The 57,671-nt window shown below is 40.9% G+C and carries 50 protein-coding genes and 1 other RNA gene (1 of these 51 running past the window's edge); 17 read left to right on the plus strand and 34 right to left on the minus strand.

Annotation, left to right across the window (positions count from 1 at the left end):
* A partial coding sequence (locus CWC30_RS18380) for a hypothetical protein (RefSeq protein WP_502704750.1) occupies positions 1-563 on the plus strand: 563 nt, incomplete at its 5' end.
* 11 nt (positions 564-574) lie between these two features.
* Here the strand turns inward: CWC30_RS18380 and CWC30_RS07580 are convergent.
* The 5 genes from CWC30_RS07580 to CWC30_RS07600 form a co-directional block, all read right to left on the minus strand.
* Positions 575-1,576: a TniB family NTP-binding protein gene (locus CWC30_RS07580; protein ID WP_138626778.1), complete on the minus strand. Its 1,002-nt coding sequence runs from the start codon at positions 1,574-1,576 to the stop codon at positions 575-577.
* Positions 1,577-1,578: 2 nt separating this feature from the next.
* Complete coding sequence (locus tag CWC30_RS07585; protein ID WP_138626779.1) at positions 1,579-3,402, minus strand: TnsB C-terminal domain-containing protein; 1,824 nt, start codon at positions 3,400-3,402, stop codon at positions 1,579-1,581.
* Positions 3,395-4,024: a TnsA endonuclease N-terminal domain-containing protein gene (locus CWC30_RS07590; protein ID WP_138626780.1), complete on the minus strand. Its 630-nt coding sequence runs from the start codon at positions 4,022-4,024 to the stop codon at positions 3,395-3,397. Before CWC30_RS07590 ends, CWC30_RS07585 begins: the two co-directional genes overlap by 8 nt.
* Positions 4,025-4,157: 133 nt before the next feature.
* Positions 4,158-4,254: signal recognition particle sRNA small type (gene ffs / locus CWC30_RS07595), an RNA gene on the minus strand.
* 139 nt (positions 4,255-4,393) lie between these two features.
* Positions 4,394-5,272 carry a DUF3014 domain-containing protein gene (locus CWC30_RS07600; RefSeq protein WP_036981968.1) on the minus strand — a complete coding sequence of 293 codons (879 nt, stop codon included), beginning with the start codon at positions 5,270-5,272 and terminating at the stop codon, positions 4,394-4,396.
* 345 nt (positions 5,273-5,617) lie between these two features.
* On the opposite strand from CWC30_RS07600, the gene CWC30_RS07605 reads away from it, so the two are divergent.
* The gene (locus tag CWC30_RS07605; RefSeq protein WP_036981966.1) at positions 5,618-6,763 is read left to right on the plus strand and encodes a patatin-like phospholipase family protein; all 1,146 of its coding nucleotides are present in this window, start codon (positions 5,618-5,620) and stop codon (positions 6,761-6,763) included.
* Between the two features lie 17 nt (positions 6,764-6,780).
* Here CWC30_RS07605 and CWC30_RS07610 read toward each other — a convergent pair whose 3' ends face one another.
* The gene (locus CWC30_RS07610) at positions 6,781-8,754 is read right to left on the minus strand and encodes a monovalent cation:proton antiporter family protein (protein ID WP_138626781.1); all 1,974 of its coding nucleotides are present in this window, start codon (positions 8,752-8,754) and stop codon (positions 6,781-6,783) included.
* A gap of 127 nt (positions 8,755-8,881) precedes the next feature.
* On the opposite strand from CWC30_RS07610, the gene CWC30_RS07615 reads away from it, so the two are divergent.
* Positions 8,882-9,778 (plus strand): GGDEF domain-containing protein, encoded by an 897-nt coding sequence (locus CWC30_RS07615; protein ID WP_138626782.1) that lies wholly within the window; start codon positions 8,882-8,884, stop codon positions 9,776-9,778.
* Positions 9,779-9,835: 57 nt separating this feature from the next.
* On the opposite strand, the gene CWC30_RS07620 is transcribed toward CWC30_RS07615, so the two are convergent.
* From CWC30_RS07620 to lpxB, 6 genes are all read right to left on the minus strand, one after another.
* Entirely contained in the window at positions 9,836-10,177 is a 342-nt protein-coding gene (locus CWC30_RS07620; protein ID WP_138626783.1) for a hypothetical protein, read from the minus strand.
* Positions 10,174-11,484, minus strand: coding sequence for a tRNA lysidine(34) synthetase TilS (gene tilS, locus CWC30_RS07625; protein WP_076922218.1), 1,311 nt, complete (start codon positions 11,482-11,484; stop codon positions 10,174-10,176). The genes CWC30_RS07620 and tilS overlap by 4 nt, the downstream gene beginning before the upstream one ends.
* A 122-nt stretch (positions 11,485-11,606) precedes the next feature.
* Entirely contained in the window at positions 11,607-12,563 is a 957-nt protein-coding gene (accA, locus tag CWC30_RS07630) for an acetyl-CoA carboxylase carboxyl transferase subunit alpha (protein ID WP_008467493.1), read from the minus strand.
* Between the two features lie 16 nt (positions 12,564-12,579).
* Positions 12,580-16,071 carry a DNA polymerase III subunit alpha gene (gene dnaE / locus CWC30_RS07635; protein ID WP_138626784.1) on the minus strand — a complete coding sequence of 1,164 codons (3,492 nt, stop codon included), beginning with the start codon at positions 16,069-16,071 and terminating at the stop codon, positions 12,580-12,582.
* Positions 16,072-16,074: 3 nt separating this feature from the next.
* Entirely contained in the window at positions 16,075-16,677 is a 603-nt protein-coding gene (gene rnhB / locus CWC30_RS07640; RefSeq protein WP_036981958.1) for a ribonuclease HII, read from the minus strand.
* Complete coding sequence (gene lpxB / locus CWC30_RS07645; protein ID WP_069438625.1) at positions 16,667-17,824, minus strand: lipid-A-disaccharide synthase; 1,158 nt, start codon at positions 17,822-17,824, stop codon at positions 16,667-16,669. Before lpxB ends, rnhB begins: the two co-directional genes overlap by 11 nt.
* 292 nt (positions 17,825-18,116) lie before the next feature.
* Between lpxB and CWC30_RS07650 the strand changes: the two genes are divergently transcribed.
* The 5 genes from CWC30_RS07650 to cydC are packed head-to-tail and all read left to right on the plus strand — an operon-like array spanning position 18,117 to position 24,507.
* Positions 18,117-19,700: a cytochrome ubiquinol oxidase subunit I gene (locus tag CWC30_RS07650; RefSeq protein ID WP_069438626.1), complete on the plus strand. Its 1,584-nt coding sequence runs from the start codon at positions 18,117-18,119 to the stop codon at positions 19,698-19,700.
* Positions 19,697-20,836, plus strand: coding sequence for a cytochrome d ubiquinol oxidase subunit II (gene cydB / locus CWC30_RS07655; protein ID WP_069438627.1), 1,140 nt, complete (start codon positions 19,697-19,699; stop codon positions 20,834-20,836). Before CWC30_RS07650 ends, cydB begins: the two co-directional genes overlap by 4 nt.
* 12 nt (positions 20,837-20,848) lie before the next feature.
* Positions 20,849-21,013: a cytochrome bd-I oxidase subunit CydX gene (cydX, locus tag CWC30_RS07660; RefSeq protein WP_004586934.1), complete on the plus strand. Its 165-nt coding sequence runs from the start codon at positions 20,849-20,851 to the stop codon at positions 21,011-21,013.
* Positions 21,003-22,778 (plus strand): thiol reductant ABC exporter subunit CydD, encoded by a 1,776-nt coding sequence (gene cydD / locus CWC30_RS07665; protein ID WP_138626785.1) that lies wholly within the window; start codon positions 21,003-21,005, stop codon positions 22,776-22,778. The genes cydX and cydD overlap by 11 nt, the downstream gene beginning before the upstream one ends.
* Positions 22,771-24,507, plus strand: a complete 1,737-nt coding sequence (gene cydC / locus CWC30_RS07670) for a thiol reductant ABC exporter subunit CydC (protein ID WP_138626786.1) — start codon at positions 22,771-22,773, stop codon at positions 24,505-24,507. The genes cydD and cydC overlap by 8 nt, the downstream gene beginning before the upstream one ends.
* Here cydC and CWC30_RS07675 read toward each other — a convergent pair.
* From CWC30_RS07675 to rpsB, 14 genes are all read right to left on the minus strand, one after another.
* Positions 24,504-24,911 carry a septal ring lytic transglycosylase RlpA family protein gene (locus CWC30_RS07675; RefSeq protein ID WP_036981945.1) on the minus strand — a complete coding sequence of 136 codons (408 nt, stop codon included), beginning with the start codon at positions 24,909-24,911 and terminating at the stop codon, positions 24,504-24,506. The two genes, cydC and CWC30_RS07675, sit on opposite strands and share 4 nt — an antisense overlap.
* 178 nt (positions 24,912-25,089) lie before the next feature.
* Positions 25,090-25,860 (minus strand): acyl-ACP--UDP-N-acetylglucosamine O-acyltransferase, encoded by a 771-nt coding sequence (gene lpxA / locus CWC30_RS07680; RefSeq protein WP_013465422.1) that lies wholly within the window; start codon positions 25,858-25,860, stop codon positions 25,090-25,092.
* 2 nt (positions 25,861-25,862) lie between these two features.
* Positions 25,863-26,315: a 3-hydroxyacyl-ACP dehydratase FabZ gene (gene fabZ, locus CWC30_RS07685; protein WP_036981943.1), complete on the minus strand. Its 453-nt coding sequence runs from the start codon at positions 26,313-26,315 to the stop codon at positions 25,863-25,865.
* A gap of 27 nt (positions 26,316-26,342) precedes the next feature.
* The gene (lpxD, locus tag CWC30_RS07690; RefSeq protein ID WP_036981941.1) at positions 26,343-27,365 is read right to left on the minus strand and encodes a UDP-3-O-(3-hydroxymyristoyl)glucosamine N-acyltransferase; all 1,023 of its coding nucleotides are present in this window, start codon (positions 27,363-27,365) and stop codon (positions 26,343-26,345) included.
* 7 nt (positions 27,366-27,372) lie between these two features.
* Positions 27,373-27,891: an OmpH/Skp family outer membrane protein gene (locus tag CWC30_RS07695; RefSeq protein WP_138626787.1), complete on the minus strand. Its 519-nt coding sequence runs from the start codon at positions 27,889-27,891 to the stop codon at positions 27,373-27,375.
* 11 nt (positions 27,892-27,902) lie between these two features.
* Positions 27,903-30,374 carry an outer membrane protein assembly factor BamA gene (gene bamA, locus CWC30_RS07700; protein ID WP_138626788.1) on the minus strand — a complete coding sequence of 824 codons (2,472 nt, stop codon included), beginning with the start codon at positions 30,372-30,374 and terminating at the stop codon, positions 27,903-27,905.
* 106 nt (positions 30,375-30,480) lie between these two features.
* Entirely contained in the window at positions 30,481-31,833 is a 1,353-nt protein-coding gene (gene rseP, locus CWC30_RS07705; protein WP_138626789.1) for a sigma E protease regulator RseP, read from the minus strand.
* Between the two features lies 1 nt (position 31,834).
* Positions 31,835-33,037, minus strand: a complete 1,203-nt coding sequence (gene ispC, locus CWC30_RS07710; protein WP_138626790.1) for a 1-deoxy-D-xylulose-5-phosphate reductoisomerase — start codon at positions 33,035-33,037, stop codon at positions 31,835-31,837.
* A complete protein-coding gene (locus CWC30_RS07715; protein ID WP_069438632.1) occupies positions 33,034-33,900 on the minus strand; it encodes a phosphatidate cytidylyltransferase in 867 nt (288 codons plus the stop codon). Before CWC30_RS07715 ends, ispC begins: the two co-directional genes overlap by 4 nt.
* Before the next feature lie 21 nt (positions 33,901-33,921).
* Positions 33,922-34,701 carry an undecaprenyl pyrophosphate synthase gene (gene uppS / locus CWC30_RS07720; RefSeq protein ID WP_036981930.1) on the minus strand — a complete coding sequence of 260 codons (780 nt, stop codon included), beginning with the start codon at positions 34,699-34,701 and terminating at the stop codon, positions 33,922-33,924.
* 256 nt (positions 34,702-34,957) lie between these two features.
* Positions 34,958-35,479, minus strand: a complete 522-nt coding sequence (frr, locus tag CWC30_RS07725) for a ribosome recycling factor (RefSeq protein ID WP_215908014.1) — start codon at positions 35,477-35,479, stop codon at positions 34,958-34,960.
* 50 nt (positions 35,480-35,529) lie between these two features.
* Entirely contained in the window at positions 35,530-36,279 is a 750-nt protein-coding gene (gene pyrH / locus CWC30_RS07730) for a UMP kinase (protein WP_016899281.1), read from the minus strand.
* A 158-nt stretch (positions 36,280-36,437) separates the two neighbouring features.
* Positions 36,438-37,289, minus strand: coding sequence for a translation elongation factor Ts (gene tsf / locus CWC30_RS07735; protein ID WP_013465429.1), 852 nt, complete (start codon positions 37,287-37,289; stop codon positions 36,438-36,440).
* Between the two features lie 104 nt (positions 37,290-37,393).
* The gene (rpsB, locus tag CWC30_RS07740) at positions 37,394-38,122 is read right to left on the minus strand and encodes a 30S ribosomal protein S2 (RefSeq protein WP_024601804.1); all 729 of its coding nucleotides are present in this window, start codon (positions 38,120-38,122) and stop codon (positions 37,394-37,396) included.
* A 272-nt stretch (positions 38,123-38,394) separates the two neighbouring features.
* Here rpsB and map point away from each other — a divergent pair, with 272 nt between their 5' ends.
* The 5 genes from map (at position 38,395) to CWC30_RS07765 (ending at position 46,357) form a co-directional block, all read left to right on the plus strand.
* The gene (gene map / locus CWC30_RS07745; protein WP_008467527.1) at positions 38,395-39,180 is read left to right on the plus strand and encodes a type I methionyl aminopeptidase; all 786 of its coding nucleotides are present in this window, start codon (positions 38,395-38,397) and stop codon (positions 39,178-39,180) included.
* A 168-nt stretch (positions 39,181-39,348) separates the two neighbouring features.
* Entirely contained in the window at positions 39,349-41,967 is a 2,619-nt protein-coding gene (gene glnD, locus CWC30_RS07750; protein ID WP_138626791.1) for a [protein-PII] uridylyltransferase, read from the plus strand.
* 9 nt (positions 41,968-41,976) lie between these two features.
* The gene (gene dapD / locus CWC30_RS07755) at positions 41,977-42,804 is read left to right on the plus strand and encodes a 2,3,4,5-tetrahydropyridine-2,6-dicarboxylate N-succinyltransferase (RefSeq protein WP_008467531.1); all 828 of its coding nucleotides are present in this window, start codon (positions 41,977-41,979) and stop codon (positions 42,802-42,804) included.
* 275 nt (positions 42,805-43,079) lie between these two features.
* The gene (locus CWC30_RS07760; RefSeq protein WP_138626792.1) at positions 43,080-44,096 is read left to right on the plus strand and encodes a tetratricopeptide repeat protein; all 1,017 of its coding nucleotides are present in this window, start codon (positions 43,080-43,082) and stop codon (positions 44,094-44,096) included.
* Between the two features lie 230 nt (positions 44,097-44,326).
* Positions 44,327-46,357 (plus strand): BCCT family transporter, encoded by a 2,031-nt coding sequence (locus CWC30_RS07765; protein WP_138626793.1) that lies wholly within the window; start codon positions 44,327-44,329, stop codon positions 46,355-46,357.
* A gap of 85 nt (positions 46,358-46,442) precedes the next feature.
* Here the strand turns inward: CWC30_RS07765 and CWC30_RS07770 are convergent, their stop codons facing one another.
* The 8 genes from CWC30_RS07770 to pspA all read right to left on the minus strand — a co-directional run bounded on the left by CWC30_RS07770 (position 46,443) and on the right by pspA (position 53,040).
* Positions 46,443-46,787 carry a 4a-hydroxytetrahydrobiopterin dehydratase gene (locus CWC30_RS07770; RefSeq protein ID WP_138626794.1) on the minus strand — a complete coding sequence of 115 codons (345 nt, stop codon included), beginning with the start codon at positions 46,785-46,787 and terminating at the stop codon, positions 46,443-46,445.
* A 38-nt stretch (positions 46,788-46,825) separates the two neighbouring features.
* Entirely contained in the window at positions 46,826-47,623 is a 798-nt protein-coding gene (phhA, locus tag CWC30_RS07775) for a phenylalanine 4-monooxygenase (protein WP_036981920.1), read from the minus strand.
* Positions 47,624-47,861: 238 nt separating this feature from the next.
* Complete coding sequence (gene megL / locus CWC30_RS07780) at positions 47,862-49,043, minus strand: methionine gamma-lyase (RefSeq protein ID WP_138626795.1); 1,182 nt, start codon at positions 49,041-49,043, stop codon at positions 47,862-47,864.
* A gap of 135 nt (positions 49,044-49,178) precedes the next feature.
* Positions 49,179-50,207 (minus strand): TIGR01620 family protein, encoded by a 1,029-nt coding sequence (locus CWC30_RS07785; RefSeq protein ID WP_138626796.1) that lies wholly within the window; start codon positions 50,205-50,207, stop codon positions 49,179-49,181.
* Complete coding sequence (locus CWC30_RS07790; RefSeq protein WP_069438637.1) at positions 50,204-51,622, minus strand: YcjX family GTP-binding protein; 1,419 nt, start codon at positions 51,620-51,622, stop codon at positions 50,204-50,206. The genes CWC30_RS07785 and CWC30_RS07790 overlap by 4 nt, the downstream gene beginning before the upstream one ends.
* A gap of 63 nt (positions 51,623-51,685) precedes the next feature.
* On the minus strand, positions 51,686-52,084 hold the full coding sequence (gene pspC, locus CWC30_RS07795) for an envelope stress response membrane protein PspC (RefSeq protein ID WP_036981914.1): 399 nt from the start codon (positions 52,082-52,084) through the stop codon (positions 51,686-51,688).
* The gene (pspB, locus tag CWC30_RS07800) at positions 52,081-52,314 is read right to left on the minus strand and encodes an envelope stress response membrane protein PspB (RefSeq protein ID WP_008111014.1); all 234 of its coding nucleotides are present in this window, start codon (positions 52,312-52,314) and stop codon (positions 52,081-52,083) included. The genes pspC and pspB overlap by 4 nt, the downstream gene beginning before the upstream one ends.
* Positions 52,315-52,380: 66 nt before the next feature.
* On the minus strand, positions 52,381-53,040 hold the full coding sequence (pspA, locus tag CWC30_RS07805) for a phage shock protein PspA (protein WP_016899278.1): 660 nt from the start codon (positions 53,038-53,040) through the stop codon (positions 52,381-52,383).
* Between the two features lie 186 nt (positions 53,041-53,226).
* On the opposite strand from pspA, the gene pspF reads away from it, so the two are divergent.
* The 4 genes in view from pspF to CWC30_RS07825 are tightly spaced (at most 14 nt apart) and all read left to right on the plus strand, a layout consistent with a single transcriptional unit that may run on beyond the window.
* Entirely contained in the window at positions 53,227-54,288 is a 1,062-nt protein-coding gene (gene pspF / locus CWC30_RS07810; protein ID WP_036981912.1) for a phage shock protein operon transcriptional activator, read from the plus strand.
* A 14-nt stretch (positions 54,289-54,302) separates the two neighbouring features.
* Positions 54,303-55,910, plus strand: coding sequence for an ABC transporter substrate-binding protein (locus tag CWC30_RS07815; protein WP_138626797.1), 1,608 nt, complete (start codon positions 54,303-54,305; stop codon positions 55,908-55,910).
* Positions 55,910-56,944, plus strand: coding sequence for an ABC transporter permease (locus CWC30_RS07820; RefSeq protein ID WP_138626798.1), 1,035 nt, complete (start codon positions 55,910-55,912; stop codon positions 56,942-56,944). Before CWC30_RS07815 ends, CWC30_RS07820 begins: the two co-directional genes overlap by 1 nt.
* A protein-coding gene (locus CWC30_RS07825; RefSeq protein ID WP_069438639.1) for an ABC transporter permease subunit crosses the window boundary here: on the plus strand, positions 56,931-57,671 show its 5' portion. It continues 153 nt past the right edge of the window; the window shows 741 of its 894 coding nt (coding positions 1-741); its start codon is at positions 56,931-56,933; its stop codon lies beyond the right edge, outside the window. The genes CWC30_RS07820 and CWC30_RS07825 overlap by 14 nt, the downstream gene beginning before the upstream one ends.

Here is a 57,671-nt window from a genome sequence, read left to right on the forward strand (position 1 = left end):
GCAAACACGGGGCGATTCAAATTGCTGTTGAAGGAGCTAAAACGAGGCCAAGCTTAGACCATTTTTATCCCAAATCTAAATTCCCTTTTTTAGCCACAACCTTGAGTAACTTAGTACCATCAGGTAAACGCTGTAATGAAGATTATAAGAAAGCTAACTCAATGATTGGCTTTGCAAATCCATACCATGATGCTGTAAAAACTGATGAAAGTTTATTCTTTTTTAAAGAAGTTTTCAGTAAGGAGTTTGAGCTTGAAAATGTAGAAGTAAGTGTTAATACCAATGATAATGCCCTACATATGAATATGTGCCTATTTAATATTTCACTTTTTTATGATCAAACTTATAAAAGTGATTTTATAGATATGCACGAGAAGAAAGAGTTTTTAAAAGAGGTTGGTTTAATAGAAAAAACCACTGATATTAGTAAAGTTCCACATAAAAAAATTAAACATCTAGTAGGTGTTGATTTGAAAAAACCTTCAATAAAATACCGACTCAAAAAATACAAAGTTGACTCTTTGAACCACATATTTGGCAGCCAATTTAAAACTGATGATTAACTGATTTTATATTACTTCCTCAACAACTGACTAATAGGCATTCGGTCAGTAAACTTGGTCGCTATAAACGGATCTTCATCTTGGGCGCTTTCAGGTTTGTATAGTGAATAGCGCTCGACTTCACTTGCTGTTATTTCTGCAACAGGCAAGGTAAATAGGTTTGGTACATCAGGAAAAAGTACATCAAATGCTTTAACTAAATGCTTGGTTGTGAGGGTTTTCGCGTTATCCATTAATGCATAAAGTACGGCATCATCTAAAAAGTATTTTAATGTTCTAAAACAACCTTTTGATAGTGAGAACAAAGCAAATACTGTTGCTTGCTCACTTAAGTTTGGTTTTTCGGTAAATGGCATTCGGTTGGCTAAGCCAATTATTAACTGTACAAAATGCTTTGGATTTTCTGATAATTTAAAATAAGGCAGCTGCCGCCTTACTAATAAACGCGATGACCATTGAGGCTCGTCTGCTATTTTTTCTGCCCACGGCATACCTACCAATACGATTGATACACCCGCTTCATCGTTAATATATTTTAATCGATTAGCAATCTCGCGGCGCTTTTTACCTTGGTTGTGCTCAATTAGTTCTTGAAACTCATCAATAATTATAAGCTCTGTACCACACGTTTTTAGGCATTTTATTAATGATGTCGTTAAGCGAGTGCCGTTTATTCGTAGCTTACGCTCTGTGCTGCCTAATTGCCCTAAGTCTTTAAGAAGTTCGGCTAAAGTAGATTCTAGTGTTGGGTTGCTGGGTATGCGGCTTACTAATACAGGATGATTCATCACACCATTAATAAATTGCGGTAAATGGCGTTCTTTATATTGCTTGATCAGTGCTGTTTTACCTGTGCCTGTATCGCCATTTAAAAGCATGCAGGGCTTTTCGCCCGCTAACCCTTTACCAAGCCTTAATCTGTCGAAGTCGTTGAATACAGTGGTTATTATTGGGTATTCAATAAAGACATCACGAAATTCATTAAACTTTTCTTTTTGTTTGTCGGTCAGCATAATTAAAATCCATCTAGGTCTGAGATAAAGTCATCCCAACTATCAGTTACTTGCTCTTTAGGTGTAACCTTTTTGGGTTCTACTGGCTCGCTCTGCGTGATTGATTTTTGTGAATCACTACTAACATTTTGATGCTTAGCTAGCGCTTTACCCCCTTTTACTTTTGAGTGTTTTGGCGCATTTTTTAACTCTTCAAACTCATTTTGAATTTTATTATGAATAAACATACGCGCTTTTGCTAAGCCTACATTATCGATAGAGCCCGAAATAAAATCGCGATGAATACGTATATTTATTTTATGCTGATTCAAACTTAAATTTTGGGTGTAACCGTTTGGGTCTATGCATGGCACTTTTATGTAATGCTCTAGCTTATCGAGGTAAACGTATATATAAGAAATATCATCGGGGTTTAATTTAATTAAAACTTCTTGAGATACTTTGTGGCTAAACTGTTTTCTATAGTTTGCTAGTTCAGTACTGTCGTAGCTTAAGTTTTCTAGCCTTATTCCACCTTTACGAAGCACCCGATGGTTTGAAATACTGAGTACAACATCTAGTTGTTGAAGATCAGCATCACTCAGCATTGTTGGTGGTAACGTATTAAAGCCTTGATCCCATAATTGGCTTGGTATGTACTTAAAGCGGCTGTCGGCATCTTGATGGTAAACGTCTACTACCCATTTATGAAATAACTGCATAAAGGTCGTAAAACGCATAATTGCATCTTTTTTGGGATTGTATTCATACTTTTGTAAAATGTTAGAAAAGGTTTTACCAGGCACAGGGTCTAATAATTCAGTATTTATTGTGCCGAACATGCGTTCTACAAACGGTTTTAACCACGGCTTTGCAACAGGATTATATTGAGTATTAATGCCTATTTCTTCACAAGCAAGCTCAAGGCTGTTACTCCAAAATTCAGCGCCATTATCAACAACAAGTGTTTCAATTTTGCCAGCACACTTCCACTCATTAATCGTATCGGGGTATAGTTTTGCCACTTCACTTTTAGGTTTCATCGCATTTAGCATTGCTCGCCTTACTGCATCATAGCTAGGCTCACTGAAACTAAAGTAATAGCCAACAATACAATGGCTATACACATCTACTAACATAGTGAGTGTTGGTCGGCCAAGTGGAATATGCAGCTCATCATCTAATAAGATAAGATCAAGTGGCGTATGGTCAATTTCAACTTTTTCGAGTACTCGGGTAGGCCGTGTATGCCCTTCTACTTTATTAAAAGCAATATCAGCAAGGCGCTTACCATAACGAGCAATCATTACTTCGTATTGCGGTAAGTTATCTATTCTGTTTTTAAACGCTTTGTATGTTAAAGGCTTTAAAACACTGCCCACAACACTGTCGTTTTCAATAATAACTAAATCTGCATAATACTTATAAGCAGAAGCCACTGATGGTTTTTCTTTTACTAAGTAACGCTCAAGTGCTTTTTCAAAAAACTTATCGGTTGCTGTATCACGCTCTCTGTTACCTTTTTTTTGATGGCTTGGTATTAGCGCCATTATATTTTTATCCGCATTGGTATAAGCGCTATACCATCGTGCTGCTGTTCTCCAACTGGGCTTTTTTTCTCCCTCAACTTCAGGCATTAATTTTAATAAAGGCTCAAGGTTTTTTTGTGTCCAACCGCCTTGAATATTAGCCTCAAGCCATTGAATATATTTAAGCTTAACAAATGTTGTAGTTTTAATTTTTTCAGGAAGGGCTTGTAAATCTTTGGCGTAATTTTGAGGTAGTTTGGTTTCTACTTTTGGTAATGGCTGGTTAAATTCATCTTCAAACAGCCCGTCATTAAACATTGTTAGACCAAATTGCTGTTTCTATTGATATTTCATTTGTAGTTAAGTCGGCAAATAACTGCCCTAGTGATAATAAGCGTAGCACCGTAGCAAGTAGCTCACCGGCAGTTACTTTTAAAAAGTTAACTAACTGGCCCACTTTAATAGAGCCGTATTGCTTAACAAGTTCTAGCACCGATGCTTGCAGCTCTGTTAAAGACTGAAAACCAGAGTAGCGATGCAAAAGCTTTAAGTTATTGAGTGTTGGGTATACACGGATTTGTTTATCAGTAACCAGTATTAAATCACGTCCATCTTGCTTAGCGATAGCTTGCTTTTCAATAAAACGTGCACGAAAGTCTTCATCGGCAATTTTGCTTTGCGGTTTTACTTCTATAAATTTTTGCGTGCCGTCTGTGTGGGTAAGTAAAAAGTCAGGTGTGTAACGGCAAGTACGGTTATCAAACTCATATTCGTAACCTAGTGGCTGTGCTTCAAATGCGGCTATTGATGGTGAAAATTCAAAATGAAAACAAGCATCAAACTCTAAAGAGGATTCAACTAAACAGGTAGATTTATTTTTTTGACTAGCAAATTTATGGAGGTTTTTAACACGAGAGTGTTTGAGTTTTCTTCTGTACATGTGAGTCAACCATCTAACCGTTTGGTTAAATACTAGACTATGCCACCTTATACTTCCAATTTATGCCATCTTTTAGTACAAATATGTCAACTTATACTTCAAACAACACCCAAATGAGGAATTTGGGTGGCAGTCTTACCAGCCACATCTCGGCACACACGTCACAAACTGTGGCTGCTCCCTTCCGGGCCTGACCAGGTTCGCCTGCTAGTGTTGCGAGAGGACCAATAAGACTACCATTGAGGGCCTTGGTTGGCGCGATTGAGATTATCTCTACTTTTTCTCTGTTATTCAAGGGATAATCAAAAAAGAAAGTGCGATTGCATACTTCATATACAATCGCAGGGTATTTAGTTATTAAAGCGGTTATTAATTACTCTCTAACTGCGCTTTTATATTACGTAGCGCTGCTTTTACCTTTTTCATGTTCTCTGGGCCCATGCGTAAAAGTTGTTTTTGTGCAGCGGGTAATTGCTCCCACTCAGAAAACGCATACTGATAAGTAACCGAGTCACGCAATAAAGGTAAGCTGCCTTTTGGCTCTGGAGTATCAAGTAGCAAGTCAATGGCATCTTCAAGTGTTTGTGTAAACTCATCATCGCCATAGCCAATTTCAGTGTATGCACTGTTGATTAGCGGTTTATATTCTTCATATAAACGAACAGCTTGTGCGGCACTCATACTCGTTAGTACTTTTACATATGGGGTGTAGCGTTCATAGCTATTAGGGTCAATGGTTAAAATATCGCCTTCGTTTACGCTAAAACCTTCTTCTAACTTTACAACTGGGGTATGTTTCTTAGCTACCTTACCTTTTGCTAAGTTATCGATAAACACCACACCACGACGAATAACATCATCGTTTAACACTAGGCTCATTGCCGCATCGCCTAAGTATTCATCTAATTTTGCAACCACGACAGGATCACTGTCATTTAATGTTGGTAGAGGTACAACCTCAGGCTCTGGCTCAACGTCTGGGCGCTGTGCTGGCACTGCAAACTCTTCAGGTTTTTCTGGCTTAACCGATGGCGCCCCCACCACAGGATCGTTTTCAGGTTTTAGCTCCATAACGGGTTGCTCTTTTATGGGTTCTTCAACCTGCATAACTGTTTCTGGGGCTTCGCTTGGTTTTAATAATACAAACGCGGCGGCAATAATAATGATTAATAAAATAACCCCTGCGAAGATAAGGTTGTTATTCGGTGGACGTTTTTGAACATCTGATTCTGATGGTTTATCTGACATACGAACTCCATAAATATAAAAATGCGATACCGTTTAGAGTACTCTAAACAGATTTAATTCCTAACTTACACTAATATTCATTAATAAGTAGGGTCTGTTGACCTTTCGGATTAAAATTTGTTCAGCCCCCTTAGCGGAGGATGTTTGGTTTTTAAGCTTCGTTATCGCCTATTTATGGGAAGTAACCACAATACATAGGCTCCTCCTTGCCTAAAAATACAAACACACTGATAAAAATTCAACCTCGAAAGATAAATAGACTCTAACATATCCTTTGATTCTTCTAGCTTAAAGACTTAAAGTGAATAAATAAAGTATAGACAGCGAACAGTTTAAATACCTAACATGAAAATTAAGCAAGTCGATCCTAGTAAACCTAAAATTGCCTTATTGCTAACAGGTGGTGGTGCCCGAGCGGCTTATCAAGTGGGTGTTTTGAAAGCGTTAGCGCAAAGTATGCCCAGAACCGCCCCGCTCCCCTTTAGAGTGATAAATGGCACCTCTGCCGGTGCAATTAATTCTGCGGCCTTAGCATGTTACGCCTCATGCATGCATTTAGCGGTAAGAAAACTAGAAACAGTATGGAAAAACTTTTCAACTTCGATGGTATATAAAAGCGACTTTTTAAGTGTGTTTGGTCATATTACCCGTAATATTTTAACCAGTTTCCAGTCAGAACATATAAACCATCCACCAGCAAGCTTGTTAAATAACCGACCACTTAGAAAACTGTTAAACGATATACTGGATTTACATCGTATTGAGCGTAATTTACACCGTGACTATTTAGAGGCGCTGTCTATTACTGCATCCAGTTATACTACTGGCGATTCTGTTGCTTTTTTTCAGTCAAATACGCAACATTCTTGGCAACGAGCCAAACGCGAAGGTCGTGCTACTCGTATCAATGTAGAACACCTAATGGCCTCAAGTGCCATTCCTATGGTGTTTCCAAGTGTGAATATTTATAACCACTATTTTGGTGATGGCTCTATACATCAGCTTTCACCTTTAAGCCCGTCTATTCACTTAGGGGCAAATAAAATATTTATTATTGGGGTTGATCAACCCAAAGAGCCACATCCTCCTGGATACTCTGCACATTTCCCGGGACTTTCGGCCGTGGCAGGGCATTTACTCGACAGTGTATTTACCGACACTATGCAATCTGATCTAGAGCGCTTGGACAGAATAAACCGCACACTCGGTTTATTGCCCAATAAGCATAAGCATCAAGAGTTGAAACAAATAGATAGCTTTATTATTAATCCATCGCAAAACTTCAATGCCATTGCAGCGCAGTATTACGATGATATGCCTTGGGCGATAAAAGTTTTATTACGTATAATCGGGGTAAAAAAGCGCTCTCAGTCGAGTTTGACCAGCTATTTGTTATTTGAAAAACGCTACACCCAGCATTTAATTCAAATCGGATACGACGATGGTATGGCAAAATTACCTGAGATCAGAAAGTTCTTAGAGCTAGAGTAAGTTTTTTGCTTGATGGGCTACTCTATACCATCAAGTAAATAATGCTCAACACGTTCTACTCGCCTCGGTTTGCCTTGCAACACTAAAATATCATTAGCATACAATATTGTGTGTTCTGGTGGTGTGTCTATTTCTTCGCCCTCGCGGCGAAGCGCCTTAATTAGCACTTTTCTTTTTGCTAAATTGAGCTCGCTTATAGCCTTGTTTACCGCAAATGCTTTATCTGGTAAGGCTATTACATGTAAATACTCTAAACGCTCTAACAAGTTGGTATCGCTGTCAATGTTTTCGCCTGCAAAAAAACTTTGTAATAGCTTATAGCGGTTACGTCTTTCGCTACTAACACGGCGAACTATTCGGCTCATTGGTACACCCGACATAGACAACACATGTGAGACCAGCATTAAACTTGCTTCAAGCGCCTCAGGCACAACCTCAGTGACGCCTAAATCTTTTAAACGCTCTAATTGGCTGTCGTCACGGGTTCTTATGAGTATTTTTACCCTAGGAGCAACCTGCTTTATGGCATCAATCACTATTTGAGTTTGTTGAAATTCCGTAAAAGTAATAATCACTAAGCGTGCTCGCTCTACTCCTGCGCACTTTAAAATATCTTTTTGCTCAACGTGACCAAACAATAACGGTTCACCCGCCGCTTTTCCTTCTTGCACTAATATGGGGTCGCTTTCAATGGCCACATAATCAATAGCCTCTGGCGATAAAAAGCGAGCGATAGTTTGCCCTACCCGAGAAAATCCACATATAACTACATGATTATTATAAAGCGTACTGCTTTGTGGCTCATCTTCATAGGCAAACTTAGCGCGTTCTAACATACCCAGTCGCTTTAAAATAAAGGGAATTTTATCGATTAAATACGGGGTGAGTGCCATAGAAATTACACCCATGGCAATTAAAAATGATACTTGCTCCGCACTCAGTAAGTCATGCTGTGCTGCGAGTGCAATTAACACAAAGCCAAACTCGCCCATTTGCCACAGCATTATAGCGCACGCTAATGCATCTTGTTTTCGCTCTCCCATAAATAAAGAAGATAACATCACTACGGCGATTTTTAAGACTAGAATGCCCAGTAAAGCAACAACAATAATACTCGCATGATTAACAACAAAGCTGATATCTAGCTGCATACCTACGGTAACAAAAAATAACCCCATTAAAATATCACGAAACGGGCGAATATCCGCTTCTAGCTGATGACGGTAATGGCTTTCACCAAGCATCATACCGGCTAAGAATGCCCCTAATGCCATCGATAAACCAAAAGAGTATGTGAGTAACCCTGCAAACAAAGACACCAATAACGTGGTTAATACAAACAGCTCATCGCTCCGTGCTAGTGCCACTTCTTTAAACACCTTGGGCAAAACCCACTTGCCAATAGTCCATAGCAATACACACACAAACGCGCCTTTAGTCAGCGCTAACAGTAATGCCCAACCAATACTATTGGAATCACTGCTGGCAAATAAAGGCAAAATAATGAGTAACGGCACAGCCGCAATGTCTTGAAATAGTAAAACACCGATTGCTAATTGCCCTCGGCGTTTATTTAAATCCCCACTCTCTTTTAATAATTTAGCAACCACCGCAGTAGAGGAGAGCGTAATAATAATGCCAATGGTAAAACTGGTTAATAAATTAAAATTTAATAAATGCAGAATCACAATCAGCAAAATACTACTAACAAATACTTGCAACGACCCTAAACCAAATACAATATTACGCATTGCCATTAGGCGCGATACAGAAAACTCCAAACCTAAACTAAACAGCAAAAATACAATACCTAGCTCTGCAATAAAGTCCATCTCATGGCTTTGTGTTATCCAGCCAACACCATGACCACCCGCTAATAAACCCACTGCCAAATAAGCCAACACAGGGGGAAGCCCTATTCGCTTAAATAGCCATACAAATAGAACCGCAGCAACTAAAAGTCCAAAAACCTGAACATTAATATTTTGCAATGCAATCCTTATAAGCAATCAATGGAATGTGACTTAACTATAGCAACCGTATAAGTTTCAGCAAAAATGTAAATATGGCATATAACCTGCTTAGTTATAAAAAGTAATACTATAGGGGGAATAAATAGTGGAAAACGTTCATATTTTGACACAACGTATCTCTGGTCGCGGCGAATTTTTGCCGTTCTCAGCAGAGCAATATAATAGCAATACACCGACATCACTGCATGAGCTGGCGGCTAAACTACAAACTAGCTTAGTTTTAGAAGATATTTTAGGTACGTTTGCAAACTTTGCAAAACAGCTGCTTAATTTTTCTGGTGTGCATTTTAAAGCAACAAGTATTGATGTAAAAACACCCAATAGTGATGTTGAAAATCCAGCGTACTCGTTTGATTTAAAAGTTGAAAGTGAGCATTTAGGCACATTAACTTATTATACAAAGTATCCGCTTAGTGCGGCTATTGAGAAAAAGCTACAACACTTTCATAGTGTGCTAATTTATCCATTGCGTAATGCACTTATGTATAACCGTGTATTAAGGTTAGCCACAAAAGATTCATTAACCGGATTAAACAACCGTAGTCAATTTAATGACATGTTACAACAAAAGCTTGAAAATCATAGACGTAACGGCTATCCATTTAGTTTAATGCTGCTTGATTTAGATAATTTTAAACAAGTGAATGATAACTATGGTCATAAAATTGGCGATGACGTTTTGATAGAATTTGCTACAGTTTTATCGAGCAGTATTAGAGGGACTGATTCGGTATTTCGCTTTGGTGGCGATGAGTTTTCAATATTAATCGAAGACCCGGCTTTCACCACCAATAAAGTGATCGCTGAACGTATTTTGCATTTAGTACGAAACTCACCGATTATGTCTAAGTACAATGTAACAACCAGTATTGGTTTTACCTTAACTAACAGTGGTGATTGCCAAAACGAGATATTTTCTCGTGCGGACAAGGGCTTGTATAAAGCAAAAGCATCTGGGCGAAACTGCGCAAAAGCTTATTAAGCTATAAAAGAGCCTACTGATTGAAAAGCCTAGCCTCCCCCGCTGGGTTTTTTTATACTACTTTTTTAATATAAAGTATTTGTAAATTAGTAACATGGCGAAAAAGCCAAAAAAGAAACCACTGAGTAAATTAAGTAATGCAGCAATTGTCGTAAGCGGTGTAAAAAGCACTAACAGTAAAGGCGTACTCACCCCTAGAATGAAAAATACGCCCCCCTTACCTAACCAATAGGCAAGTAAAATGGCGGCACATACCATACCACCCAACACAGCGTAGCCTAATGTAATTATATTAAGGGTTAAAAATACATTCGCTAAAACCGCAATCAATAGCGTAATTAATATGCCAGTAGGTGCCTTATTTATAAGCGACAGCCCAACATGAGGTTGTTGACTCATGATTTATACTCCCAAATAAAACCAGTATCATCTTTGTGATTATCACTAATAAAATAGCCAACCACTTGAACTAGCTCATCATTGTAAAAAATTAATGGAATATCAGCACGTAGCCAAGGCGCTACTTTTGCATCTTTAAACCAATGCTTAAGGGTATTACTGCCGGGCTTTTTGAGTGGTTTAATACGCGCACTATTACAGTTAAAACGAACACTGACTTGTTCATCAGGTTTAGGGGCGCGTATACCCACTCCCTGCAGGCATTGTAGTATTTGTCCGTCATTCAGCACTAATTCGTGATTTGTTACGCGTTCAATATTAACGGCTAAAGGCGTCGGCTGCACAAAATACAGATAACCTTGATGGCGGCGTATTTGTCCATCGCTTAGCTCAATAACCATTTGCGCATCAGCTTTGGCATGAATAGCCTGACTCATTATTTGCATTAACTGTTTTTGCGAAGGCATGGTATGGGTAAATAAAGCCAGCCATGCGCGCAGAAGATTCGCAATGCGAATAGCGCTGTAATGAGCCATGTTTTGTATATTAAGCGCCTGATGTTGGTTAATACACTGTGCGAGATCTTGCTGGGTATATTCATCAAGCAGTGTTTGTTGCTGTTGTAATAATTCTATACTACGGGCTGTACACTGCTCAAACCCAGTAAAACGCTCTGCCAACTTGGGCACGATTTGTTGACGCAAAAAATTACGATCAAAGCATTCATTGGAGTTTGATTCATCAGTAATATGGCTAATATTAAATTGCTGCGCAAACGCTTCTATGTCGCTGCGTTTTACCCCAAGTAATGGCCTATAGCACTCACGGCCACTTTCAAGCACGCGAGTTTGCTGCATAGCGCCGAGCCCTTTTAAGCCTGAGCCGCGCTTTAAACGAAGTAAAAATGTCTCTACTTGGTCGTTTAAATGCTGGCCTAACAAAATGACACTATCACTTGGGCTGTGTTCATCAAGCGCTTGATAACGCGCTTCGCGAGCCTGCGCTTCAATACTGGTGCGCGATTTCGGCTCAATAATGACGTTTGCCGCCTTAAAATCAATTGAAAGCTGCTCACAGCGTGCTTGGCAAAATTGCTGCCAGTGATGGGCGTTATCACTTAAGCCATGATTGACATAAATTGCACTTAAATCTAATTGCGGGTACTGCTGTTTTAACCCATGCATAATATGCAATAGCACGACCGAATCTACCCCACCAGATAAGGCTACTGTAAACATGAATTGCCCATTTTCTAAGTAGTAATTAAGGGCTTTTTTTACCTGCAGATAAATAGGTGTTTTGTGCATTAATATACCCAATGAGTAAATTGCTAATAACCCGAACAATAAAGGCTCTACGTTACGGTATTTTAAAACAAAAAAAGCCGCATAGGCGGCTTTTTTCTATATTTAGCTACATTTAGCTATTTTTAACAATAACCAAACGACATTAAACGCTTATAACGTTGATCAAGCATCTCTTCAAGCGACAACGCTTGTAGGTCTGCTAAATCGCGCTTAAGACGTACTTTTAAGTTACGTGCCATGGCATCATAATTACGGTGCGCGCCGCCTAGAGGCTCTTCAACTAAATTATTAATTAAATCTAGCTCTTTAACACGCTCTGCTGTTACACCCATTGCCTCTGCAGCCAATGGTGCTTTGTCGGCACTTTTCCATAAAATTGATGCACAACCCTCTGGTGAAATAACCGAGTAAGTGCTGTATTGCAACATGTTTACTCTGTCGCCCACACCAATGGCTAATGCACCACCTGAACCACCTTCACCAATAACAGTACAAATTGTTGGTACTTTAAGTGCGGCCATTACTTTTAGGTTACGTGCAATTGCTTCAGACTGACCACGCTCTTCAGCGCCCACACCAGGGTATGCACCTGGGGTGTCGATAAAGGTCATGATTGGCATTTTAAAACGCTCTGCCATTTCCATTAAGCGCAATGCTTTACGGTAACCTTCAGGTTTTGGCATGCCAAAATTGCGTTTAATCTTTTCAGCAGTACCACGGCCTTTTTGCTGACCGATCACCATTACTGGCTCACCATCTAAACGGGCTACGCCGCCTAAAATGGCAGGGTCGTTAGCAAACGTGCGATCACCCGCAAATTCGTCAAATTCCGTAAAAATACGCTCGATGTAATCTCGAGTATAAGGACGCAACGGATGACGTGCTAACTGTGATACTTGCCAAGCGCCTAGTTCAGAGAAAATTTTCTCCTTCATTTGTGCGCTCTTTTCTTTAAGTTTACTGACTTCCTCTTCTAATCCAAGGTCTAATTCGCCAGCGCGGCTTACATTTTGTAATTCTTCAATTTTTGCTTCTAATTCTGCAATTGGAAGCTCAAAATCAAGATAATTGAGGCTCATGCTCTAAACTACCTAATTAGTTAAATTCTAGTTCTACATTTTGCGCTGCCATCAGCGATAACTTATGAATTAAGTCGTCACTTGGCGTAACACACCATTCGATCCCTAGGGTTAATTGCACCAACGCATCGGGGCGTTGATAATATACCTTGATCGGACACGTTCCCATTTTGTATGGTTCGAGTACTTTTTGTAATTTATCGAAGAAACCAGCCTCGATCTGCACCATATTCAGCGTCATCTTAATCGCTTTTATACGCTTTTCACGCGCCTGAGCAATGGTGTTTATTTCTCTGGCGGTCATTGTAATACCACCAGAGAAGTTATCAAAGCTGACCTGTCCGGATATCACCAAAATATTGTTGATTTGCAACATATCTTGGTACATTTCAAACTGTTCTGGAAACAAGCGTACATCAATTCGGGCGCTCTTGTCATCTAAAGTTATTAAGCCCCAACGATTTCCCTTTTTATTTATTAAGGTTCGCGCTGAAATAACTAAGCCCGCAGCCGTAGAGAGTACATCACGATTGGTTGGCTGTAAATCCACCAGCTTACCACTGGTGTAATGTCTCAGCTCGCGTCGATATTGATTTATTGGATGCCCAGTTAAATAAAGGCCTAGTGTGTCTTTTTCGCCATCAAGCCATTGGTTATCGGTAAGCGGTGTGGCTTTTATAAACGCTTGCTCAACTTCATCAGGCTCGGTGGCAAGTAAGCCAAATAAATCGCTTTGCCCAAGTTGCTCAGCTTTATTGTGCTGATCGGCTGCACGCATGGCATCTTTTAAACTTGCTAATAACGTTGCACGCCCTGCTTGGGTTTTATCTGGCCCTAATTGGTCAAGTGCACCGGCGTAAATTAATTTTTCGGTCACGCGTTTATTTAAGCGTTTTAAATCGACACGGGCACAAAAATCAAATAAATCTTTAAAAGGGCCGCCTTTTTCGCGCGCCTCTAAAATAGCCTCTACCGGCGCTTCACCAACGCCTTTAATTGCACCGATGCCGTAAACAATTTCACCTTTTAGGTTTACTGTAAACTTAAACTCACCGGCGTTTACATCTGGCGGTAATAAGGTGAGCTTCATGTTTTCACATTCATCCACCAAGATCACTATTTTGTCGGTGTTATCCATATCGGCCGACATTACCGCCGCCATAAACTCTGCAGGATAATGCGTTTTCATCCACAGTGTTTGATACGATACTAATGCATAAGCTGCTGAGTGCGATTTGTTAAACCCGTAACCCGCAAACTTTTCAACCAAGTCGAATATTTTAATTGCCAGTTCGCCGTCAATACCGTTGTTACGTGCGCCTTCTTCAAAGGTTGAGCGCTGCTTTGCCATTTCTTCAGGCTTTTTCTTACCCATAGCACGACGTAACATGTCGGCGCCGCCCAGTGTATAACCGGCGAGTACCTGCGCTATTTGCATTACTTGTTCTTGATACAAAATAATGCCGTAAGTCGGCTCAAGAATTGGCTTTAAGCTTTCGTGTTGGTATTGCGCATCGGGGTATGAAATTTCTTCTCGGCCAAGTTTACGGTCGATAAAGTTATCAACCATGCCTGATTGCAGCGGACCTGGGCGAAACAAGGCTACAAGTGCAATCATATCTTCAAAGCAATCGGGCTTTAATCGGCGTACGAGGTCTTTCATGCCGCGCGATTCGAGCTGGAATACCGCGGTGGTTTCAGCGCGCAGCAATAGCTCTATACTTTTTTTATCATCAAGTGGAATGGTGTTTATATCAATGGGCGCTTTGCCTTCGCGCTTCATGCGCTCATTGGTCATATCCACTGCCCACTGCAAAATGGTTAAGGTACGTAAGCCTAAAAAGTCAAACTTTACCAGCCCTGCAGTTTCTACGTCGTTTTTGTCAAACTGGGTAACCGGAAACTTACCTTCGTCATCGCAATAGAGCGCCGCAAAATCGGTAATTGTGGTCGGCGATATTACAACCCCCCCGGCATGTTTACCGGCATTACGGGTACAACCCTCAAGAATACGACACATGTCGATTAAGTCTTTAACTTCTTCATCGCCGTCGTAGGCTTCTTGCAACCGAGGTTCAACTTCAAACGCTTTAGCCAGTGTCATCCCAGGGTCGCCCGGAATAAGCTTAGAAATACGATCGACAAACCCATACGGATGACCAAGTACACGGCCTACATCGCGTATTACCGCTTTTGCTGCCATAGTACCAAAGGTAATAATTTGCGATACCGCGTCACGTCCATACAAGGCCGATACATGATCAATTACTTCATCACGCCTATCCATGCAAAAGTCGACATCGAAATCGGGCATTGATACACGTTCTGGGTTTAGAAATCTCTCAAAGAGTAAGTCAAATTCCAGCGGATCTAGGTCTGTAATTTTAAGCGCGTACGCCACTAATGAACCCGCACCCGAACCACGTCCTGGCCCTACTGGAATATTGTTATCTTTACTCCACTGAATAAACTCCATTACGATTAAGAAGTAGCCAGGGAAACCCATTTGGTTAATTACATCTAGCTCTACTTTTAAGCGATCGTCGTATTCGCGCCGTTTTTCTTGTCGCTCTTGTTCATCAGGGAATAAAAACTGTAGTCGCTCTTCAAGGCCGTCTTGTGAAACCTTAACCAAAAACTCATCAATTTTTAGTGAGCCCGTCGGGTAATCTGGTAGGAAATACTCACCTAATTGCACGGTTACATTACAGCGCTTTGCAATTTCTACGGTATTTTGTAGCGCTTCTGGAATATCACTAAATAGCTCTGCCATTTGTTCTGGCGTTTTTAGGTATTGCTCTTGTGAAAAACGCTTTGGTCGGCGTTTATCATCCAATGTGTAACCGTCAAAAATCGCCACGCGTATTTCATGAGCTTCAAAGTTTTCAGGTTTTAAAAATACCACTTCATTGGTGGCCACTACTGGCAATTGCTCATTTGTTGCAAGCTCTACCGCCATGTGCAAATAGTTTTCTTCTTGGGCACGGTTGGTACGAATAAGCTCAATATAAAAATGATCGCTAAAGTGCTGCTTATAAAAACTGACCACCGACTCAACAATAGCGGGGTTACCTTTTATTAAGGCTTTTCCTAAATCGCCATCTTTGGCGCCCGAGAGTATGATAAGCCCCTCTTTTAAATCAACTAACCACTCACGGTCAATGACAGGGCGATGAAAAACATGACCACGTTGATAGGCTTTAGAGATCAATAAAGTAATATTTTTATAGCCAATGTTATCTTTGGCTAACAATGTTAATCGGCTTGGTTCGTCGGGGAATTCTGGGCTACGTACCCAAAAATCCGCACCAACAATCGGCTTAATACCCGCATTGTGCGCTGCGCCATAAAAACGCACCAGACCACAAAAGTTCATTTGATCGGTAATAGCCAGCGCGGGCATTTCAAGCTCTTGCGCTTTAGCGACAATAGGCTTGGTTTTAGCTAAGCCATCGACCATCGAAAAGTCTGAGTGAACGCGTAAATGTACAAACTCTGGTGCAGCCATTATTTATGCCTCGCCCTTTGCTTGCATCAGCACGCGCTGTACCGGCTTAAAGCTTTTACGGTGCTCATCAATTGCGCCGTATTGCTCAAGTGCTGCAAAATGCGCCTTAGTTGGGTAGCCTTTATGCCCTGCAAACCCATATTGTGGGTAGCGCGCATCAAGCTCAAGCATTTCGTCATCGCGAGCCACTTTTGCTAAAATAGAGGCTGCTGAAATTTCTTCTACTAAGCTGTCGCCTTTAACAATGGCTTGTGCCGGCATTGCTAATTTAGGAAGGCGGTTTCCATCTACAAACACAAATTCAGGCACTGTGTTAAGTGCTTCCACCGCGCGGCTCATGGCAAGCATGGTGGCTTGTAATATATTTAGCTCATCTATTTCACTGGGGCTACAACGACCAATGGCGTAACACAGTGCTTTTTCTTTTATTTCGATGGCTAATAATTGGCGTTTTTTATCCGTTAATTTTTTAGAATCTGCAAGGCCTGCGATTGGCTTAGCGGGATTTAAAATAACAGCGGCAGTAACCACATCACCCACCAGCGGTCCACGACCAACTTCATCCACACCGGCTATTAAGGTTACATTAGGTCGTTCAATTTGCATCTATTAACTCCGCCACAGCCTTGGCTGCTTGTTTACTGGCATTTAATCTAATTTTTTCATGTATAGCTAAAAAGCGTGCTTTTAATTCTTTATTATCGCTATTGAGCATAGAGGTAAGTGCTGCTGTTAAGTTAGCGACATTACACTCTCTTTGTAAAAACTCTGGTACTAACTCTTCGTCTGCCAATAAATTGGGTAGCGAAAAATATTTAATATTAAAGGTAAATAAGGTTTTAAAAATCCAATAACTCATGGGTTTAATTTTATAACCAACTACCATTGGCTTTTTATATAACATGCCCTCAAGCGTTGCTGTACCTGATGCAAGCAATATAGCATCGGCGGCTTGCATGGCTAAATTTGATTGACCATCTAGTAAGTTAACATTAAGAGAGGGCGCTGTGGCATTTAAAATAGCAATAAATTGCGCTTTACGCTTTTCGTTCACCAGTGGCACAACGACTTTAAGCGCTGGGTTCTGCGCTTGTAACTGCGCCGCTGTTTTTATGTAGGTTTCACTTAACAAGCCCACTTCTGAGCCCCGGCTCCCAGGTAATAGCGCTAACACCTTGTCATCAGCACTTAAGCCTAGTTGGCTGCGGGCTTTGCTATCGTCGTGCTTAAGTGCAATGTCGTCAGCTAATGTATGACCTACAAAAGTACACGGTACTTGGTGTTTGTCGTAAAATTCTTTTTCAAAAGGCAATAAAGCCAATACTAAGTTAGTGGCTGCACTTATAGTGTGAATGCGTTTTTCACGCCACGCCCACACTGAAGGGCTTACGTATTGCACGGTTTTGATGCCTGCGTCTTTTAACGGTTTTTCTACACGTAAATTAAAATCCGGCGCATCAATGCCTATAAAAACATCAGGAGGGTTTTCGATAAAGTGCTGTACTAACTGTTTGCGGATTTTTAGCAAGCGCGGTAAACGGCCAAGGACTTCAACCAAGCCCATAACCGACAACTCATCCATATCAAACAATGTTCTGCAGCCTTGAGCTTGCATTTTAGGGCCTGCAATACCTTCAAAGATTGCATTAGGAAAGTGAATTTTAAGCGCTTTTATGAGCCCTTCACCTAAAATATCGCCCGACAGTTCACCTGCCACAATACCAATTCGTAGTTGTTTTTTATCTTTTTTCATTTGCTATTTTTTCACAAGTAAACCCGGCGTTCATACCGATTAGTTTACCGTGTTTTAAGGCTAGGTTAAACGCTTAAAACACACCACTTTTTTCTAACTTACTCTTAATTGATGATTGCGTATTTTATAGACTGATGTAATGTCATGGTATATTAAAGTTTTCTAATATACATATTGACAAAAATTGTACAAACGCAAATAATAACGCAAACTTTCAGAAATTACTGAAAGCTTATTAAAACATTAACAATTGCTTTGTGCTGTCACTGCATCACAACCAAAGGAGCCAAAAATGATAGATGAAACCTTTGTGGATCTATCGCGATTACAGTTTGCTGTCACCGCTCTATTTCATTTTTTATTTGTGCCGTTAACAATCGGTATGACCTGGATTTTAGTTATCATGGAATCGGTTTATGTTATGACCGGTCGCGAAATTTATCGTGATATGACTAAGTTTTGGGGCAAGTTATTTGGTATTAACTTTGCTATTGGCGTGGCGACGGGCCTCACCATGGAATTTGAGTTTGGTACTAACTGGTCATATTACTCACATTATGTAGGCGATATATTTGGCGCGCCGCTGGCTATTGAAGGTTTAATGGCGTTCTTTTTAGAGTCAACTTTTGTGGGTATGTTCTTTTTGGGCTGGGACAGGTTAACTAAACGCCAACATTTAGGTGCTACCTTTTTAATGGCGCTGGGTACTAATTTGTCGGCGCTATGGATATTAATTGCTAACGGCTGGATGCAAAACCCTGTAGGAGCAGAATTTAACTATCAAACTATGCGCATGGAAATGACTAGCTTTGCTGAGCTTGTATTTAACCCTGTGGCACAAGTTAAGTTTATTCATACTGTATCGGCAGGTTATGTTGCCGCTTCTATGTTTGTACTGGGTATTAGTAGTTGGTACATATTAAAAGGCCGTGATTTAGCCTTTGCAAAACGCTCGTTTTCGGTGGCATCCGGCTTTGGTTTAGCGTCAATACTGTGTGTTATTTTATTAGGTGACGAATCAGGCTATGAAGTGGGCGAGGTTCAAAAGGTAAAACTAGCCACCATAGAAGCTGAGTGGCACACCGAAGAAGCACCTGCAGCGTTTACTGCGTTTGGTTTTCCTGATTCAGATGAGCAAGTTACCCATGCAGCAGTGAAAATACCCTATGCATTGGGGATTATTGCTACTCGCTCTCTAGATGAGCAAGTAGTTGGTATTTCTGATTTAGAGAAAAAACACGAAGTACGTATTCGTAATGGCATGATAGCGTACGAATATCTCGAAAAACTTAGAAATGGCGAAGACAGCGAAGAAAACCTAGCTAAATTTGACTCCCTCAAAGATGATTTAGGTTATGGCTTATTGCTCAAACGCTATACCCCCAATGTGGTAGATGCCACAGATGAACAAATTCAAATGGCGGTTAAAGACTCCTTCCCTAGAGTGGGCCCTATGTTTTGGTCATTTAGAATAATGGTTGCCTGTGGCGTAGTCATGCTCGCCGTGTTTGTACTGGCATTTTATTACAACGCACACCGCATTATTGAGCAAAAACGCTGGTTGCTGTGGGCTGCGGTTTTGAGTATCCCACTCCCTTGGATTGCAATAGAGTTTGGCTGGATCGTTGCCGAATACGGCCGCCAACCTTGGGCAATATCTGAAATATTACCAACCTTTTTAGCGACTTCGTCACTGACGGTAAACGATATTTTAATTAGCTTAACTGGATTTATTATTTTTTACACCGGCCTTGCTATTGTAGAGGGATGGTTAATGCTGCGCTTTATTAAACAAGGCCCAAGCTCATTACATACAGGTAAGTATCACTTTGAATTACCAAACAAAGCAGATAAAGACGCAGGAGAGCAATTATGATTTTTGATTATGAAACATTAAAAATGCTGTGGTGGTTGCTCATTGGCGTACTGCTTATAGGCTTTGCAATTACCGATGGCATGGATATGGGCGTTGCCATGTTACTGCGTATTGTGGGCAAAACAGACAGTGAACGGCGTACCGTTATTAATACCATTGGTGCCCACTGGGATGGTAACCAAGTATGGTTTATTACTGCAGGCGGTGCCTTGTTTGCAGCATGGCCTATGGTTTATGCCGCCGCATTTTCTGGTTTTTACTTTGCTATGATGCTGGTCTTATTTGCATTATTTTTTAGACCGTTAGGTTTTGACTACCGCTCAAAAATAGACTCTAAACGCTGGCGTAATAACTGGGATTGGGGCCTATTTGCAGGCAGCGCCATTCCCGCTTTAGTATTTGGTGTAGCCTTTGGTAACTTATTTTTAGGTGTACCGTTTAACATTGATAATCTACTACGTGTAAGCTACCAAGGCTCATTTTTTGGCTTACTTAACCCATTTGGTTTGCTAGCGGGTTTAATCAGTGTAGCCATGTTAATTGCCCATGCAGGTATGTGGTTGCAATTGCGCACAGCAGATGCGGTTGCACAGCGCTCAGCGCAATATGGCCGCTATGCCTTAGTGGTATTTATTGTTTTGTTTGCAGCAGCTGGCTTTTGGGTGGCAAACATTAATGGCTACCAAATTGTGTCGATGCCTGATACGCAAAGCCACGCAGATCCGCTGGCAAAAGTAGTAAGCACAGCAAAAGGCGCATGGCTTAACAACTACAGTGAGCGCCCATGGACAATAACCTTCCCTATTTTAGGTTTTGCTATGGCATTCAGTGCCCTGCTTTTCTCAAAGCTTAACAAGCCAGCACTTGGGCTTATTTCAACCAGCTTTATGTTAATTGGCGTTATTATGACGGCAGGTGTGTCGCTGTTCCCATTTATTATGCCATCGGTTAATAACCCTGATATTAGCTTAACTATTTGGGATGCTGTATCAAGTCACAAAACACTCAATATTATGTTTGTTGCTGTTGTTATATTTATTCCGTTAATCCTGGCCTACACCACGTGGTGTTACGTAAAAATGTGGCGCAGAGTAACAGTCGAAGAAATTGAAAATAACACACACGGTAGCTACTAAGGAGACTAAATTATGTGGTATTTCGCTTGGATTTTAGGGGTACTTTTAGCCTGTACCTTAGGGGTTATCAATGTAATGTGGTACGAGTTTCATCAAAATAAGAACAGTATTGCTGATGATGAACAACCTATGCACGATTTACTAAACGAAGCTAACAATACAAAAGATGACGACTAACCCCCGACCAAATCGCGCGCAGCAGCAATCTCTGCGCGCTTTTTTAAAAAAGCAAAGTAAGCCTGCGGGTGCATGGTTAAAGTTAAGTATTGCACTGGGCACATTTAACGCTATTTTAATGATTGCTAGTGCGTATTTACTGGCACAGGCTATTCACAACGTCATGTTTGCAGGCGCAAGCCTTGAGCAAGTAAATCACTTACTTTGGCCTCTCGCGGGAATTATTTTACTCAGAGCTCTATTTTTAGCTATTAGTGAAAGGCTCAGTGCTTATGCGGCACTTAAAATAAAGTCGGCTATGCGCCAAACCTTATTAACCAAATTGACTCAACTTGGCCCTAGTTATATTGAACAACACGGTCAAGGCGCTACACTCAACACGCTGCACAATGGCGTTGAAGCACTTCACGATTACTACGCTAAATATTTACCTGGTGTTGCCTATAGCGCGCTTATTCCAATGGCCATATTAGTGGTTATATTCCCTACCGATTACAAGGCAGGTTTAATATTTTTATTAACCGCCCCGCTTATCCCATTTTTTATGATTTTGGTTGGCCATAAGGCCGAGGCACTCAATCAACAGCGCTGGCAACAATTAGCTGTACTCGGTAATTACTTTTTTGACCGCGTACAAGGGCTTACCCAACTAAAACTGTTTAATGCTACGCGCAAAGAGCTAAAGCAAATAGCCCAAATTTCAGATGATTTTAGGCATGCAACGCTAAGCGTGTTAAAAATTGCTTTTTTATCTTCTTTTGCACTGGAGTTTTTAGCCACAATTAGTGTGGCACTGGTAGCGGTTATTATTGGTTTTAGATTATTTTTTGGCACGCTCGACTTTGCAACCGGCTTTGTAGTATTGCTGCTAGCGCCTGAATTTTACTTACCGCTTCGCCAATTAGGCAGCCATTATCATGCGCGCTTACAAGGAATTAGTGCTGCTGCAGATATGCTAATCATTTTAAATGCACCACTGCCATCAAAAAATAATAACCACACAGCTCATATAAACATGGAGGGTAACAGCACTATCAGCGTCCATGATCTCAATTTTAGTTACCCTAATAGCAATGAGGGAATTAATAATATTAATTTAACCCTGCCAAGCAAAGGACTAGTAGCCATTGTGGGAGCTAGCGGCTCAGGTAAAAGCACCCTACTTGATTGCATGCTTGGTTTTCACCCAGAAGTAATACAACACATATCCATTGACCAACAACCATTGACGACAGCCGATATAAGCCAATTACAACAAAACATTGCCTGGATCCCACAAAAGCCAACCTTATTTTACGACACCATTGGCGCTAATATAAAGCTAGGTAACCCAGGCGTTTCAAATGCAGCACTTGAGCAGGCGGCGCAGCAAGCTGGTGCGCTGGAATTTATTAACGACTTACCTGATGGGTTTAACACCTTAATAGGTGAACAAGGCGAAGGGCTCTCTGGAGGGCAAAAGCAGCGTATTGCTTTAGCTCGTGCATTTTTAAAAAACGCCCCTATTTTAATGCTTGATGAGCCAACCGCTCATTTAGACAGTCAAACTGAACAGCTCATTCAAAACGCTATTGCTGAGTATGCAAAAGAACACTTAGTGATCACCATAGCGCACCGCTTAAATACAGTAAAAAATGCTAAACAACTTATCGTTATGGAAAACGGTGCCATCGCTCAGCAAGGCGACTTTATAACGCTCAGCCAGCAAGCTGGCGAATTTGCAAAGCTGCTGCAAACAGCGCAACATGGAGCGACTAATGACTAACTTTATTCGTTTACTTAAATTGTGCCGCCCTCATTATAAAGCGATGCTTTTAGGGACGTTTCTAGCGTCACTGACGGTGCTAGCTAATGCAGGCTTACTCGCTATTTCCGGCTGGTTTTTAGCTTCTATGGCTGCCGCAGGACTTGCAGGCGTCCATATGAACTACTTTACCCCAGCTGGCACCATTCGTTTTTTGGCGATTGTGCGCACCGCCTCACGTTACGCTGAACGCTTAGTTACTCACAACGCCACATTTTTATTGTTAAGTGAAATACGAGTAAATATGTTCGCCACACTCAGTAAACTTAATAACCTTGATTTAGCTATGAGCCGCAGTGCCGATTTAGTTAACCGCTTACAAAATGATGTAGACGCACTAGATAAATTTTATTTAAATGTGTTGCTACCGATGTTGGTAGCCTTACTCACTGTGCCTATTATTATGCTGTTTATGTCTGCTTACAGCCCAAGTGTAGCCTTAATTTGCTTTACGGGCATCGTTGTTATTGGGGTGGTTATACCCGTTATATTGAGCAGACAATTAGATAAAAACAGCCACCAAGAAACATTACTCAGCGCCCAATTAAGAGCTGAGCTAGCTGATACCTTAACGGGTCTTAGAGAACTAAATATTTACCAAGCTCGAAACAAACAACTCACTAAGTGTGATCAGTTAAGTAAGCAGTATAATCAGCAATTATTTATTCGTCATAAGGCTCTTAGCAATGCTGATGGTTTGAGCTTACTCATAGTGCAACTGGCTATGCTCGCCAGCATTGTCACTATTGTGCCGCTGGTATTTAGCGCCGAGATGGTAAATGTTGAATTGGCGATGTTGAGTTTGTTTGTACTGGCCAGTTTTGAAAGCGTATTGTTACTACCCAACGCGTTTATTGAACTACCTAATGTATTAAAATCAGCTGAGCGACTATTTACCCTTGAAGATAAAGTACTGAAGAAAAACGAGGGGGCGCCACAAGTTATTGATTCAAAAAATAAAAAATGGACACTTTCGCTAGATAAAATTAGTTACCACTATGGCCAAAAGCAGGCATTAAATAATGTGAGCTTTGAGCTCCCTGCAAAGCATAAAGTGGCGATTGTTGGACGAAGCGGCAGTGGTAAAACAACCTTAGTGAATTTACTAAGCGGTTTATGGCCTCTGCAACAAGGTGCAATTAGCTTACAAAACGAAAAAGAAACAATAAACCTGCAAAATTTAAATAATGAAAGCCGTGCAAAAACATTAAATATTTTAGCCCAGCAGCATCATATTTTTGATGGTACATTAAGCGATAATCTTGCCTATGCGGCACCTGATGCAACAGCGCAACAAATGACAGTGGCGTTAAAACAAGCCGAGCTGGGTAACTGGTTTAGCGCGCTAAAAGAAGGTTTAAATACTCGTTTAGGTACCGGCGGGCGAAATGTATCTCAAGGCCAGTCAAGACGCATTGCCTTAGCACAAGCGCTGCTGCAACAACCCGCAATTGTAGTGCTCGATGAACCCACTGAAGGACTCGATAATATTTCTAAACAAGCCGTTATGAACAGTATTTTACAGCTAAAAGAGTGTGCCAGTGTACTAACAATCACACACGATCCAGCGTTGTTATCGCAAATGGATAGTGTCATCTGGTTAGACAGTGGGAAAATCATCGCTCAAGGTTCACATCAACAATTGCTCAATGAACACCCTGACTATGTGGCGTTAACGACCCGCTTTTAGTCCTTAGCAGTATTACTTTTATCAATAACGGTGACCGTTACATCAATAACGCCGACTTTAGGGTCGGCTATTTTTTTAAACATCGCCTTAGATAAATCAATAATTCGCCCCCGAATATAAGGCCCCCTGTCATTAATTCTGACCACTACAGACTTATTATTAGCAATATTGGTAACTTTCACTTTTGTACCAAATGGGAGTCTTAGGTGCGCAGCACTTGCTGCTTGTTGGCTAAATCGCTCGCCACTGGCAGTAGTTCGGCCGTGGTATTTATCAGCATAAAATGATGCTTTACCTTGCTCTGCAACATCACGTTGTTGATTATTTATATTACTTGGCGCAGTACTACAGGCGGTCAAAATCACTAATAATACTGAAATAAATACTAACTTTATCCGTTTCATTATTAATACTTTATAGGAAAATATGTAGGGAGTGTAATAAGGTAAGCCTGAGTAGAGACTGAATTTAATAAACACAGCAACATGCACTTCATGGCTGAGTTATTAATCAAATATCAGCTAATAAAAAACCACCTTGATTACTCAAAGGTGGTTTTTTTATAAATTAAAATGCTCTTTATTAACGCACGATACCGCGCTCTGAGCTTTTAACAAAATCAATCATCAGTTGAACAGCTGGGTATTTTTCAGCGTCTTCTGAAAGCGATTCTATCGCTTCATCAACGCCTAGGCTCTTGCGATAAAACGCTTTATAAGCGCGGCGTACTGCCATTATCTCATCACTTTCAAAACCACGGCGTTTCATACCTTCGGTATTGATTGCTGCAGGGCCTGCTGGCATCCCAATGGTAGTAACAAAAGGAGGTACGTCTTTATTTACACCAGAATACATACCAACAAATGCATGAGCACCAATTTTACAAAATTGATGCACACCTGAGTTACCCGCTAAAATAACCCAATCACCAACATGAACGTGACCCGCTACACTGGCATTATTTGCAAAAATAACGTTATCGCCAATCACCGCATCGTGTGCAACGTGAGTGTAAGCCATAAATAAGTTATTGCTACCTATTTTGGTAACACCTTCATCTTGGATTGTGCCGCGATGAATAGTCGCACATTCACGAATAACATTATTGTCGCCAATAATTAAGCTGGTTGGCTCGTTGTTATATTTTTTGTCTTGGCAGGCTTCGCCCACAGAAGCAAACTGAAAAATATGGTTACCAGAGCCAATAGTAGCAGGCCCTTTAACAACAACGTGAGACTCAATAATACAGTCATCACCAATAACAACATCATTACCGATGTAACTGTATGGTCCAACTGACACATTGTTACCAAGTTTTGCACCCGGTTCGATTATTGCCGTAGCATGGATCACAATTAAAACTCTCTTCTAGCACACATGATTTCGGCGCTACACACTGTTTTGCCGTCAACTTTAGCTTCAGCCGCAAATTTCCATATATTACGACGCTCTTTCAAAAACTTAACATGAAGATGCATGGTATCACCTGGCACAACCGGCTGCTTGAAACGAGCATTGTCTACAGCTGCAAATAGGTAAAGTTCGTTTTCATTACGATTTTCAACCGTTTTAAACCCTAATAGACCCGTTGCTTGTGCCATTGACTCTAATATTAGCACACCAGGAAAAATCGGCTGGTTTGGGAAATGGCCGGTGAAAATGGGTTCATTAATCGATACGTTTTTAATTGCATGTAACGATTCACCAGGGGTGAAATCTATAACGCGATCAATCAGAAGCATCGGGTAACGGTGCGGTAATAAACTTAAAATTTCTTGAATATCAAGGCTATTTAATTCGTTTGCCAAAATAGCATCCTTATTAGTGTTCAACGTTCATGACTTATTCAATGCTTCAAGCGCTTTTAGACGTGACTTCATGTCTGAAAGGTTACGCAAATGAGCAATTGATTTTCGCCATTCTTTGTTAGTCGTATGAGGCATACCGGATGAGTAAATACCCGGTTCGGTGATTGATTTAGTCACCATACTCATACCAGTAATTATAACACCATCACATACAGACATGTGACCGTTAATTGCGGTCATGCCGCCAATCTGGCAATTTTTACCTATGCTGACACTGCCTGCAAGTACAGTACAACCGGCAATTGCAGTGCCTGACTGAACTTCAACGTTGTGTGCTATTTGACACTGATTATCAATAATAACGTTACTGTGAATAATAGTGTCATCGAGTGCACCACGATCTATGGTGGTGCTTGCACCAATTTCGACTTTATCGCCAATGATCACTGAGCCTAGTTGTGGAATTTTAAGCCATTGACCACGTTCATTCGCATAACCAAAACCGTCGCTGCCAATAACAGTATTCGCTTGAAATAAACAGTCTGCGCCAATCTCAACATCATGATAAACGCTCACACTTGACCATAGTTTGGTGCCTGAGCCTATTTTAACACGTTCACCAATAAAACTGTTCGGACCAATTTGTACGTTATCGCCAATCACAGCGTCAGCTTCAATTACAACATTCGCGCCTATGGATGCGCTTTTACTGACTTGCGCACTGGCATGTATAACCGCACTTGGGTGTATACCACTAATGGCACTACGTGGCGTGGTATCCATTAACTGAGCGAGTTTAGCGTAATTCACATACGGATTGGCGACGATGATTTTGTTGCCTGAAAAATAAGGCGCATCCTCAGGGCCCAGTATCACAGCACTGGCTTGTGTTGTTTCAAGCTGAGAGCGATATTTCTTGTTCGCTAAAAATGCAATATGCCCAGTCTGGGCATTTGCAAGTGTCGCTATTTTTTTTATTTCTAAAGCGCCATCACCTTGAAGCTCAGCGCCTAGAAGTTCCGCAATTTGCGAAAGCGTATAATTTTGCATAGATTAATTATTTCTTACTTGCAGCGTCTACAACTTTTTCAGAAAGATCAGTTACTTCTTTAGGATTAAAGTAAATAGTTGTGTCTTTTACTTTAACTTCGTCAAAGTCACCTTTTTTAGCAATCTCTTGGATAGTTTCAATGATTAGAGTCTGAACTTTAGCCAACTCTTGATTTTGACGTGCTTTAATTTCTTGCTCTAACGGACGACCCTTTTCAGCAAGGTTTTTTTGCATACCTTGAATTTTATCACGTAATGCGTCTTTTTGATCTTGACTCATTGTGGTGCTTTCACGCTTAAACTTTTCAGCTTCAAAGCGAATATCGCCTTGTAACTTTTCAAGCTCTTGACGACGCTCAGCAAATTCAGTTTGCAGAGACTGTTCAATTTTAGCCATTTGTGGAAGCTGCTTGTAGATTTCTTGCATATCTACAATACCCACTTTATGAGCAAAAGCATTAACTGATGTACCCATCATAAGTGTAGCTAAAACGGCAACAGCTGTTGATTTGAATAATTTTTTCACAAAAAACTCCTTTAGAAAGTGTTACTAATATTAAAACTGATGGTCTTGGTATCGTCATCTTCTTCTTTTTGCAACGGATACGCAAAGCTGATCAGCATAGGACCCATAGGTGAGATCCATTGTAATGATAAACCGGTTGCAACCCTAAAGCGCATTGGGTCTGAATAATCATCTAATTTTGCACGCTCATCAATACCTAAGTTTTGATAGCGATCAACACTGAATTCGGTATCCCATACATTGGCAGCGTCAACAAAGAAACTCGTACGCACCGAACTGGTGTTTTCTTCATCTAAGAACGGTGTAGGAACAATAAGCTCCATACCTGCCACTGCTTTAGCATTACCACCAATACGACCTTGTGGTATTAGCACGTCAAACTCTGACGCCCCACCAATATTACCTGTGGTTGTACCATCACCCGATGGCGTGCCTGGTATAGATTGCGGTACTCGTGATACTGCACGCGGTAAGATAGTATTTCTATCAAAGCCACGTAGTTCCATTTCTGTAATACGGAAATACTCTTGGAATGGGAGCGTCTGCTCATACCCGTTAGTAGAGCCATAACCATTACCGTAACCTAATGCCGCACGCGTTGAGAACACCCAACGATGATCGTTTGAAATCGGCCAGTAAAAACGTGAATCGTAATTTAATTTAAAGTACTGTAAATCAGAGTTTGGCGTTGTGGCTGTTAAGTTTAATGTTTGTCGTGAACCTGCCGTTGGGAATAAACCACGGTTAACTGTAACACGTGACCAACCAACACTTAGCTCGTACTTTGTAAATTCAAAGCCCGCATCTGGATTTTCTGGATCGAGGAAGGTTTCACGTAGTACACGTGTTTGCTCATATTCAGCAATATCTGACAATTGTTCTTCTATCCAACGTGCGCCAAAGTTAATACGGTTAATGGCATCAATTGGGAAACCAATATTTGTCCCTAACCCATAACTTTTTGACTTATAGTCAATCAAGCTAAACTGACTGGCATCGTAGTTACTGTAAAAGATACTGCTGCCCTGCGATACGCCATCCGGCGTAAAGTAAGGGTCGGTATACGATACACTGACACGCTCAGAACCGCGTGAAGTATTAATATTAAAGCCAATTTGGTTACCTGTGCCTAAAAAGTTAGACTCGGTTACACCAATATTAAACTGCAGACCTAAGTATGAGCCATAGGCAAGACCGGCATTGAAGCTGCCCGCAGATTGCTCTTTAACAGTAAAATCAACATCTACTTGGTCATCTACACCTGGAACTGGCACTACATTAAAATCAACGGTTTCCATATAAGGTAAACGTTGAATTTGTAGTTTAGAACGCTCTAGATTTTGATTAGATAACCATGCACCTTCAAGCTGTGTCATTTCACGGCGCAGTACTTCATCAGCCGTGTTTTGGTTACCACCTACAATAATTCGACGAACATACACACGCTTGCCTGGGTCAACCGACAGAGTCAATTGTACTTCTTGGTTCTCGTCATCAATTTCTGGAATCGTACGTACTTCAGCATTGGCGTAACCAAAACGCGCCAAGTAGCTTTTGATAAATTCTTCTGATGAGGTAACCACTGATCCGTTATAAAGCTCGCCTGTACGCAGTGGAATAACACTTTTTATTAATTCTTCACGACCGAGTAAATCACCGATAAAATCAAAGCCTTTCACTTTGTATTTAACGCCTTCGGTAATATTTGCCGTTACATAAACAGACTCACGTTCAGGGCTAACTGATACTTGAGTTGAGTCAATATTAAAGCGTAAATAGCCACGGTCTAAATAAAAGCTGCGAATTTTCTCTAAATCGCCTTCAATGGTTTGTTTTTGATAGCGGTCGCTACCCATAAACTGCCACCATGGTAAGTCTTGCTGCGACTCAACTAGTTGCAATAACTCTTCGTTTGAGAAAAGCTCATTACCCACTAAGTTAATTTGACGAATGGAGGCTGCATCGCCCTCGTCAAACTCAAGTCTTAATTTAACGCGATTACGTGGTAATTTAGTGACACTGATATCCACTTTTGCATTGTATTTACCAATACTGTGAAAAAATTCAATCAGGCCTTTTTCGATATTATCGATTACCGTTTTATCAAGCGGCTCGCCTTGGCGAATATCTTGTTGATCGAGTGACTGATTTAACTGCTCATCTTTTATGTCTTTATTGCCTTCAAATTCAATAAAGCTAATGGTTGGACGTTCAGTTACTTTAAAAATAACGTTATTACCATCACGTAACGCTTTTATATTGTCAAAGTGACCAGAGCGATAAAGTGACTTGATTGTTTTTGAAATTGTATATTCATCAACATTGTCGCCCACGTTAATAGGAATATGCGTTAATGCAGCACCAAGTGCGACACGTTGCAATCCCTCAACTTTTAAATCTTCAACAATAAAGGAGTTTTGGCCTAGGGCTGCAAAGCTTGCACCCAATAAACTTGAAACTACCAAATGTTTTTTTATAGCCATTTTATTATCTTTATCCTTTACAACTGTATTACCGCTTAGCATCGAAAATTAAATATTTACGAGCTTTACAATCGTGTTCTAATTTGTCGTTACCACGCTTACATAACTACAAGCGCGATACATCATTGAACAAAGCGAAACATGTTAGAAAAATGAGTAGCAAGGCCCCCACTTTAAAACCAAACTCTTGTGTCTTTTCAGAGACTGGCTTTTTACGAAAAAGTTCAATTATGTAATACATTAAGTGCCCACCATCAAGCACTGGCAGAGGAAGTAAATTAAATACTCCCAAGTTAACGCTTATCAAAGCTAAAAAGCTTAAAAATGCGACTAATCCATAACTAACACTGGTGCCGGCGCCTACGGCTATGCCGACGGGTCCACTTAGGTTTTTAACCGACACTTGGCCTGTTATTAAGTTACCTATCATGTCAAAACTCAGCGTAATTAAACGCCATGTTTCTTTTGTGCCCAGCACAATACTATCTAGTGGCCCATAATGTCTAGTCTCTACAAAATCATCAGGCCACTGCTCTACAACGGGAGCAACACCCAAAAAGCCTTGCTCTATGCCATTACTGACGACCCGGCTCTTTGGAGTAACTGTTATTGTTTTTATACTATCTTGTCTTTTTACACTAAATTGTAAGGATTTGTTAGCCGATTGAGTAATAAGATTAACTAATTGCTGCCAACTGGTCATTGTTTCACCATTCACAGCTAAAATAACGTCGTTAACCTGTAAATTAGCCTGTTCAGCAGCTGAGTTTTTAGTAATAGCGGCAATAACCAAGGTTGCCTGAGGACGAAACGGTACAATACCTAACGAACTGAGCGGCGGTACATCTTGTTGATCAAGCTTCCAACCATCTAGGTTAAGTGTTTGCACTGTTTGCTGATAATTTTCGTTACGTAAGGTTACGGCAACGCTTTTATCACCTAAATGAGACATCAAAGAAAAGGTCGCATCTTGCCAATTACTTATGTCGTCATCACCAATTTTAATAATTTGCTGGGTTGGCATAATACCGGCTTGTTCAGCTCGGCTGCCTTCAACAACACTACCCACAACTGGTTTTATGGTTTGCACACCTACCATGTACATCACCGCTAAAGCAAAAATAGCGAACAAAAAGTTCGCCATCGGCCCTGCTGCCACAATGGCTATGCGGGCTTGAACTGATTTAGCATTAAACGATAAATGACGTTGATTTTCGGGTACTTCATCAACACGCTCGTCTAACATTTTTACGTAACCACCGAGTGGGATTGCCGCAATCACGTATTCAGTATTGTATTTGTCGTACCATTTTAGTAAGGGTTTACCAAAACCAATTGAAAAGCGCAGTACCTTTACACCCGCTTTACGCGCAACCCAAAAATGACCATATTCATGAACGGTCACTAAAATGCCTAGTGCGAGTATAAACGAACCTAAATTCCAAAAAAAATCGAACATATCAATGCACCACTTTTGTTATAAACTGCGCTGCGCTGATGCGTGCTAAACGGTCACACTCTAAAATTTCATCGAGAGTTTTCGCATCAGTAAATTGTGCGGCGTCTAATGTTTGCGCATTCACTTTATAAATATCCGTAAACCCAATCTTCCCCTGTAAAAACGCATTGACTGCAATCTCATTAGCCGCATTAACGGTGGTGGTGGCTCCTTGGCCTGCATCACAGGCTGCAATTGCAAGCTTTAAATTGGGGTAACGTGAGAAATCAGGTTTAGTGAACGAAAAATCACAAATATCAGAAAAATTTAATGGTTTAACACCCGCATCAATTCGCTGTGGAAAGGCAAGTGCATGTGCTATCGGGGTGCGCATATCAGGGTTACCCATTTGCGCTAAAATAGAGCCATCTTGGTATTGCACCATAGAATGGATAATACTTTGAGGATGAATCACCACATCAATATCGCTTGCATCACAGTTAAATAACCATTTTGCCTCAATAAACTCTAAGCCTTTGTTCATCATTGTAGCTGAGTCTACCGATATTTTTTGCCCCATAGACCAATTAGGGTGAGCAACCGCTTCATTGACGCTAACGCTATCAAGCGTATTAATATCACGGTTTAAAAATGGGCCACCAGAACCGGTTAGTAAAATTTTGCTAACCCCATGATGCTCAAGTTTTGCTTCACCTTGGGTATTTTGTAACGCACCAGGTAAACACTGAAAAATAGCATTATGTTCGCTGTCGATGGGTAATAAAGTTGCTTGATGCTTTTTAACTTTATCAATGAATAACTGACCCGACATCACCAGTGACTCTTTGTTGGCAAGCAATACTTTTTTGCCCGCTTCAACAGCGCTCAAGGTAGGGAGTAATCCGGCTGCACCAACAATCGCTGACATAACCGTATCAACATCACCATGAGCACAGAGCTCACTCATGGCTTTCTCGCCATGCATTACTTGTGTTTTACTCTCATGCTTTAAAAGCGCAGAAAGCTGCTTAGCCGCCAATTCAGATGCCATTACAGCATAACGAGGCTGGTGAGCTATACACAGTTCAGCCATTTTTTTTGCATTTTGTCCTGCGGTCAATGCAAAAATTTTAAATTGCTGTTGGTTTCTTGCAACAACATCTAACGTGCTAAGACCTATCGACCCCGTCGCACCCAAAATAACCAGTTGTTGCACAGCACTCATAAGCTAAGCGTCCAAGCAAAGCAAATAACAAACATCGGTGCTGCCGCAGTTAAACTATCAATACGGTCTAAAATACCACCGTGACCTGGTAAGCAACTGCCGCTATCTTTAAGTCCCGCTTCGCGCTTAAACATACTCTCAAGTAAATCACCTACCGCAGAAAACAAGGCAATAAACGCTGTCATAACTGCATAAATAGGCCATACAGAGGTATCAACGTTAGTGTAATAACAAAAAGCCAGTACAAATAACACCGCAGCAACCACGCCACCTGCGAGGCCTTCTATGGTTTTATTTGGACTAACTTTAGGCATTAACTTATGTTTACCAAAACTTTTACCTGTAAAGTAAGCGCCTATATCGGCACTCCATACAATGCCTAATACAACTAAAATAAGCACAGAGCCATAGTGAGTAGATTCAGTATATTGCGCACTACGCAGTGTGTTAAGTGCAAGCCATAGCGGTACTAAGGTCAACAAACCAGCAATGCCGCGCATCACAAGCCCTTCGTTCCACCCTTTGGCCATAGCAGGGTAACGCCACACTAAATAACTGGCTACCAACCACCAAGAAAACGACAAGGTAAATAAGTAATTAGCATCGCCTACAAGTTGACCATTTTGCCATAGAGTCTCTATAGGCCAATGCAAATTGAGTAACCCTAGTAATACTGCCACTAATAATACAAAGGCGCCACGTTTTGGCTTATCGCATAGTCCCATAAAGGCAGACCACTCCCACGCGCCCATTAATACAATAGCACCCGCAAAATAACTAAATAACGTTAGTGGGGTGTAAAAAACCAAAGCCAGTGCTAATGGCGCTAGCACTAGCGAGGTTAAAATACGTTGTTTTAACAAAATGATGACCCTTAATCTATTTTAGGTTTGAGCGAGTAATTGTTTTATTTGTTCGCCCGTGCAACCAAAACGTCGCTCTCTGGCAACGTAACATGCAATGGCCTCTGCAAAAGCAGCTTCATTAAAATCAGGCCAAAGTGTATTTGTGAAATAAAGTTCAGCGTAGGCTGCCTGCCAAAGTAAAAAGTTACTAATTCTGACATCGCCACCGGTACGGATCAATAAATCAGGCTGAGCTTGATCTGCCATACTCATATGCTGTGCAATATGTTCTTCTGTAATATCTGCTGGGTCAATTTCTCCATTCGCTACTTGTAAAGCAACTTGCTTAGCAGCGTGAGTCATATCCCAGCGACCACCGTAATTTGCCGCAACATTTAAGTGCAGCCCGGTATTGTTCGCTGTTAGTTCTTGAGCTGTATGTACTTTAGCGCGCAAGCTTTCAGAGAATCGAGATAAATCTCCAATGATGGTTAGTTTTACGTTATTTTTTTGTAGCTTTTTAACTTCTTTACTCAGTACAAATAAAAAAAGCTCCATAAGTGTATTTACTTCGTCTTCAGGGCGGCGCCAGTTTTCACTACTAAAAGCAAATAAGGTTAACGATTGTATTCCTAATTTAGTACAAAACTGCACGGATTGACGAACTGCATCCACGCCTTTTTTATGCCCATATACACGAGGTCTATTTCTAGCTTGTGCCCAACGCCCGTTCCCATCCATGATGATGGCAACATGTTTAGGTAAACATTGCTGTGAAATTGTATCAGCGTCTAGAACCATAAATTTTGTGTATTCCATAAAAAAACGCCGCCTAGTATACCCCAGACGGCGTTTCAAAACTAATAATTTTAACCTGTACCCGTGATAATAAATCTACATAAAGCAAATAATTATACAGCTAACAACCTTGTATTTACTGATAATCGAGCCAATAGTAAAGAGTAAACACAATCTGCTACCCTTTAAAATCAAACAATTAAAGTTAAGTGCGAAGGCATATAAACAACGACTTAGTTACTTTAGTAAAGCTGTTAATCCGAGCCTAGATTAGCAATTAGATTTCCATCAACTCAGCTTCTTTCGCTGTTAGTTGCGTATCCATTTCTTTGATAAACTTATCAGTGATTTTTTGGATAGCATCTTCAGCTTGACGCGCTTCATCTTCAGAGATGTCTTTATCTTTTAATAAGTTTTTAATATCGCCATTTGCATCACGACGAATGTTACGAATAGCAACACGACCGCTTTCTACTTCACCACGTACGATTTTAATTAAATCTTTACGACGTTCTTCAGTCAATGGAGGAAGTGGTACACGGATCACTGTACCTGCAGACATTGGATTTAAACCAAGGTCAGATGCCATAATGGCTTTTTCAACAGCTTGCGCTAATGACTTATCAAATACACCAATAGCCAATGTACGTGAGTCTTCAATTGTTACATTTGCAACTTGGTTTAACGGTGTTGGTGCGCCGTAGTACGACACCATGATGCCGTCTAAAATTGCAGGATGAGCACGGCCAGTACGAATTTTAGATAATTGACTACCAAGTGCTGCTACACTTTTTTGCATGCGCGCTTGCGCATCTTTTTGAATATCGTTAATCACGGTTTAATCCTAATCTAGTTACTAACTTCATCTGAGGCTTGTGAAGAAATAAGGGTTCCTTCTTCTTCACCCATTATTACGCGTTTTAATGCGCCTGATTTATTCATATTAAATACGCTTAATGGCATATTATGGTCGCGAGCTAATGTAAATGCCGCTAAATCCATTACTTTTAGTTCTTTATCAATAATTTCATTGTAGCTTAAGTGACGGTAAAGTGTCGCATCTGGGTTTTTAACCGGATCATCGCTAAATACACCATCTACTTTGGTTGCTTTAATTACTGTGTCAGCTTCAATTTCAATGCCACGTAAACACGCTGCAGAGTCAGTTGTGAAGAACGGGTTACCCGTACCGGCTGCAAAAATAACTACACGACCTGTTTTTAATAAGCTAATGGCTTCTGCCCAGTTATACGCATCACATACGCCATTTAAAGGAATGGCTGACATTAAACGGCAATTTACAAATGCACGGTGCAACGCATCACGCATAGCAAGACCATTCATGACAGTTGCAAGCATTCCCATGTGGTCGCCAACAACGCGGTTCATACCCGCTTCGGCTAGTGAGCCACCACGTAAAAAGTTACCGCCACCAATAACTAAACCCACTTCTACGTCGAGTTCTACGAGCTCTTTAATTTCTTGTGCCATACGATCTAAAACTTTAGGGTCGATGCCGAAGCCTTCGTCTCCCATTAAAGCTTCACCACTTAATTTGAGAAGAACACGTCTAAAAATAGGTTTGCGATTGATAGTCATAGTTTTGGGGCCAACTTTTATTGAATTATGGATAAAAAATAACCGCGCTTATGTTAAACATAAAAGCGCGGTTATTTTAAAGAATTTCTAAGCGTGACGCAAAAGCAAATAGTACTTTAATTGCATGTATTTTCCTTTGGCATCACAAATAGCTAATCTTACTTAGCTTTAGCAGCTGCAATTTGAGCAGCAACTTCAGCAGCAAAATCTTCTTCTTTCTTCTCGATACCTGCACCAACTTCCATACGTACAAAGCCAGTAACTGTTGCGTTTTTCTCTTTAAGAATTTCGCCAACAGACTTTTTAGGTTCCATGATGAAAGCTTGACCAGTAAGAGAAACCTCACCAGTGAATTTTTTCATACGACCAACAACCATCTTCTCAGCGATTTCAGCAGGCTTGCCTTCATTCATCGCGATGTCGATTTGTACTTGCTTTTCTTTTTCAACAACATCAGCAGGTACATCATCTGGCGTTAGGTAGTCTGGGTTTGAAGCAGCAACGTGCATTGCAACGTGCTTAAGTGTTTCTTCATCAGCAACACCTGCAACAACAACACCAATACGCTCGCCGTGACGGTACTCAACTAGTTGCTCACCAGTGATGTACTGAAGACGACGTACATTGATGTTTTCACCAATTTTAGTTACTAGCTCAACACGATCTTCTTCAAACTTAGCTTGTAAGTCTTCGATAGATGAAGTGTCAGCAATAGCAGCATCTGCAACTTTATTAGCAAACGCTAAGAAGCTTGCATCTTTAGCTACGAAGTCAGTTTGACAGTTAACTTCTACAAGTACTGCAACACCCGCGTTTTGCTTGATGATGATAGTACCTTCAGCAGCGATGTTACCTGCTTTTTTAGCAGCCTTTGCAGCACCGCTCTTACGCATGTTTTCAATCGCTAACTCGATGTCACCATCAGTCTCAGTTAACGCTTTTTTACAATCCATCATGCCAGCGCCAGTACGCTCGCGTAATTCTTTAACTAGGGCAGTAGTTACAGCCATTAGTAAATCCTCAAATCTGAAATCAGGTTTAGATAAGCGGGTTACCCGCTCCACAAGAATAGCAAGTCTTCACCTTTAGAAGATGAAGACTTGATGACAGCTAATTACTCAGCTTCTACGAAGTCATCTTTTTCAGCTTGAGCAACGATGTTACTCTCACGGCCTTCAGTGATCGCAGCTGCAACAGCACTAGTGTAAAGGTTGATTGCACGGATAGCATCATCGTTACCAGGTACGATGTAATCAACACCGTCTGGGTTAGAGTTAGTATCAACGATTGCAACAACTGGGATACCTAGGTTGTTAGCTTCACGGATAGCAATGTGCTCGTGGTCAGCATCGATTACAAAGATAGCGTCTGGAAGGCCACCCATGTTTTTAATACCACCAAGGCTTTTTTCAAGCTTGTCCATTTCACGAGTAAGCATTAACGCTTCTTTCTTAGTTAACTTCTCGAAAGTACCGTCTTGGCTTTGAGCTTCAAGGTCTTTAAGACGCTTGATTGATTGACGAACTGTTTTCCAGTTAGTCAACATGCCGCCTAACCAACGGTGGTTAACGAAGAATTGATCGCTTTGTAAAGCAGCTTCTTTTACTGCTTCGCTTGCTGCGCGCTTAGTACCAACGAAAAGAACTTTACCTTTGTTTGCAGCAGCACTAGATAAAAACTTAAGTGCAGTGTTGAACATTGGTACAGTTTGCTCAAGGTTGATGATATGTACACGGTTACGTGCGCCGAAGATGAAAGGCTTCATCTTAGGGTTCCAGTAACGTGCTTGGTGACCAAAGTGAACACCAGCTTGAAGCATATCGCGCATTGAAACGTTTGCCATTTTGTAAATCCTCTAAGTTGTTTAGGGTTAGGCCTCCACATATCCCATAGCACCAACACCGCAGTTAAATGAAACTGAAATGCACCCAAGTGTATGTGACGATACGTGTGTGTGTTAAAATAAAATTGTGTTTGCCTTAAATACAAAAAATCATTTAAGAATTTATTTGTAAAAAGACGGCGCGCTTTATACCATATTAAAACTAAATACTCAACGTCTCGTGCAAAAATTGTGCGACGATAATCATCTAAAAACGCAACTTTGGAGCCTCAATGAGCGCTGTGATTAAGACCCCTGAAGAAATCGAGAAAATGCGTGTAGCCGGCCGTTTGGCTGCTGATGTGCTAGAAATGATCGAACCACATGTGGTACCAGGTATCACCACCGATGAGCTAAATACAATTTGTCATGATTATATTGTTAATGTGCAAGATGCCGTTCCTGCTCCTCTTAATTATCATGGTTTTCCAAAATCAATTTGTACCTCAGTAAATCATGTAATTTGTCACGGAATTCCGAACGACAAAGCATTAAAAGACGGTGACAGTGTCAATATTGACATTACTGTTATTAAAGATGGTTACCATGGTGATACTTCAAAAATGTTCCATGTTGGCACACCTAACATTCAAGGCAAACGCCTTGCAGAAGTGACTCAAGAAAGCCTTTATCTTGCCATTAAAATGGTAAAACCGGGTGTTCGCCTTGGTGATATTGGTGCAGCTATTCAAAAATATGCAGAGAGCTTTAATTACTCTATCGTACGTGAATACTGCGGGCACGGTATTGGCAGTGAATTTCATGAAGAACCACAGGTAATGCACTACGGAAAACCAGGTACAGGCGAAACATTAAAAGCCGGTATGTGTTTAACAATCGAGCCCATGGTCAATGCAGGCAAACGCCAATGTAAATTACTAAAAGACGACTGGACTGTGGTAACAAAAGACCGTAGTTTATCAGCTCAGTGGGAACATACCTTACTGGTAACTGAAAATGGTGTTGAAATTTTAACACTACGATCAGATGATACTATCGATAGAATCATCGAGCACTAATCTTAGTGTGCGCTTAATCATGATACTAAGCAGGCTTTAGCCTGTTCACAGATTAAGTGGTTTGCTGCAAAGGGAAATAACATGATTTATTCCCTTTGCAGTAAACACAGTATAAAAATAACTTAATCCAAGACTTATAATGCAGTCCATATATAGGAGCCAGCCTAAGTGGCATTACCTAACAAAGTAAAAAAGTTGCTCAATGATGCTCAGCAACTTAGCGAATACCGCGATTGCTCCGCCTATTTTTATAAATGGTTGCATAATGAATTCTCAAAACAACCCGTTGGTAATCTAATAAACGCCCGTGCAGAATTTATAGACCGGTTACTGATTAAACTCTTTCATGTTTTCGATTTAGCCCACGAGCCAGATCTCGCTTTAATTGCTGTAGGAGGTTATGGTCGCGGTGAACTTCATCCCTACTCCGACATTGACTTTTTACTGCTTGTTACCCAGCAACCCAACGACGATATTTGCGAAAAAATTGGCCAGTTTGTCACTATGCTGTGGGATCTTAATTTAGAAATAGGTCACAGTGTACGCACCATTGAACAAGCCATAGAGCAAAAACGTGAAGATGTTACCTTTGCCACCAGCCTACTAGAAAGCCGATTAATTTTCGGCAACCATATTGAATTCGAAAAGCTCAAAAGTCACCTCATCGAAAGGCCTGTATGGGGCTCTGGAGAGTTCTTTGTTGCAAAAGTACAAGAGCAAAATTTACGCCACAAAAAATGTCATGGTACGGCTTATAATTTAGAGCCTAATATAAAAGAAAATCCAGGCGGGCTGCGCGACTTACAAACCATTATTTGGGTTGCAAAAAAACACTTTAGAGCCGAAACCTTGCAAGAGTTGATAAATCACGGCTACCTAACTCACGAAGAATACCAAGAACTGTTAGAGTGCCTTGAAAATTTATGGAATATTCGCTTTGCTTTGCATTTAGCCGCAGGTCGCTCAGAAAACCGTTTATTATTCGATCACCAACCGCAAGCGGCTGAAATTTTGGGTTTTGGTAGTGATGGAAAAGCCTCTGTTGAGCGCATGATGAAACGCTTGTTCAGAATAATGAGCCGGGTTCGTGAACTTAATCAAATGCTACTTTCGTACTTTGAGCAAAGTATTTCACCAGACAGCAGCCAAGCCACTGTTGAAGAACTTGATCGTAATTTTGAACGCGTTGGCCATCAAATTCGGGTAAAAAGTCCGTCAGTATTTTTTAGGCGTGACCAACTTTTTGTATTATTTGAGCACATTGCTGATCACCCAGAAATTACCCATATATACCCAAGCACTATTCGAACTATCCGCCAAGTACGTCGTCGCTTATTAGGTGACTTACAAGATTATGCCGCGTGCCGCGAAGCTTTTTTACGTATTATAAAGCACCCTAACGGCATGGGCCGTGCGTTTACGCTAATGCATAAGCACGGCATGATTGCAGCTTACCTTCCGCAGTGGCGCAATATTTTTGGCCAAATGCAGTTTGATTTGTTTCATGCCTATACCGTAGATGAACATACCCATAAATTAATTAATAATATTTACCAATACTTCGATAAAACCAGCATTAGTGAATTTCCAATTTGCAGTGAAATAGTCACGCGCATGGATAAACCCGAATTACTGTATTTAGCTGGTATTTTTCATGATATTGCTAAGGGGCGAGGAGGAGATCACTCAGAGCTGGGCGCTGTTGATGCCATAACGTTTTCAAAGCTGCATGGTTTTGCTTCTTCAGATGGTAAGCTTATAGCGTGGTTGGTAAGCAACCACTTACTTATGTCGGTAACTGCGCAACGTAAAGATATTAACGACCCCGATGTAATAAAAGATTTTGCATCGCGAGTAAAAACCGAACGCCAACTCGATTACCTCTATTGTTTAACCGTGGCTGATATTCGAGCCACCAATGACAACCTATGGAATGACTGGAAAAACACGCTGCTGCGCGAGCTTTATTTGCACACACAGCGCGCCTTGCGCCTTGGGCTTGAAAACCCGATGGATCAACGCGACCAAATTCGTGATAAAAAGCACCAAGCTAAGCAACGCCTGCTTAATTTGCATTATCACGAGGAGCAAATTGACTTAATTTGGAGCCGTTTTAAAGCAAATTACTTTACCGCTTTTAGTGAGCAACAAATTTCTTGGCATACTGAGCACTTACTCAAGTGCACTGATTTAAGCCAGCCCAGTGTTATCGTTTCTAATAAAGCGATGCATGGCGGTACCCAAGTGTTTGCTTATAGCCCTTATTCAGGTGCGCTCTTTGCTCGACTGGTAAGTGTTATTGGCTCTAAAAAAGCGCAAATTCAGCACGCCCAAGTACTGACCACCAAAGATGGCTACGTACTGTTCAACTTTGTTATTTTAGAAGTTAACGGTGATCCGATTGCCAGTAGCCGCGCACAATCGATTAAACGCGGATTAGAGCAAGCGCTTCATGATCCACGTAAAAAAATACGCTTTAAAAAAAGCCGATCACAGCGTTTTAAAGACTTTAATATTAAACCTAAAATTGTACTGCGCCCGCATCCTCGTAAGGATCGTAGCTTAATAGAAATTCAAGCAGTTGATATACCTGGACTATTAACTAAAATAGCCGAGGTTTTTCAAGCTTACTTACTCCACATACATGCCGCACGTATTACCACGGTAGGCGAACGTGCAGAAGATTTCTTTGTGGTATCAAATAACGAATATCAAGCGCTGACTGATGAAGAGCAAGCAAAAATTCATCAGGCATTACGTAAAAAACTCAACGCCGAAATTGAATAAGAGGACACTATGTCAGATTTAAAAACCATGATTGAAAATGCGTGGGATAACCGCGACAGCATTAGCCCTGCTACAGTATCAAGCGATGTTAAACAAGCGATTATAGATGCGCTTGAGCTATTAGATAGCGGCGCTGCTCGCGTTGCAGAGAAAATTTCAGGCGAATGGGTTGTTCACCAGTGGCTTAAAAAAGCAGTACTACTTTCATTTAGAATTCGTGAAAATCAGCCAATGAACGACGGCGTAAATCAATTTTACGATAAAGTACCGCTTAAATTTAGCGACTACACGCCCGAGCAATTTCAGCAAGGCGGCATGCGTGTCGTACCCAACGCCGTTGCTCGTAAAGGCAGCTTTGTAGGTAAAAATGTCGTATTAATGCCATCGTACGTAAACATCGGTGCATTTGTTGACGATGGCACCATGGTTGATACATGGGCGACAGTGGGCTCATGTGCTCAAATTGGTAAGAACGTACACTTATCTGGCGGCGTAGGCATAGGCGGCGTTTTAGAGCCGTTACAAGCAAATCCTACCATCATTGAAGACAACTGTTTTATTGGCGCACGTTCAGAAATTGTTGAAGGCGTAATTGTTGAAGAAGGCGCCGTTATTTCAATGGGTGTTTACATCAGCCAAAGTACCCGTATTTACGACCGTGAAACCGGTGAAATTCACTATGGCCGCGTACCTGCCGGCGCAGTTGTGGTTCCAGGTGCTCTACCTTCAAAAGATGGCAGCCATAGCTTGTATGCGGCTATTATTGTGAAAAAAGTAGACAAACAAACTCGCGAAAAAGTGGGCATTAATGCCCTACTGCGCTCGATTGATGATTAAGAGCAGCTGTAAGTTTTTAGCTGTTAGCGCTAAGCAGGTTGATGTTAAACGTAGCTTGGGTTGAATAAAACGAAACCCAACGACACATTAAGTTGATGTGTATTCGCTAAAATTTAATTACATACAGAAAAAGCCCTAAGCTTGTATAGCTTTAGGGCTTTTTTAGTGATTTTAAAATACTTTCTCACAAACCTGTACCCTTTAATGGCGTTGCTTTGTTAGATGCCTACAACTATAATGAATTGACGCATAGTTCGATTGTCGAGGTTACGTTGTTGCGGCTTTTTGTAATAAGTTGGTTGATATTATTATGTTCAAAACACCTCTTTGCTAATGACTTTAATACCTTTGAAAAAAAATTAGATGAAGCCGAAGATTATCTTACTGTTAATCCAGCTCAATCTATTACTATTTTAGAAAACCTCACAGGGTTACAACTCATGCCGCCAGAATTATTTATTCGCTGGCACCTTATCTATGCCCGTACAGCAGTACCTACAAGTCACTATGACAAGCTTTATACATCGATTGAAGCAATATTTCAGCATCATCAAACTGACTATTTCAAACAAAAGCTGACCACCATTATGAGTGCCTTGGGAATATGGCTTCGCCATGCAGAATATTTAGACGATGCCCAATATTCATTTAAATGTGCTTACAAATATGCGCAAAACGATCGTCAACGGCTAACACTCACCAACAGCATAGCATTGGTTGCTCGCTCGCAAGATGACTTTGCAAAAGCGCGTGCCTTGTACCTTGATAGCCATAAAATCACCACACAATTACAGCTTCCCAATGTAACCGCATTGATAGAGAGTAACTTAGGTTATTTAGCCCTAGATGAGGGCAACATACCCGAAGCTGAGCGCTATTTTAGAAGTGCATTAAGTAATAACCAAAACATTGATAAACGCGCGGGGCAAATCTCAACCGGACTTAATTTATTAATGGTTTTTTTGATTCAAGAGCAGCAAATTAACTTTGAGCGACTCTATAGCCCAACAGCCACATTAACCCATGCCTTTCCCAACGAAGCAAAACAAGCATTACTTCTTTGGCTTGAAATAGGCTACAAAAATTTGACCGGTGGTTTTATAAGCCAAAAAGACAAACAACAGTTACAAACAGCTTATGAGCAATTAGAAAGTGATAAAATGAAACAACTGGTCGCGCGCTATTTAGCCAACAAACTAGATGTAGCTGTAACCTTACCCGCTTCTATTGTCGCTAAGGACTTTACCAGCCCTTGGTTTGAGCTGGTAAAGCAATGTGATTGGAAACGCTAAGACTCGATTTAGTCCTTAGCATGTAAAAGTCTATACCCCTCTAAAACAGCGGCACTAACACTCCTATATCAAATTTCACTTACTTTCTTTTTTAAAACCAATCTGCTGTAAATATTAACTTTAATTTAAAAAAGTGTCGTTTTTAAGCTGCAAAATTAGCCAACCATAGTGAATTTATAATAAGGTAGTTAGGCATACTTGAAAGTTAGCAATTAATATTAAGGATTAATATGACAAAAACTGCTTTACGCTCAACCATTTTGCTACCCGTATTTTTGCCTGCAGTATTTATTATTCTACTTTTGGTAATTGGTACAAGTAGTAACCCTGAACTCGCTGGTCAGGCATTTAGTGTTGCCCTTGCATGGATAACAGAAACCTTTGGCTGGTTTTATATGTTGTCTGTCGCTATTTTCTTGGTATTTATTGTCTCGGTCGCGGCTTCTAGTTGGGGGAATATAAAATTAGGCCCCGATCATGCACAGCCACAATACAGCTTTGGTGAATGGTTTGCCATGCTCTTTTCTGCCGGTTATGGCGTGGCACTGCTTTACTTTGGTGTTGCTGAACCTGTGCTGCATTACGCATCCCCGCCATCGGGGGCGGCTGAAACCGTTGATGCCGCCAAGCAGGCAATGCAAATTGCCTTTTTCCATTGGGGATTTCATATTTGGGCTATCTATGGAATTGTTGGTTTAGTGCTTGCTTATTTTGCATTTCGCCATGGCTTACCACTGTCTATTCGCTCTGCCTTGTATCCACTTATTGGCGATAAAATTTATGGCCCAATCGGCCATACTGTGGATGTATTTGCCATATTAGGTACTTTATTTGGTATTGCTACTACACTAGGGCTTTCGGTGACCCAAATAAATGCAGGCCTACATTACTTATGGCCAAACATCCCTATTAATACCACAGTGCAAATTACGACCATTGCCGTTATTACTGCCGCAGCTACGCTCTCAGTAGTTGCCGGTATGGATAAAGGGGTTAAGAGATTATCAATTGTGAATATGACCTTAGCGGTTTCACTAATGGCTTTTGTGTTTTTCATTGGCCCAACTATTCACATCTTAGAATCATTTTTACAAAATACCGGCAGCTACCTAAGCGGTATTGTTGAGCGTACTTTTAATTTACAAGCTTATAGTCGCAGTGATTGGATTGGTAACTGGACTTTATTTATATTTGGCTGGACGATTGCGTGGGCGCCGTTTGTCGGGATGTTTATCGCAAAAATTAGCCGCGGCAGAACCATCAGACAATTTGTTGTTGGCGTAATGTTAGTTCCTACTATTTTTACTTTTTTATGGTTCTCAGTGTTTGGCGATACAGCACTGAATTTAATAATGAATGAAGGCTTTGATACGCTCATTGGTGATGTACAAGCAAATCATGCCGTGGCGTTATTTCAATTATTTGAAGTGTTACCACTATCATTTTTCATTTCACTGCTCACCGTAATTCTGATCATAACTTTTTTTGTTACATCATCTGATTCAGGCTCTTTAGTCATTGATTCACTCGCCTCTGGTGGAAATATCAATACGCCGGCTTGGCAACGCGTGTTTTGGGCGGTACTAGAAGGTGCTGTGGCGGCTGTCTTATTAGTGGCAGGCGGACTTAGTGCACTGCAAACCATGACCATAGCCAGTGCCTTACCCTTTGCTGTTATTATGTTAATTGCCACTGCCGGGCTTTGGCGAGCTCTAAAAATTGAAGGCCATCGCGATACCAGTCTACAAGCACATTCACTTAATGGTCGTAATATCGATCTATCCCATTGGAAACGCCGTTTAGCGGCTATGGTTAATTACCCTAATAAAGAAAAAGTACATACTTTTATTGGCAGTGTAGTAGTTGAGGCAATGAAAGCCGTACAAGCAGAATTGAAATCTCGACAATGGCATGCCGTGGTCGAATTTGATACTGATTTAGGACGCGCTCATTTAACTGTACTACGTCATGAGCATGTGGATTTTGTTTATGATATTCGCCTTACCGAGCACCCTATGCCGAGCTTTGCTTACTCAGAGCTGCGGCCAAATAATGATAATAATGAAATGTACTATAAGGCCGACGTGTTTTTACGTCGTGGTGGTCTGTCATACGATGTTTATGGCTACAGTGAAGATGATATTGTGAAAGATATTCTTGATCAGTTTGAGAACTACTTACACTTTCTAGGTAATAGTCCAGGCGAACTTCCTTGGGATATGGCCGAACATGATGACATGTTAAATACCGATAAAGCTTAACGGATGCAGTCAATATTGGTAAAACGGTAATTAAAAATAAAAAAGGCACTGTAAAGTGCCTTTTTATTTACTCAAATATAATTAATTACAGCGCGTTAAATACGTCATCTGTTTTAGCAGCACAAATAAAATCGTTTTTATGCAAACCTTTAATTGAATGGCTCCACCAAGTAACAGTTACTTTACCCCATTCGGTTAATAGACTAGGGTGATGGCCTTCGTCTTCAGCCATATCGCCAACTTTATTAGTAAATGCAATGGCCTGCTTAAAGTTTTTAAACTTATAAACGCGCTCTAATTGCATAATACCGTCGCGTACTTCCGGCACCCAATCAGGGATTTTTTTAATTAATTCAGCCAATTCTGCATCAGATACTTTTGGTGCATCTGCATGACAGGCTTCACATTTTTGTTCACTTAATGAAGACATTTTAAATCCTTAATTCTAGTGTTACTTTTATTAAAAAACTAACTAGCTAATTTTTCTTTTGGGGGAAATTTCGGCTCGTGTAAACCAAGCGCCTTAGCTTGCTCAACTAAAGTCATTATATCCATTTGCGATATTTCAAACAGATCATGAATCGAATTAATCGTATAATACAATGGTTGCATAATATCTATACGGTACGGTGTACGCAGTACATCTAATACATTCATTGAGTTTATCTCTGGTGTATCTGAATACACGTATTGGGTTTCCCCTGGGCTTGATAAAATACCACCGCCGTAAATACGTAATCCTTTTTCGGTTTGCATCAAACCAAACTCAACGGTAAACCAGTACATGCGTGCTAAATAAACGCGATCTTTTTTCTCTGCCGCGTAACCTAGTTGCCCATACTTATGGGTAAATTCAGCAAAGTCAGGATTGGTTAGCATGGCACAGTGACCAAATATCTCATGAAAAATATCGGGCTCTTGTAAATAGTCAAATTCTTCACGGCTACGAATAAAGGTCGCTACAGGAAATTGCTTGTTAGCGAGTAACCTAAAAAACTCATCAAAATCGATAAGTGCAGGCACAGGTGCAACTTGCCAACCTGTGGTTGCTAATAGGACTTCGTTTAGCTCACTAAGCTGTGGGATACGGTCATGAGGCAGGTTGATTTTTTTCAACCCTTCCATGTACTCATCACAGGCTTTGCCTTCAATGCACGCAAGTTGGCGTGCTACAAGCTCAGACCAAATTTTATTTTCTTCATCGCTCCAATGTATAACGCCATTTTCATCTGGTGTTTTGGAGGTGTAATTACTTGCTTTAGCCATAAATACCTTCTTTGGGTTTAAACCCTAAATCGGTGTCAAAATAATAGCCACGTGCTCGGCTATTCGATGTAGCCATACTATGCAAAAGTGAACAAAAGTTTAATAGCTTGACTCAGATCAATACTTTCGCAGATCGCACAGATCGTAAATTTATAATTACACCAAAGCAAAGATAAAAACACACCCTATATTTAACAGCACTTACAGATCGAAAACCCTGTAAACAATAAGCTACACCTTACGATATTTTAGTAAATGCTTGGTTGAGATCGTTAATAATATCGTTAACATCTTCAAGCCCAACAGATAAGCGAATTAAACCATCACTAATTCCGGCTGCTAATCTTTCTTCGGGCGTGTAAGGCGAATGGGTCATCGATGCAGGGTGTTGAATAAGTGTTTCGGCATCGCCTAAGCTAACCGCTAAAGTACATAGCTTCATGCTATCAATAAACTGCTCACCGTCGGTTAAACTCCCTTTAATTTCAAAAGCAATAACACCGCCAGCAGCTTTCATTTGCTTACCAATAAACCGATGACCTGGGTGCGACTTCAGTCCAGGATAGTACACTTTACTCACTTGAGGGTGAGCCTCTAAATATTCAGCAATCGTTTGCGCACTTTGACAATGACGCTCTACCCGTATAGCTAATGTTTTTAAGCCTCGGTTAATTAACCATGCATCGTGTGGGCTAATCGTCGCGCCAATATCTTTTAACACCGTCATTTTAATATGTGTAATGTGCTCAAGGGATCCACACACAATACCTGCGACTACGTCGCCGTGACCATTTAAATACTTGGTAGCACTGTGCATAATAATATCGATGCCGTATTGTTTAGGTGACTGTAGCAGCGGCGTTAAGAAGGTATTGTCGACCACACTTATTAAATTATACTGTTTTGCTATATCACCAATAAGTGCTAAATCAATAACAGCCATCGTTGGGTTTATCGGGGTTTCTGCAAATATCATTTTTGAGTTTGGCTTTATTGCAGCACGTAACTCATCTTCATTGGTCATATCCACAAAGGTGACTTCAATGCCCCAACGCGGCAACATATGCGCAAAAAAAGCAAAGGTGCAACCATAAAGCGCACTCGATGCTACTAAGTGATCGCCTTGTGATAAAAAGCTCAGTACCGAAGCTGATACCGCCCCCATACCTGTAGCCGTTGCCGCTGCAGCCTCACAGCCCTCTAATTGCGCCACTTTTTGTTCAAGTTCAGTGGTGGTAGGGTTACCCAAACGCGTATAAATATAACCTGGCTCATCGCCAGCAAACCGTGCAGCACCCTGCGCAGCATTTTCAAAATGAAATGTCGATGTTTGGTATAATGGCGAGGTTAATGCGCCATGTGGATCATTGGCTTTTTGTGGGCCATGAATACATTGGGTGTGTGGATGATGCTTGCTCATTGTGTGCTCTCGTTTTTATTATGTGTGTCAATTACATAAATAAAACGCACCGCACTTTAAATCACAAGCATGCCGGATGCTCAGATGGCTATTTGTGCAAACTTCACTCAAAAAGCTGTACACAAATATTGCCAACTATTTACTCTCGGCTCTCTTAGTGCGACTCATAATTTTACTCACGATCCCTTGAACAGTGCCTTTTAACAAGCTGCGTTTATTTTCAAGACGCGGTAATGGTCGGCTTAATTCCATGGCTTTATAGCCTATACGAGCTGTAAATATACCCGCACTGACGCCTTGCGCGGCTCGCCCTGAAAGTTTGCCTAATAGCTCAGCACTGAGTGCTGTGGCCGCTAAATCAGATACAAGCTCTGCACTGCCTACAAACATGACTTGTTTTAACAGCATTCGGTAGAGCTTAATGCGACTGGCGTAACCAAAACCAATGCCATAAATTTTACCTATTTGTTCAATTAATTTTGTACCGCGCCAAAGCACCGCCATCATATCCACCAGCGCAAGAGGGCTTAATGTGACTAATAAGGCTGACTCTGTTGCAAAGCGGTTTATAAGCTTTTTAGCTTGGGTGTCTTGCTTTACCAGTAGGCTATTAGCGTAAAGTGTCATTATTTCTTTATCACTATGGTGCGTAGCAACTTGGTTTTTAAAGTTTTCAAAATTGTCTAACTGCTGGTGCTTGTTCAATTTTTCAAGCCAAGGGAGTGCACCACCCACTTGCTCACTGTTTAATAGCCTATCGGCTTCATGGCGATGCAGCTGATTACGCTTTAAACTGCGCAACATCAGATATTCTCGCCATAACAATCTTGTTATTAATAACACACCGCTTACCACAGCGGTTAAATAAATACTGCCCAAAATAAGCGATTGCTGATAAGCAAGCACAATAGAAAACCCAAACTCTAGCAGTACTAAAATAATAAAGCTGAGTGCAAACAAGCCTTTTAGCGTTTGCCATTTTGACTTTTTATACACCGGATCTAAATCAACTTCAGGCTCAAGCGCATCATCCTCAACCTCAGAGGTGTAATCACTTTGTCCGTGTTCAATAATTTTAGCGGATGTTAACGCAGGCTCGTTTTGCTCAATACTTTGTGCACTAATACGACGCCCTGCTTGAAACTGTTGCGTTGACTCACTCATGTTAATTTATCTCCTAGCAGGTACTGCATCACATGATCTAATCGAATATGTTTAAGTTGTTTGTCGGGGCTTGGCATCGGCGAAAATGACAAAAATTCAAACCCTTGCGCTGGCCACTCACTTTTATTAAGCATTCTACTTGGCGGCTCTGGTGGTAAATAAGTCAGCCACTCATCCTCATTTAAAGGTTTACCGTAAACGCAATCAAGAGTTTGACCTTTATCAACCACTTGGCGAGGCTGGGTTGCGGTAATTGATGACATAGCCATAGTTTCAATTTGTACACCATCAAACTTTAAATGATTACTTTGCTCTTTAACCAGCGAGTCTAGTAACAAGGCTAACGCTTTATGATGCTTAGCGCTGATGTGATCTGACTTATTAGCAGCAAACAATATTTTATCAATATTCGGTTTGAATAAACGTTTAAAAAAGCCAGACTCCCCATAACTAAAATGGGCCAACAATTGATTAATAACACGGCTTTGCTCATGCAACGTTTCATGGCCTTCATTTAATGCACTGAGTACATCAACCAACACAATTTGGCGGTCAAAATGACGAAAATGCTCATTATAAAATGGCTTAACGACTTCTTTCACGTAAGCGTTAAAACGTTTAATTAAATGCGCTAAATTAGAACCCGCCACCACATCGTCTTTCATTTTTTCAGGATTAATTGGAAAAAATAACAATAACGGCGCACCTTGCAAGTCGCCTGGCATTAACATTCGCCCTGGTTGTAGCATCGCAAGTTTAGTGTCTTTTTTTAGCCCTACCAGCATGCGTTGATAAAGTTGTGCAATGTTAGCAAGCTCACTTTCATCCACAGGGGCATGTAAATCAAGTTGCTCTACGGCGTGTAAAAAATCGCCTGAGGTAGCGCTGCGAGGAGACTGATTTAATAATGGGTATTGCTGTTCACACCACGCAGTATAGCTTTGTTCAAGCATAGGTAAATCGAGCAGCCATTCACCTGGATAGTCAATAATATCAAGGTATAACGTTGATTGCGGTGAAAAATGACCTCGCAGACCCGCATTACTTTGGTATTTAATCGCTAAGCGCAGGGTATTTATTCGCTCTGTAGACGCCGGCCAAGCAGGGTCACCTTCCATTGGCAGTAAAGCATTTATTGCACGGTTAAAGTCAAAGGTGGGCACGTTTAATGCTTCTTGCGGCACAATTTTAGTGGCAATATGACGATGCTCGCGCATCACATCAAAAAAAGGTAAGTTGTTGTCATTCGCCTGAGAGGTTAAGTGCTTAACTAACGCACTGATAAACGCGGTCTTACCACTGCCGCTCAACCCAGTTACGGCAAGCTTAACATGTTGGTCTAAACTACGGTGCAGGGCTTTTTGTGCTTTGCCTTTAAAGGTTTTAAAGGTCTTTTTTGCAAATGATTGGCTCATAAAGTGTTTTGCACCCTATCTGCCGTAATTGTTCACGTTACAAACAAGGTGCCTATCAATCCTTTAAAGTTTATTAATTTCACGACTGACCGTAAATTCGCTTGAGGTAACGTAACGTTCCATCTCTTGTAAGCGAACATCAACACGCGTTAAACGCTCTTTTAAGTCTTGTAATGCACGACGAGGTGGCTCGCCCTTTTGCCATACTTTAAACTTAACTTCCAGTGGGTCATCGCTATAAGTTGAATGCGTTTTATGTGTTGCAGCAGGTTTTTTATCTAAAATAAACCATGCTGCAATGTACGCTACCACAAATAATGGGCCACCGGTTAGTAGTACCGCACTAACAAATATAATGCGAACTAACCATAACTCCATATTAAAGTAGTCACTTAAACCGGCACATACGCCAGCTATTTTGCCGCGTTGTGGGTCTCTTAATAATTCGCGTTTAGTGTTCATACTTTTTGTCTCCACTGAGGTGACTCTTGATCAAGCAACGCTTCTAATGTTTCTACTCTATCAGCCATTTTTTCAGCTTTTTGTGCAAGCTCCAATAATTGGCGATGCTCATGCTCACTCAACCCTTGGCTTACTTGCTTTTTGCTACGGTAGTGTAAAATTAACCACAGTGGCGCAACAAAAATCATAAATAAGATAAAGGGGGCAACTAGTATCTCTGGATCAAACATAATCCTCTCCTGACAATCCATATTCTATGTTGATGTCAGGGGCACGTGACCCCTGATATTATCGTTTTATTTATTTGCGAGTTTCTTTTTAAGTTCAGCTAACTCGTCATCAATCTTTTCATTCTTTTGTAAGTCTGCAATTTCATCAGCTAACGTTTGTTTACCTAAATCGTAAGACTCTATTTGAGATTCTAGCCCATCAATTTTGGTTTCGTAACGTTCAAAGCGATTAAGTGCATCCTCTACTTTAGAACTATCAAGCGCTTTTTTAACTTCAAGGCGCGACTCAGCCGAGCGTTGACGTAAAATAATCGCTTTTTGACGTGCCTTAGCATCTGCTAGCTTTTCTTGTAGCGTAGTTACCTCTTGTTGTAGCTTCTCTATATGAGACTCTACATGGTCAAGTTCACTTTCTACCGCAGCAACTGCGTCGGCTGATTTTTGCTTTTCAAGTAATGCTGAGCGTGCTAGATCGTCACGATCTTTGCTCAGTGCCAATTCGGCTTTGTCTTGCCAATCGTTTACTTGGGCTTTTAGTGTATCTACGCGACGTACTAATTCTTTTTTCTCAGCGAGTGTTTTTGCTGATGTAGAGCGGACCTCTACCAGTGTATCTTCCATCTCTTGGATAATAAGACGAACCATTTTTTCAGGGTCTTCTGCTTTATCTAAAATGGCATTGATATTAGAATTAACAATGTCTGCAAAACGTGAAAAAATTCCCATAACATATACCTCTATTATTTAATCTAAATGTGTCTGCTTTTATTAGTATCAATATGCTTGCCAACTTTTTTAATTTTAAAATAGCAATAAATTTCAAATAGTTAAATGCAAATTACAAATTACTTTTGTTGTTAATCATAATGAAATACACTAACTGTTAGTAAAAATGACTAAGAGTTAGGAAATATGAGTCAATATCGCCAACAGGATAATTTGCTCGGCCAATCAGACAGCTTTTTATCGGTTCTTGATCAGGTATCGCAGCTAGCAAACCTAGATAAACCCGTACTTATTATTGGTGAACGCGGTACCGGTAAAGAGCTTATTGCAGCACGTTTACACTTTTTATCCAAGCGCTGGGATCAAAGTTACGTCAAACTCAACTGTGCGGCATTAAACGAAAATCTACTCGAAAGTGAATTATTTGGCCATGAAAGTGGTGCATTTACCGGCGCAAGTAAACGTCATGAAGGCCGATTTGAGCGGGCTAATAGCGGCACCTTATTTTTAGATGAGTTGGCAAATACTTCTGCCCTAGTGCAAGAAAAGCTATTAAGGGTAATAGAGTATGGTGAGTTTGAGCGTGTTGGCGGCAAACAAACGGTTAAAGTAGATACGCGCTTAGTCTGTGCGACCAATGAAGACTTACCGCATTTAGCGCAGCAAGGTGAATTTAGAAGCGATTTACTCGATAGGCTCGCATTTGATGTAATCACTCTACCGCCACTGCGCGAACGCCAAGACGATATTATGTTATTGGCTGAGCAATTTGCAATGAATATGGCACGCGACTTAGAGTGGGAGCTATTTAGTGGTTTTACTCGTAATGCACAAGAAAGTTTACTTAGTTATGAGTGGCCGGGTAATGTGCGTGAGCTTAAAAATGTGGTGGAGCGAAGCCTTTATCGCCACGGCAATGAACACATCCCTGTGCATAAAATTATTTTAGACCCTTTCGAAAGCCGCTTTAGACCTAAAGCACGTATTAAACATACACAAGCCCCTGTTGCTGTGCAAAATGAAGTTGTTAACACCCAGCCTACAGAAGCGCCTGTAACACCGAGTTTAAGTAACGCAGAACTTGAGTTTCCTTGTGACTTAAAAACACTCTCTAATGAATTTGAGATCACATTAATAAAAAAAGCATTAGAACATAGTCAATTTAATCAAAAGAAGACTGCAGAAGTACTTGGTTTAACGTATCATCAATTACGTGGTTATTTGAAAAAATACAATTTGCTGGAATAGTAGAGGTTGTGCGGGTGCGTAAATTATTACTTGCTTTATTATCATTGAGTTTAGTAGGTTGCATTGATAGTAAAGAAGAAATCTTAGAAGAAAAAAACCAAGGCCTCGTTTATTGCGCTGAGGCAAATCCTGTGTCGTTCAATCCACAAGTCACAACCACAGGATCAACCATCGATATTATTGCTAACCAGTTGTACGACCGGTTAATTAGTATTGACCCTGTGACCGCCGAATTTAAAAGCGAACTAGCCACCGACTGGAAAATTAGCAAAGACGGTAAGTCTGTCACATTTACTCTGCGCAAAGAGGTTAAATTTCATACCACCGCGTATTTTACTCCAACACGCGAATTTAACGCTGATGACGTCATTTTCACTTTCAGTCGTTTATTTGATGTATACAACCCCTATCACTTTGTCGGTGATGCGAATTACCCCTACTTTCAAAGTGTGGGTATTGACCAACTTATTCGTAAAATTGTCAGGGTGTCTGATCACCAAGTTCGGTTTGAATTATTTAACGCAGAAAGCAGTTTTTTAGCGAATATGGCGACCGATTTCGCCGTGGTGCTCTCTAAAGAATATGCCATGGCGCTCAAAGCCAACAACCAAGAAAACCTATTTGATCAATATCCAGTTGGCACCGGTCCTTATATTTACAAAGAATACCGACGAGACCATTTAGTACGCTTTTATAAAAACGCTGACTATTGGAAACACGAGGTGACACTTGAGCAGTTGGTGTACGACATTACCCCTAATGGCACTACGCGTATTGCTAAAATTCTTACCAAAGAGTGTGACGTAACTGCGCATCCTAGCAGTGCACAGTTAAGTATTTTAGCTCAGCGAGATGATATTAACGTTGAAAAGGAAACCAACTTAAACATAGGTTATTGGGCATTTAATACCGAACGCCCTCCGTTTGATAACTTAAAAGTACGCCAAGCCTTAGTGCATGCCATTGATATAGAAAAAATAATGCAGGCAGTTTACTATGGTAATGGACTTCGTGCGCGGTCAATATTACCACCCACGTCGTGGGCGTTTGAACCACAAAAGAACATGCCAATTTTCGACCCACAACTGGCAAAAAAATTATTAACTGAAGCAGGTTTTCCAAAAGGGTTTGATATGAGCATTTGGGCTATGCCTGTCAGCCGTATTTATAACCCCAATGCACGAAAAATGGCAGAGCTGATGCAAAGCGATTTACGCAAAATTGGCGTTAACGTTAATATTGTCGAGTATGAGTGGAACACCTTTATTCAACGCATAGGCGAGCACCGTCACGACAGTGTATTATTAGGTTGGGCAGCAGATACGCCTGATCCTGATAACTTTTTTAGCCCGTTACTTAGCTGCACCGCGACCTTCAGTGGCAAAAACCCAGCGAACTGGTGTAATCCTGAATTTGATTTACTGTTAACTAAAGCTCTCGATACGACCGATTTAAATTTACGTAAACAATATTACGACGCAGCACAAAGCATGATCATCAAACAATTGCCTTTACTGCCAATTGCCCATGGCATGCGTTTTCAGGCAAGTAGTGCTGATGTTGAGGGGATCACACTCGGGCCATTTGGCGCTATTTCATTGGCTAACGCGAGGAAGAAGTAATGTTATTCGATTATATTTTACGCCGCCTCGGATTGTTATTTTTCATGGTGTTATTACTGAGTATTTTTACTTTTTCGCTGAGCTACTTATTCCCTGGCGATCCACTGAGTAACTTAAGCGGCATACCAGACACTAACTTTACTCAAAATGCACAGCTAGAAGAAAAGTACCTGTTTAACAGTAACTACTTTATGCAGTACATTGCCTTTGTCGGGCGAATAGTACAAGGCGATTGGGGCGTGTCGTTTGCCTCAGGAGATAGTGTTTTTGCTCACGTGGTTGATTTAATTCCAGCGACCTTAGAGCTGAGTATTTATGCGTTAGTCATCTCGGTTGTAGTTGGCGTGCCTGTCGGGATTTTAGCATCGGCTTATCATAAACAATGGCCTGATAAATTAATTAGCTCAACAGCTATGGTTGGCTATTCTATGCCTATTTTTTGGCTCGCGTTATTACTAATTATGGTTTTTTCGCTTAAACTTGGTTGGTTTCCTATGTCGGGGCGAGTGAGCTTATTGTATGAAATACCTGCCAGTACGGGGTTTATCTTACTGGATATTTTACTTGCTGATTTTCCCTACAATGGCATGGCAATGCTTGATGCACTGCATCACCTAACGTTACCTACCATTGTACTGGCTATGTATCCAACTACTGTATTAGTGCGCTTTACTCGCGAATCGATGTTAAAAGTGATGGATCAAAACTTTATCAAAACAGCTCGCGCCAAAGGCCTTACTCGTGGGCAGCTTATTATTCATCACGCCCTGAGAAATGCATTACTGCCAGTCATAAAGCAAATTGGTTTGCAATTTAGCACCTTGATCACCCTTGCTATGATCACCGAGGTTATTTTTTCATGGCCGGGGATTGGCCGTTGGTTAATAGACAGTATTTATCAACGTGACTACCCTGCTATACAAGGGGGGTTAATGGCCGTTTCTTTTTTCATTATTATTGCGACAATTATGGCCGAACTGACCTACACCCTACTCGACCCTCTGTCTCGGAACCAAGCACATGGCAAAGTTTAACTTATTTTCAGAAGATTCAAATAAATCGCCATTAGCGAGACTCTGGCGAAAGTTTAAAAATAACCACCCTGCACTGGTTGGTTTATGGGTGTTTATTGCCTTTAGCCTGTTAGCGGCTACCGCACCTTTTCTTGCGCCTTATGGGGTAAATCAACAGCACAGTGATGCACTATTACTGCCTCCCTCGTGGAATGAAATGGGCGATGTGCGGTTTATACTTGGCACCGATGATTTAGGCCGAGATGTGCTGTCCCGTTTAATGAATGGCGCCACATATACGTTCGGGTTATCGGTTGTGGCTGCACTGATCACCACTGTTATTGGTGTGTTGCTAGGTACCTTTGCAGGGATCAACAAAGGCATACGTTCTAGTTTTTTGAACCACTTACTGGATGTAACGCTGTCAATTCCCTCATTGTTACTGGCCATCATTATTATTGCTATACTCGGTCCTGGATTAATGAATACCGTATGGGCAATTATTTTGGCCTTATTACCCCAGTTTATTCATTCAATTAGAAACCTGATAGTTGACGAACTTGGCAAAGATTATGTTACCGCCTACCGCTTAGATGGCGCCTCTAAATGGCATATTTTATCGCGCGGGATTTTTCCTAATGTGTATGAGTATATTGTGGTTATTTTTACTATGGCCCTCTCCACAGCTATTTTAGATATTGCTGCGCTAGGGTTTTTAAAGCTTGGCGCACAGCCGCCCACCACTGAA

The organism is Pseudoalteromonas sp. S4741 (assembly GCF_005886135.1).
GTDB lineage: Bacteria > Pseudomonadota > Gammaproteobacteria > Enterobacterales > Alteromonadaceae > Pseudoalteromonas > Pseudoalteromonas tetraodonis.

What these genes read in the sequence shown, in the direction of transcription:
- CWC30_RS07580 (WP_138626778.1), bottom strand. Translation starts at nt 1,576, where the DNA reads ATGCTGACCGACAAACAAAAAGAAAAGTTTAATGAATTTCGTGATGTC.
- CWC30_RS07585 (WP_138626779.1), bottom strand. Translation starts at nt 3,402, where the DNA reads ATGTTTAATGACGGGCTGTTTGAAGATGAATTTAACCAGCCATTACCA.
- CWC30_RS07590 (WP_138626780.1), bottom strand. Translation starts at nt 4,024, where the DNA reads ATGTACAGAAGAAAACTCAAACACTCTCGTGTTAAAAACCTCCATAAA.
- CWC30_RS07600 (WP_036981968.1), bottom strand. Translation starts at nt 5,272, where the DNA reads ATGTCAGATAAACCATCAGAATCAGATGTTCAAAAACGTCCACCGAAT.
- CWC30_RS07605 (WP_036981966.1), top strand. Translation starts at nt 5,618, where the DNA reads ATGAAAATTAAGCAAGTCGATCCTAGTAAACCTAAAATTGCCTTATTG.
- CWC30_RS07620 (WP_138626783.1), bottom strand. Translation starts at nt 10,177, where the DNA reads ATGAGTCAACAACCTCATGTTGGGCTGTCGCTTATAAATAAGGCACCT.
- tilS (WP_076922218.1), bottom strand. Translation starts at nt 11,484, where the DNA reads ATGCACAAAACACCTATTTATCTGCAGGTAAAAAAAGCCCTTAATTAC.
- accA (WP_008467493.1), bottom strand. Translation starts at nt 12,563, where the DNA reads ATGAGCCTCAATTATCTTGATTTTGAGCTTCCAATTGCAGAATTAGAA.
- dnaE (WP_138626784.1), bottom strand. Translation starts at nt 16,071, where the DNA reads ATGGCTGCACCAGAGTTTGTACATTTACGCGTTCACTCAGACTTTTCG.
- rnhB (WP_036981958.1), bottom strand. Translation starts at nt 16,677, where the DNA reads ATGCAAATTGAACGACCTAATGTAACCTTAATAGCCGGTGTGGATGAA.
- lpxB (WP_069438625.1), bottom strand. Translation starts at nt 17,824, where the DNA reads ATGAAAAAAGATAAAAAACAACTACGAATTGGTATTGTGGCAGGTGAA.
- CWC30_RS07650 (WP_069438626.1), top strand. Translation starts at nt 18,117, where the DNA reads ATGATAGATGAAACCTTTGTGGATCTATCGCGATTACAGTTTGCTGTC.
- cydB (WP_069438627.1), top strand. Translation starts at nt 19,697, where the DNA reads ATGATTTTTGATTATGAAACATTAAAAATGCTGTGGTGGTTGCTCATT.
- cydX (WP_004586934.1), top strand. Translation starts at nt 20,849, where the DNA reads ATGTGGTATTTCGCTTGGATTTTAGGGGTACTTTTAGCCTGTACCTTA.
- cydD (WP_138626785.1), top strand. Translation starts at nt 21,003, where the DNA reads ATGACGACTAACCCCCGACCAAATCGCGCGCAGCAGCAATCTCTGCGC.
- cydC (WP_138626786.1), top strand. Translation starts at nt 22,771, where the DNA reads ATGACTAACTTTATTCGTTTACTTAAATTGTGCCGCCCTCATTATAAA.
- CWC30_RS07675 (WP_036981945.1), bottom strand. Translation starts at nt 24,911, where the DNA reads ATGAAACGGATAAAGTTAGTATTTATTTCAGTATTATTAGTGATTTTG.
- lpxD (WP_036981941.1), bottom strand. Translation starts at nt 27,365, where the DNA reads ATGCAAAATTATACGCTTTCGCAAATTGCGGAACTTCTAGGCGCTGAG.
- bamA (WP_138626788.1), bottom strand. Translation starts at nt 30,374, where the DNA reads ATGGCTATAAAAAAACATTTGGTAGTTTCAAGTTTATTGGGTGCAAGC.
- rseP (WP_138626789.1), bottom strand. Translation starts at nt 31,833, where the DNA reads ATGTTCGATTTTTTTTGGAATTTAGGTTCGTTTATACTCGCACTAGGC.
- ispC (WP_138626790.1), bottom strand. Translation starts at nt 33,037, where the DNA reads ATGAGTGCTGTGCAACAACTGGTTATTTTGGGTGCGACGGGGTCGATA.
- uppS (WP_036981930.1), bottom strand. Translation starts at nt 34,701, where the DNA reads ATGGAATACACAAAATTTATGGTTCTAGACGCTGATACAATTTCACAG.
- frr (WP_215908014.1), bottom strand. Translation starts at nt 35,479, where the DNA reads ATGCAAAAAAGTGTAGCAGCACTTGGTAGTCAATTATCTAAAATTCGT.
- pyrH (WP_016899281.1), bottom strand. Translation starts at nt 36,279, where the DNA reads ATGACTATCAATCGCAAACCTATTTTTAGACGTGTTCTTCTCAAATTA.
- tsf (WP_013465429.1), bottom strand. Translation starts at nt 37,289, where the DNA reads ATGGCTGTAACTACTGCCCTAGTTAAAGAATTACGCGAGCGTACTGGC.
- rpsB (WP_024601804.1), bottom strand. Translation starts at nt 38,122, where the DNA reads ATGGCAAACGTTTCAATGCGCGATATGCTTCAAGCTGGTGTTCACTTT.
- map (WP_008467527.1), top strand. Translation starts at nt 38,395, where the DNA reads ATGAGCGCTGTGATTAAGACCCCTGAAGAAATCGAGAAAATGCGTGTA.
- dapD (WP_008467531.1), top strand. Translation starts at nt 41,977, where the DNA reads ATGTCAGATTTAAAAACCATGATTGAAAATGCGTGGGATAACCGCGAC.
- CWC30_RS07765 (WP_138626793.1), top strand. Translation starts at nt 44,327, where the DNA reads ATGACAAAAACTGCTTTACGCTCAACCATTTTGCTACCCGTATTTTTG.
- CWC30_RS07770 (WP_138626794.1), bottom strand. Translation starts at nt 46,787, where the DNA reads ATGTCTTCATTAAGTGAACAAAAATGTGAAGCCTGTCATGCAGATGCA.
- phhA (WP_036981920.1), bottom strand. Translation starts at nt 47,623, where the DNA reads ATGGCTAAAGCAAGTAATTACACCTCCAAAACACCAGATGAAAATGGC.
- megL (WP_138626795.1), bottom strand. Translation starts at nt 49,043, where the DNA reads ATGAGCAAGCATCATCCACACACCCAATGTATTCATGGCCCACAAAAA.
- CWC30_RS07785 (WP_138626796.1), bottom strand. Translation starts at nt 50,207, where the DNA reads ATGAGTGAGTCAACGCAACAGTTTCAAGCAGGGCGTCGTATTAGTGCA.
- CWC30_RS07790 (WP_069438637.1), bottom strand. Translation starts at nt 51,622, where the DNA reads ATGAGCCAATCATTTGCAAAAAAGACCTTTAAAACCTTTAAAGGCAAA.
- pspC (WP_036981914.1), bottom strand. Translation starts at nt 52,084, where the DNA reads ATGAACACTAAACGCGAATTATTAAGAGACCCACAACGCGGCAAAATA.
- pspB (WP_008111014.1), bottom strand. Translation starts at nt 52,314, where the DNA reads ATGTTTGATCCAGAGATACTAGTTGCCCCCTTTATCTTATTTATGATT.
- pspA (WP_016899278.1), bottom strand. Translation starts at nt 53,040, where the DNA reads ATGGGAATTTTTTCACGTTTTGCAGACATTGTTAATTCTAATATCAAT.
- pspF (WP_036981912.1), top strand. Translation starts at nt 53,227, where the DNA reads ATGAGTCAATATCGCCAACAGGATAATTTGCTCGGCCAATCAGACAGC.
- CWC30_RS07820 (WP_138626798.1), top strand. Translation starts at nt 55,910, where the DNA reads ATGTTATTCGATTATATTTTACGCCGCCTCGGATTGTTATTTTTCATG.